Source organism: Pseudomonas marginalis (assembly GCF_001645105.1).
Lineage (GTDB): Bacteria > Pseudomonadota > Gammaproteobacteria > Pseudomonadales > Pseudomonadaceae > Aquipseudomonas > Aquipseudomonas petroselini.
This window is the reverse complement of the sequence record NZ_LKEG01000043.1, coordinates 169,450-211,883: the sequence shown is the minus strand read 5'-3', so window position 1 is coordinate 211,883 and position 42,434 is coordinate 169,450. Positions and strand designations below refer to the sequence as shown.

The 42,434-nt window shown below is 54.4% G+C and carries 34 protein-coding genes, 1 tRNA gene and 2 pseudogenes (1 of these 37 running past the window's edge); 27 read left to right on the top strand and 10 right to left on the bottom strand.

All coding sequences use genetic code 11. The annotated features are described in order from the left end of the window. From AO064_RS31305 to AO064_RS18130, 9 genes and pseudogenes are all read left to right on the top strand, one after another. Window positions 1–196, top strand: a pseudogene (locus AO064_RS31305) (hypothetical protein); the annotation flags it as partial. 734 nt (window positions 197–930) lie between these two features. Beyond that, window positions 931–1,335, top strand: coding sequence for a hypothetical protein (locus AO064_RS30355; RefSeq protein ID WP_082893955.1), 405 nt, complete (start codon window positions 931–933; stop codon window positions 1,333–1,335). A 208-nt stretch (window positions 1,336–1,543) separates the two neighbouring features. Next, window positions 1,544–2,077: a hypothetical protein gene (locus tag AO064_RS18160; RefSeq protein ID WP_244159533.1), complete on the top strand. Its 534-nt coding sequence runs from the start codon at window positions 1,544–1,546 to the stop codon at window positions 2,075–2,077. Between the two features lie 25 nt (window positions 2,078–2,102). After that, complete coding sequence (locus AO064_RS18155) at window positions 2,103–2,552, top strand: hypothetical protein (protein ID WP_064054206.1); 450 nt, start codon at window positions 2,103–2,105, stop codon at window positions 2,550–2,552. 153 nt (window positions 2,553–2,705) lie between these two features. Then, a complete protein-coding gene (locus AO064_RS18150) occupies window positions 2,706–3,146 on the top strand; it encodes an SMI1/KNR4 family protein (RefSeq protein ID WP_224265920.1) in 441 nt (146 codons plus the stop codon). A 39-nt stretch (window positions 3,147–3,185) separates the two neighbouring features. Further along, window positions 3,186–3,974 (top strand): signal peptidase I, encoded by a 789-nt coding sequence (gene lepB / locus AO064_RS18145; RefSeq protein ID WP_064054205.1) that lies wholly within the window; start codon window positions 3,186–3,188, stop codon window positions 3,972–3,974. Continuing rightward, on the top strand, window positions 3,971–4,387 hold the full coding sequence (locus AO064_RS18140; protein ID WP_064054204.1) for a hypothetical protein: 417 nt from the start codon (window positions 3,971–3,973) through the stop codon (window positions 4,385–4,387). Before lepB ends, AO064_RS18140 begins: the two co-directional genes overlap by 4 nt. A 32-nt stretch (window positions 4,388–4,419) precedes the next feature. Next, window positions 4,420–4,893 (top strand): RDD family protein, encoded by a 474-nt coding sequence (locus tag AO064_RS18135; RefSeq protein ID WP_064054203.1) that lies wholly within the window; start codon window positions 4,420–4,422, stop codon window positions 4,891–4,893. A gap of 475 nt (window positions 4,894–5,368) precedes the next feature. Further along, window positions 5,369–5,878, top strand: coding sequence for a hypothetical protein (locus AO064_RS18130; protein ID WP_147469647.1), 510 nt, complete (start codon window positions 5,369–5,371; stop codon window positions 5,876–5,878). Window positions 5,879–6,072: 194 nt separating this feature from the next. Here AO064_RS18130 and AO064_RS18125 read toward each other — a convergent pair whose 3' ends face one another. Further along, a complete protein-coding gene (locus AO064_RS18125; RefSeq protein ID WP_064054213.1) occupies window positions 6,073–6,330 on the bottom strand; it encodes a hypothetical protein in 258 nt (85 codons plus the stop codon). A gap of 425 nt (window positions 6,331–6,755) precedes the next feature. On the opposite strand from AO064_RS18125, the gene AO064_RS18120 reads away from it, so the two are divergent. Beyond that, a complete protein-coding gene (locus AO064_RS18120) occupies window positions 6,756–7,376 on the top strand; it encodes a hypothetical protein (protein ID WP_064054201.1) in 621 nt (206 codons plus the stop codon). 91 nt (window positions 7,377–7,467) lie between these two features. Here the strand turns inward: AO064_RS18120 and AO064_RS18115 are convergent. Then, window positions 7,468–7,743: pseudogene (locus AO064_RS18115) on the bottom strand (hypothetical protein); the annotation flags it as partial. 254 nt (window positions 7,744–7,997) lie between these two features. On the opposite strand from AO064_RS18115, the gene AO064_RS18110 reads away from it, so the two are divergent. From AO064_RS18110 to AO064_RS18080, 7 genes are all read left to right on the top strand, one after another. Continuing rightward, window positions 7,998–8,579: a hypothetical protein gene (locus tag AO064_RS18110; protein ID WP_064054200.1), complete on the top strand. Its 582-nt coding sequence runs from the start codon at window positions 7,998–8,000 to the stop codon at window positions 8,577–8,579. A gap of 40 nt (window positions 8,580–8,619) precedes the next feature. Continuing rightward, the gene (locus AO064_RS18105; protein WP_012721602.1) at window positions 8,620–9,300 is read left to right on the top strand and encodes a CsgG/HfaB family protein; all 681 of its coding nucleotides are present in this window, start codon (window positions 8,620–8,622) and stop codon (window positions 9,298–9,300) included. A 29-nt stretch (window positions 9,301–9,329) separates the two neighbouring features. Continuing rightward, on the top strand, window positions 9,330–9,692 hold the full coding sequence (locus AO064_RS18100; RefSeq protein ID WP_064054199.1) for a DUF4810 domain-containing protein: 363 nt from the start codon (window positions 9,330–9,332) through the stop codon (window positions 9,690–9,692). Further along, window positions 9,689–10,339, top strand: a complete 651-nt coding sequence (locus AO064_RS18095) for a DUF799 domain-containing protein (protein WP_012721604.1) — start codon at window positions 9,689–9,691, stop codon at window positions 10,337–10,339. Before AO064_RS18100 ends, AO064_RS18095 begins: the two co-directional genes overlap by 4 nt. Window positions 10,340–10,460: 121 nt before the next feature. Beyond that, on the top strand, window positions 10,461–12,083 hold the full coding sequence (locus AO064_RS18090) for a vWA domain-containing protein (RefSeq protein WP_064054198.1): 1,623 nt from the start codon (window positions 10,461–10,463) through the stop codon (window positions 12,081–12,083). A 77-nt stretch (window positions 12,084–12,160) separates the two neighbouring features. Continuing rightward, a complete protein-coding gene (locus AO064_RS18085; protein ID WP_064054197.1) occupies window positions 12,161–12,733 on the top strand; it encodes an RNA polymerase sigma factor in 573 nt (190 codons plus the stop codon). Continuing rightward, on the top strand, window positions 12,730–13,323 hold the full coding sequence (locus AO064_RS18080) for a hypothetical protein (RefSeq protein WP_064054196.1): 594 nt from the start codon (window positions 12,730–12,732) through the stop codon (window positions 13,321–13,323). The genes AO064_RS18085 and AO064_RS18080 overlap by 4 nt, the downstream gene beginning before the upstream one ends. 505 nt (window positions 13,324–13,828) lie before the next feature. Here AO064_RS18080 and AO064_RS18075 read toward each other — a convergent pair. Then, on the bottom strand, window positions 13,829–17,083 hold the full coding sequence (locus tag AO064_RS18075) for a glycosyltransferase (protein WP_064054195.1): 3,255 nt from the start codon (window positions 17,081–17,083) through the stop codon (window positions 13,829–13,831). Window positions 17,084–17,953: 870 nt separating this feature from the next. On the opposite strand from AO064_RS18075, the gene AO064_RS18070 reads away from it, so the two are divergent. Both AO064_RS18070 and AO064_RS18065 read left to right on the top strand, forming a co-directional pair. Next, window positions 17,954–19,396, top strand: a complete 1,443-nt coding sequence (locus AO064_RS18070; protein WP_064054194.1) for a hypothetical protein — start codon at window positions 17,954–17,956, stop codon at window positions 19,394–19,396. 106 nt (window positions 19,397–19,502) lie between these two features. Then, window positions 19,503–21,998, top strand: a complete 2,496-nt coding sequence (locus AO064_RS18065; protein WP_208602911.1) for a BsuBI/PstI family type II restriction endonuclease — start codon at window positions 19,503–19,505, stop codon at window positions 21,996–21,998. Between the two features lie 185 nt (window positions 21,999–22,183). Here AO064_RS18065 and AO064_RS18060 read toward each other — a convergent pair whose 3' ends face one another. Both AO064_RS18060 and AO064_RS18055 read right to left on the bottom strand, forming a co-directional pair. Beyond that, window positions 22,184–22,573 carry a hypothetical protein gene (locus AO064_RS18060; protein ID WP_064054192.1) on the bottom strand — a complete coding sequence of 130 codons (390 nt, stop codon included), beginning with the start codon at window positions 22,571–22,573 and terminating at the stop codon, window positions 22,184–22,186. Between the two features lie 95 nt (window positions 22,574–22,668). Then, complete coding sequence (locus AO064_RS18055; protein ID WP_064054191.1) at window positions 22,669–23,283, bottom strand: hypothetical protein; 615 nt, start codon at window positions 23,281–23,283, stop codon at window positions 22,669–22,671. A gap of 135 nt (window positions 23,284–23,418) precedes the next feature. On the opposite strand from AO064_RS18055, the gene AO064_RS18050 reads away from it, so the two are divergent. The 3 genes from AO064_RS18050 (at window position 23,419) to AO064_RS18035 (ending at window position 29,148) form a co-directional block, all read left to right on the top strand. Continuing rightward, window positions 23,419–23,643 (top strand): helix-turn-helix domain-containing protein, encoded by a 225-nt coding sequence (locus AO064_RS18050; protein ID WP_064054190.1) that lies wholly within the window; start codon window positions 23,419–23,421, stop codon window positions 23,641–23,643. A 1,931-nt stretch (window positions 23,644–25,574) separates the two neighbouring features. After that, complete coding sequence (locus AO064_RS18040; protein WP_064054188.1) at window positions 25,575–27,371, top strand: ATP-dependent nuclease; 1,797 nt, start codon at window positions 25,575–25,577, stop codon at window positions 27,369–27,371. Beyond that, complete coding sequence (locus tag AO064_RS18035; protein ID WP_082893953.1) at window positions 27,361–29,148, top strand: ATP-dependent helicase; 1,788 nt, start codon at window positions 27,361–27,363, stop codon at window positions 29,146–29,148. Before AO064_RS18040 ends, AO064_RS18035 begins: the two co-directional genes overlap by 11 nt. Before the next feature lie 1,378 nt (window positions 29,149–30,526). On the opposite strand, the gene AO064_RS18030 is transcribed toward AO064_RS18035, so the two are convergent. Beyond that, on the bottom strand, window positions 30,527–31,147 hold the full coding sequence (locus AO064_RS18030) for a helix-turn-helix domain-containing protein (protein WP_064054186.1): 621 nt from the start codon (window positions 31,145–31,147) through the stop codon (window positions 30,527–30,529). Between the two features lie 393 nt (window positions 31,148–31,540). Between AO064_RS18030 and AO064_RS18020 the strand changes: the two genes are divergently transcribed. Next, complete coding sequence (locus AO064_RS18020; RefSeq protein WP_064054184.1) at window positions 31,541–32,122, top strand: hypothetical protein; 582 nt, start codon at window positions 31,541–31,543, stop codon at window positions 32,120–32,122. On the opposite strand, the gene AO064_RS18015 is transcribed toward AO064_RS18020, so the two are convergent. Both AO064_RS18015 and AO064_RS18010 read right to left on the bottom strand, forming a co-directional pair. Then, window positions 32,123–33,205 (bottom strand): site-specific integrase, encoded by a 1,083-nt coding sequence (locus AO064_RS18015; protein WP_244159532.1) that lies wholly within the window; start codon window positions 33,203–33,205, stop codon window positions 32,123–32,125. A gap of 105 nt (window positions 33,206–33,310) precedes the next feature. Beyond that, window positions 33,311–33,387, bottom strand: a tRNA-Arg gene (locus tag AO064_RS18010). A gap of 370 nt (window positions 33,388–33,757) precedes the next feature. On the opposite strand from AO064_RS18010, the gene gabD reads away from it, so the two are divergent. The 3 genes from gabD (at window position 33,758) to AO064_RS17995 (ending at window position 38,011) form a co-directional block, all read left to right on the top strand. Next, window positions 33,758–35,200: an NADP-dependent succinate-semialdehyde dehydrogenase gene (gabD, locus tag AO064_RS18005; protein WP_012721618.1), complete on the top strand. Its 1,443-nt coding sequence runs from the start codon at window positions 33,758–33,760 to the stop codon at window positions 35,198–35,200. 185 nt (window positions 35,201–35,385) lie between these two features. Further along, the gene (gabT, locus tag AO064_RS18000; RefSeq protein WP_012721619.1) at window positions 35,386–36,663 is read left to right on the top strand and encodes a 4-aminobutyrate--2-oxoglutarate transaminase; all 1,278 of its coding nucleotides are present in this window, start codon (window positions 35,386–35,388) and stop codon (window positions 36,661–36,663) included. Window positions 36,664–36,802: 139 nt separating this feature from the next. After that, window positions 36,803–38,011, top strand: coding sequence for an HDOD domain-containing protein (locus tag AO064_RS17995; RefSeq protein WP_064054183.1), 1,209 nt, complete (start codon window positions 36,803–36,805; stop codon window positions 38,009–38,011). 58 nt (window positions 38,012–38,069) lie between these two features. On the opposite strand, the gene AO064_RS17990 is transcribed toward AO064_RS17995, so the two are convergent. Both AO064_RS17990 and desA read right to left on the bottom strand, forming a co-directional pair. After that, the gene (locus tag AO064_RS17990) at window positions 38,070–39,071 is read right to left on the bottom strand and encodes a sensor domain-containing diguanylate cyclase (RefSeq protein WP_064054182.1); all 1,002 of its coding nucleotides are present in this window, start codon (window positions 39,069–39,071) and stop codon (window positions 38,070–38,072) included. A gap of 188 nt (window positions 39,072–39,259) precedes the next feature. Continuing rightward, window positions 39,260–40,444 carry a delta-9 fatty acid desaturase DesA gene (gene desA, locus AO064_RS17985; RefSeq protein ID WP_012721622.1) on the bottom strand — a complete coding sequence of 395 codons (1,185 nt, stop codon included), beginning with the start codon at window positions 40,442–40,444 and terminating at the stop codon, window positions 39,260–39,262. A gap of 166 nt (window positions 40,445–40,610) precedes the next feature. Here desA and dibA point away from each other — a divergent pair, with 166 nt between their 5' ends. Continuing rightward, on the top strand, window positions 40,611–42,434 hold the 5' portion of the coding sequence (dibA, locus tag AO064_RS17980) for a phosphodiesterase DibA (RefSeq protein ID WP_064054181.1). 90 nt of this gene lie beyond the right edge of the window; 1,824 of the gene's 1,914 nt are visible here — the first part of the coding sequence; the start codon lies at window positions 40,611–40,613; its stop codon lies beyond the right edge, outside the window.

Genomic DNA, 42,434 nt, shown 5'->3' with positions numbered 1-42,434 from the left:
GCGCCTGCGCCAGTGGGAAGGTTTAGCCAATCCGCAGAAGATTGATCATCCGCTGCTGGCCGCGCCCTTTGACCAATTGCCGCCCGAGCAACCAGTGCCTGAGTTGGACGAGTTGATGCAAGGTGTGCTCAAACGCGCAAGGGAAGACTGGCCACAGTACGATGAAGTGCTGTCTTTGCCAGCATTGAAGGGTTGAACAGGTGCAAAAGGACCTCCGAGCGATTTGCCCTCTGGGACAACGAAAGCCGTGGGTGACGGTGCTCCAGCGGCGAATGGCGCGAGCTTCCAGGATGAAAAGCCGGCAGCGGAAGCACCTAAGCCGACGAGACTTACCACGGTTACGGACGAGATGAAGGCCAATCCTTACCATCCGGATTGGCGGCGGTATGCAGGTAGTGAGCCCCGAGCGGTTGGGGCGGATGTTGTTAGCGGCGTTCCACAGGTGGTAGATCCGAAGTCCTTAATTGGAAGGCAGGGCCGAGATGAAATATCCGAGTCACAGGTGAGGCGAATGACAAAGGACATGAATTGTTTCTGCTGGGCTTGATTGCATTGTTGATCCTGAATTCAATCGGGCTTGATAAATGGCCACTTTACTGTCGTTTTGAATAGTAGATGCAAAAGAAGTAGCCGGAACCAGTAAGAATAATTTGCCTGTTCTTTTTGATGGGAAGTTCGCTACTAAGCATTTGCTTGGTGCGGCTAAGACACCCAGGGAAATAGGGGGCAGACCACGATTAGTGCACCAATGTATATTGGTGGTCTGACCCCTATTTCTCTTGAGGTAAAAAGCGGGTCGGCTAGTAAGACCAGCTATCAAGAATTTACCGATTACTTTGTTAATGAGTTTGGGGCGCAAGGGAAAGGACGGCTAAATGGACAAGTCATCGAAAGCGCTACAACAGTCTATGTGCCATAAAGGTGGGAAATATGAAGCTCGAAGCCGAAAATAGTCCTGTAGTAGTAGGTGTAAATCAAGCGCAGATTATAAAGGCGCTAAAAAAATTAAAAAGCTACGGCCCTAGCTCATTCGCATGTATAACTGATGATGAGGGTAACTATGTGCAAGTGGCTGGAGGCAGATTCACTTGTTTTATTGAAAGATATGACGCTAAAAGTAAAAAACTGTTCAGAGGTTATCATTCAAATTCTAGTACAAACTTTGAAGATGGAAGCTTACTGTCGTTTGGTGCGGGCCGTGTACCATTAAAAAAGGATGAGTGGTTTAATATTGATGATGTAATCGAGGTTTTTTCCTTGTTTAATCAGAATCAGTCTCTACCAGCGACTGTCTACTGGCGTGAGATAAATATTTTGAGTCAAAGCGACGGCTGAATAAGTGAAAAAAAGGGGGCAGACCCTGAGGAGTCCCCACAAATCTACTCTAGCCTCTGAGCTTGCCGGTGAGAAAATAGGGGTCAGACCACGATTACTGCTAAAACGTATATTGGTGGTCTGAACCCTATTTTCTAATTCGGTAAAAAATACCAGAGGGACCGCATAAAACAGCGGCTGAAAATGCGCTCAAGGCTGGCAGGATCGAATGCAAAATATTCAAATGGCCGCAATAATTCTGGAGGGTGTGGTGATGATTCCTTGGTCGTTGTTGCTTGAGCAAAAAGCAGGTGATGTCCTTGATACATCCGGAGCGGCACTTTCACTCATCGATGAGGGTGTTTATGGAACTTGCGATAATCAATTCTGCTTGGCGGACACCGTTAACGAGGATGGTCAAGACAAACTCCGATTAGTTTCTTTTTACTGGGCAGCCAGCGAGGCAGCGTTTCGTCGAGCCTATTTCAGAGAAGTTGAACGTGATGACATGGCTGTCAGTAGTCCCTCTGCGGAATTGATACCAAAGACGGCAGGCACGACCTATGGTCAAATCAAGCAAGCGTGGAAGGCCGTGGGGGACGTTATGGAACATGCCTCTTACCGCATAATGTCAGATGGTGCCTTCGTTCACAAAAGCCTCGAGAACGCTTCAGTGGTCTACTATTTTCGCTCGACAGACATATTGGATGACGAGCTGCCCTATGCCATTTTGTGGAAATGTCGTGTGCATGGTAACTATTAAAAAGCAGCAGTGAGTGAGGTGATTAATGGTAGACAGTGGAGAAACGCCGGATAGGCTGCTTGACCGACGTGCTGCTGGATTTGCGGCATTTAGATCAGAGCGTCTGCCGGTGCTGCATAAATTCTGTGAAAGTCTCGGATTTGATCAGCCTCATGAAGTATTGGTTGAGCCAAAAAAGTTTTTAGCTCTGCTGGACCGTGGGTTTCAGCACGCTGTTATCAGTGAGGAACACAGAGTCTGGTTTGTGACGCGTATCGGATATTACATTGGCGAGTACCTGATTTCCTTGTTTTATGGCTGCTGGCTACTTGATGATGATCGGCTGTCATCGTCTTTCGCCAAATATGTGGTCGGCGACTTTTCAATTGAAGGGGTTAAAGCAAAAGTTGTCGACCCTTTTGAAATCGCACAGCGTTATGCTACAACGCCGGCCCCGCGGTTCTTAAGACAAGAGATTGAAACAGTACTGGACTAAAGGGGGCGGTTTATTTGGTAGTGGCGCCAGTCGGTAAGCGGTTAAATAAATCCGTCCCCTTTAATCCCATCGCGCGGCGTCTTCCGGTTTTTGCGCGAGCAAGCGCCCTCCTGCGCAGGGCAATTAGGGTTATGCGTGGTATCGATGGAGTACATGTTGAATATTCGCGAACTTATAAAACACATCACCTCTGCTGAGCAGTACGAAGGGGATTATGGAAGCTGCATAAGTGACCGGGATTTAATACTGAGTGGCGTCGAATTTTCGCACCGCGACAGTGTGCCGGATGACTATCTTGAGTTTCTTGAGCAGTTCGGCTTCGGTGACTTGGACAGCGCGCTCTACATCGAGGACGGCCCAGTGAAGTACGCCGCCATCGCCAAATGCGAGGTCGATGCCTACCGTCATATGTATGTGTTTGCCAGCAGTGGGAGCGGTGTGCTTTATGCATTCGACGCAGAGAACGATTGGTCAATCGTAGAAATTGATCCTGAACTGGATGGGGCAACAGTTTTGTTCGAGGACTTTTCGAGCTTCATGTTGAGCCAGTTAGAGGCGGTCAAGGGTTACGTGGATTGGCGCGCCGCACAGTAATAGGCGCAACGCGCGCACTTGCATTATTAAGGATGATCAATGAAACCTGTAAAACTCTCCCTGCAAGCTTTCCTGATGTCCTGCCTGGTGGCCGGTTGGGGGCTTGTCTACGTGGGCCGTATCAAGTGGGCCATTTCGGTTGCTGCGCTGTTGTACGGCGGTGTGGTGCTGCTCGGCGTGTTCGGTCTGAGCGCCTCGCCCATCGGGCTGTACGTGTTGTTCGGCTGGATTATCGCGGTCAAGCTCAGCTCGGCGATCGTATCGGCAGTGTTGGCCCGTCGTTACACGGGCCCGGCGGGCGTGCCGCGCAAACGGTTCCACGCGCTATACGTCGGCGTGTTGATCGTGATCACGTTCATTCTGTTGGAGGTCCTGCGGGGGCCGCTGATGGGGTTCAAGAACTACTACATTCCGACCGGTTCGATGGCGCCGACGGTGTCCGTGGGCGACTACATTGTGGCCGACCTCAAGGCCGGTGCGCCGAAGGTCGGCGATATCGTGGTGTACCGTTGGAACGGCACTGAGGCGATCAAGCGCGTGGCGGGTGTCGGGGGCGATACGTTGGCCATCGTCAACGGCGAACTGATCCGCAACGGTGAAAACCTCGGCCTGTTTCATGCGCCGGCAGACCGTGTGAATGGGCCGGCGTCGATGGAGTTGGCTCCGCTCAAGGTCGAGCCAGGGCACGTCTACCTGCTGGGTGACAACCGCAATAACAGCAATGACAGCCGCTTTATGGGACAGGTGGCCGTTGAAGAGGTGGTCGGTAAGGTCACAGGCATCTGGTTTTCCGAAGAGCGGGCACGCATCGGTATGACGTTCCCGTGAATGCTCAAACGCGCTTGGCGCGCTTTTTCAGCATTGGGTGTCGGGTTGCCCAGTGGCTGTGCCTGTTGGTGATGTTCGCCAGCGCCACGGTATCCATGCTGGCCTGGGCCTACCTCGATCCTGGTTCGACGCCGTTGGGCGTGGCAGTCGCAGGCTTCCTGTGGTGCGGCATTGGGCTGTTGTTCGCGTTCGTGTTTGAGCGATCGCGCACAACCGCAGCAACGCTTCGATTCATGCTGACTCGGATGGCCGCGATGCTGGTGCTCGCGGCCACGGCGGCCTACTTGCTCGGCCTGCTGTGGGTTGAGCCTGGGCGCGATTCCCTGGACGCTCTGTTGGAAAGGGCGTCCTGTGAAAAGTACGGCAGCACGATTGAAAAAGGCTGGGAGCGCAATTGCACCCGCCCGGAATAGACGCAATCACGTTGAAGTTGGAGTAACCCTGTATGGACGCAAATAGCACCCCTAAACGCCCCACAATCCTGGCCAGCATCGGCCGTCGCCTGGCCGCACGCATCATTGACTGCGCCATCGCGGTGCTGATCTTTTTCATCGTCAAATATAGTGCAGAGGCGTTGTCTGCCTATGTCCCTGCGGCGACGCCCAAGGCCGGTTTCCTCTGCGCGTTTTTTGCGGGCTTTGCCTACTTCCTGCTGGCTGATGCGCTCCCCAACGGCCAGAGCCTGGGCAAGCGCCTGCTGAGCATTGCCACGGTTGACCGCAAGACCCTCAAGGGTTGCAGCGTTTCCCAGTCGTTTACGCGTAACTCCGGTGCGCTGGTGGTCATCGATTGGGTGTGGATCCTCATGGAATCGAGGACACGCCTGGGCGACATGTTCGCCAAGACCATCGTGATCCAGACCGGTAATCTGACGAGCGTTCGCAGCCTGGCGGATATTTACGACAAAGGCAGGGGATAAGCACGTTATGAACGATTCAGTATCGGCTGCCCAAACCTGGGACCTCGCTTTTTATTTATTACGTAAAGGCTAATGGCCACTGTCGTTTTTGTTTTCCTGACAAAGCCTTAGGAGATTTCGCCAGAGGCTTGCACGCAAGCGCCAGTAAAACGGCGCCGCCGGGGCGTCAAAACAGCCTGAGAACGCCTTTCAACTTCGTAAAATGCCGCGATTGTTTAAAGCACGATACTTTTCAGGGACGAATTCAGACATGAAAAAATAGGGGTCAGACCACGGTTAAATTAATGGTGGTCTGACCCCTATTTCTTATGACCCCTATTTCTTAGGTGAGGGTGCTGGCCGATAACTTCTCAAGCTTCATCCTTAATCAATTGATTGAGGTGAAAGGTTACGTCGATTGGCGTGCGGAGCAATGAGGAGCACTCAAGCGGGTAGCTGAAAGCGTTTCCACAATAACCCCGAGGTTATGGTGAACATGTACGAAAAATTAGAAGTATTTAATGCGCTGGGATGTGCGCTATTAGAGCGGCTGACGCCTGTTTCTTCAGGTGAAATAAGTGTGATGCGGCAGCAGTGGCCGGCGGCGCCAGACGAGTACTTTGCTTTTATGCAGAAGCGGGGGCACGGTGAAATCAAGGAGGACGACTGCGCGCTGCCGCTTTTGACGATTCAACCGATGCTGCTTTCTGCTAAGGCTGACTACTTCGGTGATGATGGAATTTATAAAGACGGGCCCTATGAAGCGTGCGCGAAGGGCGAGGTGTGGCTGTTCGGCTGGGATAGCGTCGGGACTGCTTTCGGTTTCGACAGCGGAGACCACTGGCGATTGTTGGAAATCGACAATATGCGTTGGATAACGCGACTTGACTTGTCCTTTTGTCAGTTCGTCGAAGGGCTGTTGGTTTGTTACCCACAGCGACCAGTGAGCTTTGCGAATGGAGTTTGGCGCGACTCGGGAGATGTTTCTTACAGCGCGCCGGCATAGGCACAACAGCCTGCCGGGCAGAGCACGGTTACATTAATGGTGGTCTGACCACTATTTCCCCCGAAGCTGCTGTTCAGTGTGCTGGACGGTCTTTTTGTACTGTTCGGCCTGCGTCGTCGCTTGGGCGATATGTTGGCCAAGACGATTGTCATCAATACCTGAGCAGGGCGGCCTGAACGGCCGCCCGGTCTGAGTCAGGACGGGCTGGCGTTCAGCCTGCGACTGATCGCATCCAACAAATCACAGCCGTCGCGCAGCGGAATCGCCAGCAGATGGGCGAAGTCCTGCAGCACTAATGCGTCGCTGCTGAGCTGATCGCGGAAGGCCAGGTTTTCCAGGAGTTGGGTGACGGCTTGGATGCGGTGCACGGCGGCGTCGTGGAGGACGTCGAGGGGGGCTTGGGTGTCGATCAGCAGGGCGGGGACGGTGCAGTCGTGGCCGGTCAGGGGCATGTAACGGTTCATAATTGGCACTCTGTTAAGTGGTTGAGGCCACCACTCAATCGTCGCCAAACGAATGGGTGGCAGCTGTACGCAGGTTGGCGAACCGGCAACAGAGTAAACCGGCAGACCCGGAGGTCTCCCGCGCACAGCCGCCATAAAAGGTACGGCTTTGCGGGTGCAAAAACACCTGCATGAAAGCGGATTGCTTTTGCACTCTGTTGTCAGGTCGCCAAACCTGATCGCCATTTGGGCGACGGCCGGACTATAAGCCCCTCACCCAAAACCGCGCAAGGCATCAAAGTAGTGGCACAATGCCTCATGCTATGCCATCCACTGCCGACACACTGGCGATGCCCAGACGCATCAAAAATCTGAATCGGCCTTCGCCGGCGTTTTCGAAACTGCTCCACCGCTATACCCAAGGAAGCTCTTCAATGAAAATGCATCGTCTGCTTATCTCGCTCGCTGCGCTGGTGACCTGCACCAGCAGCTTCGCCGCAGCGCCTGCCCTGCAAAGTTTTCTCGCCTGCGACCAGAACTCCCTGGCTGTGGTAAGCCAGCCAGGGCTCAAGGACCGTGTCACCCATAAGGTGGAGAACGGCAGGATCACGCTCAGCGGCGGCACAAAATCCGATATGGGCCAGCGCTGGATGTTCGACACGCCACTGACGTTTGACGGTATGACCTTGACCGGCTTTTTCGCCGAAGACCAAGACCTGATGGGCCCGCGCATCATCAACTGGGGTTTCTACACCGAGCAGGCGCCCGACGCGCTTTACGCACAGCTGAGTAAAGTTCCGGGTACGGCGTTGGAGAAAGCCAACGGTATCTTCGCGCGTGCGCAGATCTGGTCGCACAAGCAATCAGCCTGGGTACCGGAGGGCGGCGATGACAACGCAGGCAAGCTGGTCACCGATACGGCCGAACGCATCTTGATGGTCGAGCCCGCACCGAGTGACCTGGCCAAGCCCAGCAATGGCATGATCACCTGCTCGGTTCAGGGTGCGGTGAGCGCAGCGATGCTCAAGACCACTCGACCTGACCTGATCAAGTGAGCTGAGGCCGGCAACGATACCGCGGGCATGCTGAATGCCTGCGGTGTTCTCTGGTTTTTCGCGAGCAAGCTCGCTCCTACAGGGGGCGGGGTTACAGCAACTTGCGCTGCACCGCCTCATCCAGCGTACTGCGCGTCAGCGCCTCGACCACTTCCCGCGTATCGCTCTGGAACGGGATGCCCACGATCAGCACCAGGTGCACCCACGTGCGCACCGATTCGCTCTTTTTGACGCGGCCCAGTTCCTTGCCATCCTTGTCCTTGAACACCGTCTCCAGGGTAAAGATGTTCTTTGCCGTGGTCGGGATGACGAAGAACGTGAAGCCGGTGAGGAACGCCGAGACCGGGCTGTACTCTTGGTTGCAGTGTCGACGTAGACATGTGGATAACTTAAGTGCGTGTTGTTTATTTTTTTAAACCCCAAAAAACTCAGTGGGCCGAGCAAACGCCCGGATGGTTTTTGTTTGCCCGACAAGGCTTTATAACCGAGCGCCGCGCGCTTGGCTGGCAGTGCCATTAAAACGACACTACTTGAGCGGTAAAACAGCTTGAGAAGCGCTTTCAACTCCGTAAAATGCCGCGATTGTTTAAAGCACGATACTTTTCAGGGACGAACTCAGACATGCGTGTGTTTGCCGTACTTATCGCGGCCTGCCTACTGGCGGGCTGTGCCTCCAAGCCGGATTACTACATCTCGCCGGCGCCGGTCACAATTGCGAAGATTGCTACTTACTGGCTCGACAACTTCGATGTTGAGGTGGAGGGGCAGAACGATCGCTTCATGTCGGACGATAAAGTCCGCGAACAATTGGGCATTGACCTGATTAACCGCCTGCTTAAAGCCAAGCGATACGCCACCAGCAAGGCTTCCGCCGATTACCTGCTCGATGTGAAAGTCGTCTACAAACGGCTCATCCAGGATACGCACGGCGCGCTTGTCAGCACGATCATCGAAGACAACAAGTACTTGGTCTCGGTTGATTTCAGCTATGAGGTCAAGGTCAAGAAAGGCGATACCGAAGTCCTGCATTTTGCGCAAACGCGCGAACGCCTCATGCCGAGTATGGGGCCGGGACAATGGCAACACTGGAAGACCGTTGGCGGTATTTTGACCCGTAGCGGCAACTCAAATGTCGAGGGGTTTTATACCGGTAATTTGAGCAGTTTCATCGCCACCGATCTCCGTAACATTCCATCCCGTTAGTTTCATCCGCTTTAACCGATTTATCACCCAGGAGCACCCTGTGAACACACTGTCCAAAATCCTGCTGTCGGGCCTCACCGCCGCAGCGCTGCTGACCGTGGCCGGTTGCGCCACGGAGAGCAACCGCGCCATGCCGGTGGAACAAGTCGCCAGCGCCCACGTCGCTTATTCCGGCGTGCGCGTGCCAATCGCCGTGGGCAAGTTCGACAACCGCTCCAGCTACATGCGCGGCATCTTCTCCGACGGCGTTGACCGTCTCGGCGGACAGGCCAAGACCATCTTGATCACCCACTTGCAGCAGACCAACCGCTTCAGCGTGCTGGACCGCGACAACATGGGCGAAATCTCCCAGGAAGCCGCGATCAAAGGCACCGTGCAGAAGCTCAAAGGCGCTGACTATGTGGTGACCGGCGATGTGACCGAGTTCGGCCGCAAAGAGACCGGTGACCGCCAGCTGTTCGGCATCCTTGGCCGTGGCAAGACCCAGGTGGCCTACGCCAAAGTCGCACTGAATATCGTCAACATCAGCACCTCCGAAGTGGTGTATTCCACCCAGGGCGCCGGTGAGTACGCGCTGTCCAACCGTGAAGTGGTCGGCTTCGGCGGCACCGCCAGCTATGACTCCACCCTCAATGGCAAGGTCCTCGACCTGGCCATGCGCGAAGCCATCAACCGCCTCGTCGACGGCATCAACGCCGGCGCCTGGAACCCGCGCAACTGATCAGCAACACCTCAAGGAGCAGTACACGGATGAGCAAGGCAGTTAAGTTGGCGCTGATGCTGACAGCAGTCGCAACGGTCGCCGGGTGCCAGACGGCGCCCCAACCCCTGTATCAATGGGAAAGCTACCAGCCGCAGGTTTACGAGTACTTCAAGGGCGAGCCCAAGGAAGCGCAGGTCGAGGCGCTGGAGCGGGATCTGCAGAAGATCAACGCCAGCGGCCGCAAGGCCCCGCCGGGCTACCACGCGCACCTGGGCATGCTCTACCTGAGCATGGGCAAGGATGACCAGATGGTGCAGGAGTTCCGCACCGAGAAGGCACTGTTCCCTGAGTCCGCCGCCTACATGGATTTTCTGCTGAAAAACGCCAAGACCGGAGTCGCCGCTAAATGAGCCTGTTGAAACTCACTGGCGCCTTGCTGGCCCTGGCCCTGCTCGGCGGTTGCGCAGCCCCCAAGACCATTGACTACACGGCATACAAACAGGCGCGACCGAAGTCGATCCTGGTACTGCCGCCGATCAATGAGTCGCCGGAAGTGCAGGCCTCCTACAGCATGGTCTCGCAAGTGACCTACCCGTTGGCGGAAGCCGGCTACTACGTGTTGCCGATTGCCCTGGTGGACGAAACCTTCCGCCAGAACGGCCTGACCACTGCCAACGATATCCAGGCGGTGCCACCGGCCAAGCTGCATGACATCTTTGGCGCGGATTCGGCGTTGTACATCACCGTTACCAATTACGGCACCAAGTACATGCTGATCTCCAGCGACACCTCCGTGACGGCCTCGGCCAAACTGGTCGACCTGCGCACCGGCACCACCCTGTGGACCGGCTCGGCGCATGCGTCCAGCGAGGAAGGCAACAACAACGGCGGTGGCCTCGTCGGCATGCTGATCACGGCGGCGGTCAAGCAAGTGATCAACAGCTCCACCGATGCGGCGCATCCGATCGCCGGTATCACCAGCGCGCGCCTGCTGTCGCCGGGGCAGCGTGCGGGGATCCTGTACGGCCCGCGTAATCCCAAGTACGGCACGGACTGATATCCGGATTCTGAGAGCACCACAGTTGGACTGTGGTGTTATTTGAATCAGGGTTAACCCGAACATCCCGCACCTTGCGTCTGACCTTGTGAACGGATCATTCATTCACGAGGTTCAGCCCATGTCCCACCCTCTGTTTTTCCTGCGTCCTGCCGCCCAAGGCTTTGCCGTCACCATGGTGGTGGCGTTGGCCGGTTGTGGGCTGTCCTCATCCCCTGAGTTGGCCAAACCGGCTGAGCCCGTCGCCGAATTGCAAAGCGCGCCGGTCCAGGGCGCCTTGGTCAAACGCATGGCAATGCCCGCCCCAATGCGCATGCAGGAATCAGCGGCGATGGACTACCGCAGCGAACCCCGCGAGCAATACGCCAACCTGCCGGACAACCCGGTGCATCGCGTGGCCGAAACGCCGGTTTCAACCTTCAGTGTTGATGTCGACACGGGCAGCTACGCCAACGTCAGACGCTTCCTCAACCACGGCAGCCTGCCGCCCGAAGGCGCTGTGCGACTCGAGGAAATGGTCAACTATTTCCCCTACCACTACGCGTTGCCCACCGACGGCTCGCCCTTTGGCGTGACCACCGAAGTGGCCGCCACACCGTGGAACCCGCGCACCCAACTGCTGCGCATCGGCATCAAGGCGTCCGACCGCCCCGTGGCGGAGTTGGCGCCGGCCAACCTGGTGTTCCTAGTGGACGTGTCCGGCTCCATGGACCGTCGCGAAGGCTTGCCGCTGGTGAAAAGCACGCTGAAATTGCTGGTGGATCAGTTGCGTGAGCAGGACCGTGTTTCGCTGGTGGTCTATGCCGGTGAGTCCCGGGTAGTGCTCGAACCGACTTCCGGTCGAGACAAGGTGAAGATCCGCAACGCCATTGACAAACTCACCGCAGGCGGCTCCACGGCGGGCGCTTCCGGCATCGAACTGGCCTACCAGATGGCCCGCGAAGGCTTTATCGACAACGGCATCAACCGCATCCTGCTGGCGACCGACGGTGACTTCAACGTGGGCATCAGTGATTTCGACAGCCTCAAACAGATGGCGGTAGAGCAGCGCAAAAGCGGCGTGTCCCTCACCACCCTGGGTTTCGGTGTGGATAACTACAACGAACACCTGATGGAACAACTGGCCGACGCTGGCGACGGCAATTACGCCTACATCGACAACCTGCGCGAAGCGCGCAAAGTGCTGGTGGACCAACTCAGCTCGACCCTGGCGGTGGTGGCGCGCGATGTGAAGTTGCAGGTGGAATTCAACCCGGCGCAGGTCAAAGAATACCGCCTGCTGGGCTATGAAAACCGCGCCTTGAAACGTGAGGATTTCAATAACGACAAAGTCGACGCCGGTGAAATTGGCGCAGGGCATACGGTCACTGCGTTGTATGAAATTGTGCCCAAGGGCGAGAAGGGCTGGTCGGAGCCTTTGCGCTACGCTGCTGCGCCTGCAGCTGAGGATAAATCGGGTGAGCTGGCGATGCTGCGCGTGCGCTACAAGTCGGCGGCGGGGGGTGACAGTCAGTTGATCGAGCGCCCCATCCGCAATAAATCCACCCAAGCGAGCGACGACCTGCGCTTCGCGGCGGCAGTGGCAGCCTTTGCACAACAGCTCAAGGGCGATGGCCGCTACACTGGCAGCATGAGCCTGCAGGACACTGCCGCCCTGGCTCGCTCGGCCCGAGGCAATGACCCGTTCGGCCTGCGTAATGAGTTCGTGCAACTGGTGGAATTGGCCCAAAGCCTCAAACACTGATCTTGAATGCAACACTGGTCGAAATGTGGGAGGGGGCTTGCCCCCTCCCACATTTACAAAAGGAGTTCGCCCATTACATGGCCGTTCCAGACGATCCACCCAGCGACGAAGCGCTGCTGGCCCGCTACCGAACCGGCGACAGCGCCGCGTTCGAAGCCTTGTACGCGCGCCATCGCCAGGGCCTGTACCGATTCCTCGTGTCCCTGAGCAACAAGGCCGAACTGGCCGAGGAAATCTACCAGGAAACCTGGCTCAGCTTGATCCGCAGCGCCACCCAGCCACAAGGCCGGGCGAGCTTTCGCACATGGCTGTTCCAGATTGCCCGCAACCGCCTGATCGACCACTGGCGCAAGCACGGCATCCACAACCCCCTGCACGACAGCTACGACGAGCAACTGCACGCCCAGGCCGACGACAGCGCCGGCCCCGAGCAGCAACTGAGCCTGAGCCGCGACCAGGCCCGTCTCGACGCCGCGCTGCAAGACCTGCCCGAAGACCAGCGCGAAGTTTTCCTGCTGCGCCTGCACGGCGACCTCGACGTGCCGCAAATCGCCGCCCTCACCGGCGCCCCGCTGGAAACCGTCAAAAGCCGCCTGCGTTACGCCCAGCAGAAACTGCGTCGCCTGCTGGCCGAGGAGATACCCGCATGACCGACCCCCGACACACCCCGGACCCTGACGACGTGCTGCTCCAGCACATGCGTCAACACAGCACCGGCGAGCCGCCCGCGTCCCTCGACGCCTTCATCCTCGCCACCGCCCGCCGCGAAGCCCCGGCGCCGCAGCCGAGCCTGTGGCAACGCTGGCTGCAAGCCTGCCAACGGCCACGCTGGCAGATGGCGTTCGCCACCGTCGCAGGCTTAGCGCTGATGATCGGCGTGGTCCTACGCGAGCCCGTGCCGCACCCCGACATCTCCACGGCGACCTTCTCCGCCCTTCATGAGGAAGCCGCGCGTCCTGCTCCGCCCCCGATGTCCGCCCCTGCGCCCGTGGCCCGACTGGCCGTCGCCCCCAAGGCCGAGAGCGCGCAAGTCATGGGCTCGATGGCGGATGAGTCGCCCGCCAAACTCAGCAAGCGTGCGCCGGTGGCGGTGCCAGTGTTGGAGGAGGGGTTGCGGGAGATCGTGAGGCTTCGTGAGGCTGGGGAAACCAGAGCGGCGGATGAGAAGCTGTTGGCGTTGCACGAGCGCTTTCCTGAGGAAGACTTGCCGGCGCGGTTGGAGGCATTGCAGAAACATTGAATGTCGCCCACAAAAAAGCCCCAGGCCTTTCGACCTGGGGCTTTCTCGTCATATCTGGTGCACCCGGCGGGATTCGAACCCACGACCCCTGCCTTCGGAGTCCTAAAAGTCGACGTTTAGAATCAATACGTTAGCGCGGATTAGCCAGGAAATCAAAGGGTTGTAGTAGCTGGGGTTAGTGGGTTTTCGCCCCGGTTAGCGAGGCGAGTGTGGCAAATTTGTGGCATTCCGATCAGTAGCTAAGCCTCTCCACACACCTAATCGACTGAGCTCACCCAAAAAAGTAGTCAGTAATGAAGGGCAGTAAGCGGCCAAAACCGGTCATTTGAAAAGGCACGAAGCGATTGTGGGCTCAACCGGTCGATGCAACATTCCTTCTGCTTATACAGAATTCAGCTATTTCGCATCCACCCGTTGAATCCACAACCCGATGCGGAGGCTGCTGCTGAGCGTCAGTTTTTGTAAAGCTACTAGCGACCGTGTCCTCAAGGACAGAAAAAATCACCTAGAGATCCGCAAGCAGTGGCGTCCACACTTTTTCGAGCTGCCGTATTGCGTCCTGCCAGTCAAAGGTGTCGTTGAGTTTTACTCGCAATGCCTTCGCTCGCGAGAATGCTGCATTTCTATCGATGAGCACAGCCTCAATGGCACGCTCCCACTCCTGCGCCGACCACAAAAGATCATCGCGAGTTTCAACAATCATACTGTGGGCTTCCTTACCTAGTAACTCCTTCAGTAGTGTTGCAAGGCCGCTGCGATCGCTTACAAGCACGGGTGTATTTGCGGCGATGGCCTCCAGCGCAACCAGCCCAAACCCCTCACTTCGGGATGGCATCAAAACAAGCGAAGACATCAAGATATCTTGCTGCAGAAGAGCTAGATTTGGCGAATAGTCACGCACCTCGACGTCCAGCTTACCCCCTGCGAACTCAATGAGGCGCACTCTTAAATCCTGACCGGTACCAATCGGCGCGCCCCGGACTACTAAGCGTGGGGCAGACTCGATCCTATTACGCCGGTTAACCTCGCCAAGTGCCTTTGCGGCAATGTCTAAACCTTTGAGCGTCCAATCCTCAGCGCGTCCTAGTAACAGGCACTGGATCTCGGGTGGCAGGCGGGCCGGGCGCGAGCTCACACTAAACCCCGGATTCAGCTGATGCACGATAGGCTGCGGATCCGCTAAGTAAACAAGCGTCTCGGCGCTCTTTGTGAGCTTCGGCCCAACACCCACAACAAGGGCTGCACTGCCAGCAAGCTGCTTTAGCAGATGCCTTCTGGCTTCAGCTGTCGTCGCAGTATCGTCCGGCCCAAGCTTGTCCTTATGCCATTCGATATCCTCTGGGCGAGTGTGGATAAACAAGACAAACTTTGTGTTTTTATATCGCTGGGTCAGCACATTGGCGTGCGGACCGGTCTTGCGATCATGCCCAATAATTAGCACGGGATGAAAATTCTCTGGCAGCTGGGTATTTAGTAGCAACTTCTCCGAACCTTCGAGGCCGAACTCAGGCGAGGGGCTGACTAAGTGCACACCGGCCGCCTCCGCAGCGTTGCGCTCCTTTACAGTTGATTCGGGAACTATGCATACGACTTGATGCCCAGCCGCGGCAAGTGCAATGCTCAGTTCACGGTTGAATGTCGATAGGCCACCGTGCCGTGACTCCCACTCCGTTCCTAGCGTGAGTATGTGGAGACAGCGGCCAGCAGGTGTGCTGTCGTTGAAACGCTTATCCAGAGAAGATTCTGAACTAGGGCGCTCGTTGTCTAATTTTGCAATTTCCTCAGAGGGAGAAGGTGCTTCAATGAGACGCTTCAAAGCAGTTTGTACGGAAGTTCGATCATGGCCTGTTGTGACTTTTTGGACGCCCTCTTCCAGTGCTCGGATGGCCTCACTTTTTTCCCCTTGAGCAGAAAGTGCTTCCGCCAATGATAAGTAGATCGCGAACAGACCCTTGTTCGTTGGAATCCGAACTGTAGCGTCTCTGAGTAAGTCAATGGCCTCGACCGTGCGCTCTTCTGTTACGAGTATCTGCGACACCCGAACGTAAATTGCGTAGAGGTTGTATTCCACCGGAATTTTAATCAGGGCCTGCCGTAACAACAGAATAGCGTCACCAGCTTCGCCTGTGGAAACCAGTAAATCCGCTTCAGCGAGATAAAGGGAGTAGAGGCCCTTGCTCGGTGAAATCTTAGAAATACCTTCCTCAAGTAGATCGATGGCTTCAGGGACCCGGCCTGCCTCGGTCAACAAATCTGCTGCGATTTGGTAAATAGCGAATAGGTTGGCTTCAGCGGGAACCATCTCGAAACCTTGTTGCGCCGCCTGCAGCATTAATTCGATGTCAGCTACTTCAGCCTCAAGACGCAAACGCAATACCCAAGCGGCCGCCCAAGCGTGGGGTCCCGTGCTACGACGCACATGTTCAAGAGCACGCTGATAATCTCCAGGACGGTTCCTAGTATAAAGCAGGCGCGCTAAGTGGTACTCCATCGCATTCGGACCTTCGTACTCAAGGTACGCCGATAGTACGCTGATGATTTCATCGCGCTGGGTCTCACCTTGGGCCTCCGGCGTGTTCCATCTATAAACCGAGCAGAGGTGAACACCAAAGCGCCGCGCGATGTCTGAAAGCTCCGCCAGGTCATCTGCCTGAACAAGATGATATCTAGCCTCTACGAATGCGCCGCCTAGCTTGCCGGCGGCGTTGACAATTTTTTTGGCTGCAAAATGGCGTGTGTAGTTACCGGCGGCAGCACGGTGAGCAACCAGGGTCTCGCGTGAGTTTTGCTTAAGTCGGTGCCGTGAGATTTCCCGCACAATGGGGTTCAGCGAATACCATCCGGCATGCTGTTCAAGTAAAAATCGAGAGCTGAGCTCCGCGAGGAAGTAGTCCAATGCAAGCGCGGGGCTCAAAACCCGCATGATACCGTCCACCGTCACTGCCTTCCTATACACCGAAAGTTTTTCGAGTGTTGATGCGCAAGCGCCATCCAGGTTTTCCAGCGCACGTACAAGCAGCTCGCGTTCAAGCTTGGAAATCAAACCTTGCGAGACTTCTTGATCGCGCGCCTCCCAAGCCTCGGGTAAGACTCCCGTGAGGTCGTCTAGCGCTTCCTGTTCAAGGCATCCCACAAGGACACGAATTGCACGCGGATTGCCCCCTAACCATCGTGAAACCTCAGGACGCCGCGAAGAGGGAATGTCCGCTTCGCGACCGCGGCTTGCTAGCAACTGACCTAGTAGATCGGCCCCTTCTTCGGGTGATAGTCCTGTCAGAGTTTTAAACTCAACTCGTTCGCCCCAACGACGTGTCTTGTCCAAAGCGTGGTGGCTCAATAACAGCAGACGGCCTGGTGCCGCGCGCTTGGAGACGCGCTCAATGAGGGCGGCCATACGGGAATATGGAGTGCCCGTGGCCATGTCAACCATTCTTTGGAATTCGTCGATAACAATATGCACCGGTTTGAGCAGTACTTGCTCGAACGCCAATTCCGTCGACGTACCACTATCTATGGCATTCGCGAGTTCCAAGTGGCCCTGAACGGCTAATTGTTGTGACAAATCGAGCATAAGATCGTCAATTTCGCCCGACTCGGGCGCGTCGATACGTGCCCCAATTGAGATCCTTCGCTCTACCTCCGATGCAACCTCAGATTTGCCGACGCCAGAGAAACCTTCAATGACGCAAATTCGGCGGTTGTCTGTGCTCCAATTATCAACAAGCCAGTTAGCGATTTCCCTGTGCTTTTCACCTAACATAGATCGTTACTCTTAAACATCGGTAGGTCCAGAACCATTCTTGGCCTGGCATTGCTATTTATAGCGCCGGGAAGTACTGATGAGCCTTGGGGCGCGAAAATCCATTTTGAGCTTTGATCATCCTTTTTATAGCATTCTGCCTTCATGCGTTTCAGGAGAGAAGGCCAAGAAGTGAATTGAACGGTCCGCTTTTGCCCGAGGCTGTGTAAAAACTGTTAACGCCAACGCTGAATTGACCCACGTGCTGACGTGCGATTAACCCACCCTCAAGTCAACACAAATCCAGTAAAAGTAGTGGTTCTCGGGGAGTCTGCCCGGGTCATTGATATCTCGGCAACGGGGTCAATTCGGCGCCGGCTCCAATACTGGCAACCTTCCCTGTAGGAGTCTGATCGTCGTTTACCCGAAGGCCGTCATTCAGCGGTATGACGATATTCCCATTCAGCCAAGTAGCCGGCACGTAGTGGCTGCTAGCATTAGAGCCCTGCGAATCGGCTGGGGATGGGGCGGTGTCGGCAGCTATCTGACAAAAGGGATAGAGGCGTCGCCGTTTCTGATAGCCGCTCACATAGATTAGGGACACCGCCGGTTTACAGCCAACACCATTCACCATCTAAAATCGGTGGATTTCCTCTCCGTGATTGCAAAAAGCCTTTATTAGGCTAGAGTTCAGAGGTTGGGAAAAAAAATCAACTTTCTCTTATGAACATCATGGATACCGAAAATTTCGTTCGCGGAACATCGTAGATTTCATCCAAAGCTTAGGAATACGCCAAGAAACAAATCTGTAAAATATGGTTCTTAAGATTATTCAGTAATCAATGAATTCTCTAGAATCGTTAAGCGTTTTATTAGTGGATTAAAGGATTTATGAAATTATCAAAGCGCTTCAAACTTTCGAAAACTCAATTTGAGCTCGACTTTGTCGATATTGACACCGACGCTGATACTCGATTATTTGTTGATCCATATTTATTAGGATTGAGGCCAGATCGCTGGTCAACGAAAGCAGCTAGCTCTGTGAGATCTTTTTTTTCACATTTTTTAGATCTTGTTCGTCAAGGAAAGGATGACGATGCTTTTGAGCTTTTTTCGCATCTTCATGAGCCGAATGAAACTTGTCTGGGGCTCTCGTCTGGTAAGCCGCGAGGTAATGGTATTGGAAGTGAAGACGCAAGAAAACTATTTGAAAGTATAATGGGTAGCAAGGCGATAAAGTCCGGGAAAATCACAGATTTAGAAGACTTCAGATTGTTCATTCCAGGCATCGGGAAAGATAAAGTATCTGATATGACTACCAACCTTATAAGAGGGAGTCTCATCGCTTACACGCAATCTCAGTGCAACCTGCATGGGATTGCTTTGACTCCAGGTGTGTCTGCTGGGCCTATTTGGGATATTTCCCGAAAGAAATGGACTTTTTCTCATGAGCAGACATTACTAGTCGAAGGTAAAAAAATCCTTCTGACGCCTAAAGGTATAGTTTCTTATAGTAAAGCTTACGCGCCTGAAAACTACTACAACAAACATGTACTAGAGTATCTTCAGCATGAGCATATAAGGTCAGGTAGTCTATGGGTAGAGCATCGAAAAGATGGCACACCTTTTGTTTCTAAGAAGAGCTTGAAAGCGAACGTTGTCAAGGAATTTAGTAAAGAGTGGTTATTTGAATTTACCGAGAAGCATCCTTTAGTATTCCAGTCATTCAGAGATCAGCAAGCGGAACAGGTGAGACCTTTAACCTCTGACTCAATTGATTCGGAGTTAAACCTGAATCTCGTAGTTGATCATTTGATAGCTAGACTCAAAGCCATCCAGCAAGGTGCGGTAGCTGCAACTGAATATCACAAAACTATAGTTGGTGTGCTGGAAATGTTGCTTTATCCGAATGTATCCTCACCTGTACTAGAGGCTGAAATAAATCAGGGTAGGAAAAGAATAGATATCTACTTCGAGAATTCAGCAAAGGAAGGTTTTTTTTATAATCTCCACATGATTCATAAAATCCCATGTCCATACGTCATTGTCGAGTGTAAGAATTATTCTAAGGACATACAGAATCCTGAGCTCGATCAGATGATTGGGAGGTTGACGATTAATCGGGGTATGTTTGGGGTTATAACTTGTAGGGAAATATCTAAAAAGAATTTGTTCGTTGAAAGATGCAGGGACTCATTCAAAAATGGCCACGGCTTAATAATACCTTTAACAGATGAGGATTTGATCTCTGCGCTTGAAGGTCTCAAGATTGAAAAGAAAACGCCTCTTGAGGACATATTGAACGATATAAAAAATAGAATAATAATGTCTTGAGTTTAGATGGTTGGCGTGCTCCTGGGATTGAATCCTTAAGCTGTTATTGCAAGCATGATGCGTCTTATGATGAAAACTGATAAAATATATCATGAGTTCGAAATTCGTGAGCATCAAATTGAGCATTTTGACAGAAGTAGAAAAGTATAGATCGGAAGCTAACTCAAAGCTTGACCAAAAAACCAAAGGCTCGCTCGGTCAGTTTTTTACGCCAAGATCAATTGCGTTGTACATGGCCAGTATCTTTAAAAATATACAAGGCAATGTAAGATTACTAGATCCTGGGGCTGGTCCCGGAGCACTTACAGCGGCATTCGCTGACGAAACTATAAAAAGATCAAGCGTCGAAAGTATTTCGGTAAGTGCATTTGAAATAGATCCTATTATTCATCCTTATTTGCAAAAAAGCCTGGATTTATGCCAGAACGCTCTAAGTCAAAGATGTATATCTGCTGAGCTCGTACTACATGGCTCAGATTTTATTGAGGATGCTTTTTCGGGCGGGTTGTTTCAAACCTCGGAAAAGTACACTCACGTACTCATGAATCCGCCATACAAAAAAATATTAGCTACAAGCGATCACCGTAAGCTTTTAAGTTTAGCTGGGATTGAAACTGTTAACCTTTATTCAGGGTTTGTTTCGTTAGCTTTGAAGAAGCTAGTTCCTGGTGGGGAGTTGGTTGCAATTATCCCAAGGTCTTTTTGCAATGGGCCTTACTACCAAGCTTTTCGTGAGTTAATTACCGAGACTAGCTCAATCAATCATATCCATATATTTGATAGCAGAAACACGGCTTTCGCGGAAGATGAGGTTCTACAAGAAAACATCATCATTCATCTAGTAAAAGGTGAAACACAAGGCAGCGTTGTTATTACATCGAGCCCGACCTCGGACTTTCATTTGGATGAAGAGTCGGGGACGATCACGGCATCGGACATGACGACCCGAACCGTGGACTTTGGCAGCATCGTATATCCAAACGACAAAGAGAAATTTTTTCATATAGCCGCTAACGATAGAGACTTAGCGGTCATACAGAAATTATCAGCGTTTCCTTCCTCATTAAAAGACCTGGGTGTAAGTGTTTCGACTGGGCCAGTTGTAAGTTTTCGAGCCAAGGATGATTTAAGAGATGTGATTAGTCCGAGTTCTGTGCCACTTATAAATCCTGGGCATCTTGGGCTGAGTGTAAACTGGCCAAAAGTAGGAAAAAAACCTAACGCTATTGAGGTCACTCCCGCTACCAAAAAAACGTTATGGTCTCACCAGGGATCATTTGTGTTCGTAAGACGTTTTAGTTCTAAAGAAGAGAAGCGAAGGATCGTTGCGACATTGTATGAAAGTAGTCTCCCTGGTGAGCTAATTGGTTTAGATAACGGTCTTAACGTTTTTCATATTGCTAAATCTGGACTAAGCGCTGTAATGGCGCGTGGGTTGTTTGTTTATTTGAATAGCACGCTTCTAGATAAGTACTATAGAAATTTCGGCGGTCATACACAAGTTAATGCAACTGACTTGAGAAACCTCAACTATCCGTCCTTGGACTCACTACATAGATTGGGTGCTCGCGTGGGCGAGAGGGTTCTAAACCAAGCCGAAATTGACCATTTCATTGATGAAGAGATTTTTCGAATGACCGGAGAAGACAATAACCCGCTACGAGCTCAGCAAAAAATAGATGAGGCTCTAGGTATTTTGGTTGCTCTCGGTCTACCCAGAGCACAGCAAAACGAACGAACTGCACTAACTTTGTTAGCGCTGATTGATCTGGAGCCTAATGGTTCTTGGTCTGAATTGAAGCGCCCACTCCTGGGCGTTACGCCAATCATGACCTGGGTTAAGGATCGTTATGGTAAAGAGTATGCGCCAAACACACGCGAGACGTTCCGTCGCCAGACGCTGCATCAATTCGTTGATGCAGGCTTATGCTTGTACAATCCGGATAAGCCTGATCGTCCTGTAAACTCACCCAGCGCGTGCTACCAAATAGCATTAGAATTGCTCCATGTATTAGTAACGTATGGTACGCAAGAGTGGAAATCAAACTTAGATAGCTGGCTTAAAGAGTCAACCACGCTTATCTCTCAGTATGCTATGGGTAGAGAAATGGAGTTGATTCCACTGACACTCAATGGGAAAACTGAAATCAAATTGAGTCCTGGTGCACACAGTCAATTGATTCACGACATTGTTACTGAGTTTGGACCCAGATTCGCTCCTGGCGCGGAGGTTATTTATTTGGGTGATACCGGAGCTAAAGAGGATTTTTTTGATAAGACCCGTCTTGCAGAGCTAGGTGTAGTGGTAGACCGGAAAGGAAAGCTACCGGACGTGGTTCTCTACTGGCCTGAGCGCAATTGGCTTTTACTCATTGAGTCTGTGACTTCGCATGGCCCTGTGGATGGAAAACGCCACAGTGAGCTCGCAAAGCTATTCTCGGAATCCACAGCCGGTTTAGTATATGTCAGCGCGTTTCCAGATCGTAAGACTATGGTCAAGTACCTATCAGTCTTGGCTTGGGAGACGGAGGTATGGGTGGCCGACGCTCCTACCCATATGATTCATTTCAATGGTGACAGATTCCTCGGACCACACTTATAAATAATAGCCCCATATGTGTTCGGTTTAGCGTATGGGGCTGCATTCATCCGTGGCATTTTATTAAATCAGGCTAGTTGCCATTCTTGCAGGCTAATTACTATCCATTTGAGAGATATATCGAAAATAAGAGCACACCATCGCCCATAATGCTGATGGTCGGAAATGTCCTAGCGGGCTGTTCGCGATTAGCTGTCGTTGCCAAATTTCAATTCATTGAATTTGCGCAAACATTCACGCATATATGCGCCATCTCGCTTCATTTCTGCACGTAATTCGTCTACTTCCTCGTGTGAAAGGGTAAACAACGTCCGGATTGGCGGCTCTCTACTAGTACGTTGATCATCAATCTTTTCTGGATCGAATTGCCCTCTACCAAATTTCATTCCGAGCACCTCTACAAAATTAAAGTTTGCGTGACACTCACGACCCCAAGGGTCATGTACCCACAAATCTCCATATCCGTCCCGAATGATGTAGTAGCCGCCAGGATCGTTTCTGACCATCAGGGGGGCAACTTGGTGAAAGTTTCGTGCCTCCGGATCGAAGCGCCACGCATACTGTATTCGTTCTAACAAAGGACCTCCTTACTGAGCTAGGTGTCCGAAACGGCACCTCGTTAGCGACCATGAGTGTTATCACGGTAGTTCTCTGCTGCTCAGAGGCATCATGTTTATTCATTAAAAAGCACATGGCACCGGGTACACCACTCCTGTGCTGCGCGCTGACTCATAGGAAAGCGTAGGGTAGGATGGTTTGCATCAGCAACCGTCAAAACTAGTGCGAAGTCTTTGAATAGACGCGTGCGTTCGAAAGTTGGAACGCTGATGCCTGTCGCATTGACTACCCGAGCACTGCCGCCCATCTCCATCCTCTCAACCTCTCGCCATTCACACCGCCAGCTTAATACCCACGAGAAGTCTCGGATTCTATAGTCGCCTGATGCACTTTGGCATTGAGCGAGTTTCTGGGTGGAGCGGTCAAAGACTATAAACGTCGGGCTTGGATAGCCGAGCAGCTGAGTATCATCAAGGCTAAGATCTTCTTTTTGGTTAACAGATGAGACGAGTGCTTTTGCTCGTCTCTGCTGCCGTACCAAGTGCCATATAGCGAGGCAGAAAATGAAAAGGCTAACCAGGAAAAATTGAAATACGTCGATTGTCCGGTTTTCGGTCGAAAGTAGCATTCCCAACAAGGACCCTACGGTCGCGAGCCCCGATAACCCAGCCGCAGGAATAGCGATAATGCTAGCGAAACTGGTTCCGGCTGTTTTCAAAGCACTCTTCATATCTGTCTCCAATGTCACTCATAGGAGACATCCTAGATTATCATTGCTGAATTGTCACTTATAGAGCGTGAACTCATAGGGCGTGGCCCGATAGTGGGGGTACTCATAGCATTCTCTCCTTTACGGGAGAGAATAATGGCGATTGACCCACGAACCGTTTTTGGCTTGAGGCTAATTGAGGTCAGGAAGGCGAAAGGCTGGTCTCAAGAGCGGCTTGCGCTGGAGAGTGGCTTAGCACGTAGCTATCTCGGAGGTGTGGAGCGTGGTCAGCGGAATATCGCGTTGTTGAACATCTACAAGCTTGCGGAGGCATTAGCGGTCACGCCAGGGGCATTGCTGGACCCTCCAGCGGCAAAGTGAACGAGCGTTTTCAGCGCTAGTCTCCTCTAATCAGCGAAGGAGAGTAGCCATGACGACCCCATCTCGATCCATACGCTCGAAGCGCCGTTGTCGGTCCAAAAGTGAAACCCTGTACACGTTCTATCAAATTCAGATTACAGGCTGGGAGTTTGGGTGGTCGTTCAGCCTGGTTCCCTCTCAGGATGAATGGAAGAAGGCCGGATATTTTGACGAGTTTTCTACCCTTACCCTCAAGGGGAGGGTCTGCATACCTGAGCACTTCAAATATCCGGAAGTCACTCTGGATCTGATGTCTGATTATGAGTTGAGGCAATCAGCGAGTCGGCCTAATGGCATAGGATCGATGTCTGCAAGTGAAGGGCAGCTACGCGGATTTATATGCATTCCATCGACTGGAATCACGTCATTAATTAGTATTGTAACTTCCCTCACCTGCATCGAAATAATTGGTACCCCGCTACGCTATCGAAAAGGGCTCATAAGCTCGATCAGCATAGGAACGATCTTGGAGTGACATCAGGAATTGGTCGTTTCGGGTTATCTACTATAGCTTCAGAGGCTGTAGCCAACACCGCTCTGGGCGGCAATCCGGCACATGGCTTCATTGGGTTCCAGTTCAACGCAGGTTGGACGCATTGAAATGATAAGTTGTCCCCAAGGCCGCTGAGACTAATTTCTATCGAAATCAGTCTCAGCGGCCACATTCTTTGTGCTTGGCTGAGCCAGCACAAAGAATGTGCGAGTTTTGATGGGGACACGAAATCAAGGGGCTGCGTCCAAGGTAAATCAAGTCTACAGTGTGTAATTATGGTGTCTGAAATGTGGAAGTAGTACTGTCGCTCCATGGCTACATGGTGGTATAGATGATGGCATTAGTGTGTGAATATTCTGGTCAGATGGTGGCGGCACTATGTAGCTTTTTTTGGCTTATCTCAGCTTTGTGTCGATATGCGAATGCGGGCTCTTGTCCATAACTCTGGAATAGATACAAAGCATAGAGCTATAACCTTCTTACAAACTCCAGCATTAAGGGCGATGTTGTCAGTGTATATTTAAGCGGACGTAACAGCCCTTAATGTCAGGATGTAAATGCGCTAACGAATATATTAACCCAAACTGTTCAAAGCCCAATTTTTTCAGGAATGCTTACATCCCTGTGCAACCATCTCAAGCGGCGTGCATGACTCAAAGCAAACCTGCCGGGCCATCAACCTCTATCGCCATAGAGGTTGCCGCCCTGGCTAAGCTCACCAGCATCTCTCGATCGATTTCGAAGCTATTTGCTATTTCTCCTCGCCTCCAAACCTTTCATTTTTGCTTCATGAACAATGTTTTTATGCTTCTTCTGTAACTCGGATACTCTGTTCTGAAGATCTTTAGGTAACTGAGGAATGCTTTATGCCTTGATGTAAGTCTCAATTTTAGGCGTACATATCTTATTGTTGCCAAGGATGTTGACGGCTGCATCGAAGGAGTAATCCATAGATGTCTCTAAGATTTTCTGAAGAAACGACCCTGTTGTGCGCCCATAGGCTTACAGAGCTGACCCGCTGAGACGGACGGATTGGAGATCGGGTAAACAGAGGAGGATGGGGTGCATTGAAACTTCCCTATTTTCGCTACCGGCGCTAGCTCCTGGCGTGTCCATTAGCAGCATTGGCTATAGACGTATTTTTAGCACAGTGGCACATTGAAACCACGCCAACGAGCAGAAATAAATTAGGGCCGCTTTAGATGACCTATCTGACATTGCAAAAGCGGCTGGAACGCGCAACGAATTTAAACAGGTCACTCTGCGCTTAGCTGTGTCACTAATGCTTTGTCGATCCGGGCTCGCAGGTAAGCGAAATTAATCTGCTTGCATATTTCAAGGGCTAGGTTTCGACAGCATCCTCCAATTTTGCAACGGCATCACCATCAAGGATGTGGAAATGCAACTCACACGCGTCGCGATACGCAACTTCCGAAATTTCAAAGATCTCGATGTTCCTCTCAGCGGTAACATCGTTGTTGTAGGCGAGAACCGTGTGGGGAAAAGCAACCTTCTCTATGCCCTGAGGTTGCTCTTCGATCCTAGTCTTCCGGATAGTGCGCGCCAGTTGGGACAGGGTGACTTCTGGGATGGCTTAGGCGAGCCATTGGAAGATGAAAAGATCACTATTCTCGTTGAAATTCAAGGTTTTGAAGAGGATATGGATCTGCTCGCGATGCTGACAGACTATCGTCTGGATGATGACCCTGACACGGTTCGACTCACCTACGAGTTACGGCCCATCCCAAACCTTGGCCGGTTCCCGGCCTCGGATGAGGATTACGAGTTCATCTGCTTTGGCGGCGAGGCTGAAAGAAAGCGCTTCGGTCATGACCTTCGTCGCCGCATCACCATGGATACACTGCCCGCACTACGAGACGCGGAGGGTGATCTGGCAATGTGGCGGCGTTCACCGCTGCGCCCGCTCATTGAGCGAGCTTTTTCGGAGGTCAGTCGAGACGAACTCGGTGAGGTTCAGGAAGCGATCAGGGCAGCGACCAACGATCTTACGCAGTTCGACCCCGTGAGAACGCTGGAAGAAAATCTCGGAGCCATGTACGCATCAATGAGTGGGCCCAATCAGGATATTGAGCCCCGCTTAGGCTTCAGTACCATCGACATCACTCGCCTTTATCGCAACGTGAAACTGTTGATCGATGGTGGTTTGCGAACGATCAGCGAGGCGAGCCTCGGCTCCGCAAACGTCGTGTTTCTGAGTCTGAAAACGCTCGAACTGCAGCAGTTGATGAATGAAAACCGACGAGATCACACACTCCTTGGTATTGAAGAGCCCGAAGCTCATCTTCATCCCCACCTTCAACGATCCGTTTATCGACACCTATTCGAAGAGTTTGGCGGCGCAGGAGATGAGCGACTGTCAATCCTTCTGACGACACATTCCCCCCACATTGCGAGCGTCGCCCCCTTGCGCTCGCTCATGCTGCTGCGTGAGACCCGTCATGAAGGTACGGTAGGACGATCCTCGGCTGAATTGAGGCTGACTGACAAAGACGAAAAAGACCTGGCCCGATACCTGGATGTGACACGCGCGGAAATGCTGTTTGCGCGGGGAATCATTCTCGTAGAAGGCGATGCAGAGAAATTCTTGCTACCCGTTTTCGCGAAGTCGCTTGGCTACGACCTTGATCATCTTGGCATCACGATCTGCTCTGTGTCGGGCACTAACTTTCAACCCTATGTGAAGTTTTTGACTGCTCTGGAAATACCATTCTCAGTGATGACGGACTGGGATCCGCGTGCAGCCGCGCAGCCACTTGGGTTCAATCGTGCATTGGAGTTGGTTCGAACCATCTTGCGTATACGGAGCGGTCGAGAGCCTAGAAGGATTATTGCTGCACTCAGGGCTTTGAGCTTCGGCGATTTTGAAACCCGGTGTTATGGGTACGGAGTGTTCACGAATGTGGACACGTTAGAAGTCGACCTCTTTAAGGACGGTGATTTCATAGCTCCTGTTCTCGCCACATTGCGCGATGAAAATTTGAGTGAGGAGCGAACTGCCTGGGTAGATGGCTGGGAGGATGACCCAGATACTCTCGATATCGGGAACTACCTCAAGCTCATAGAAACGGTAGGCAAAGGCAGGTTCGCTCAGCGGCTAGCCTCTCGTGTTGCCGGCCTAGAGCCCCCTCGTTACATACAGTCAGCCATTGAGTTTGTGGTGCGAAGTGTCAGATAAAACTTCATACCTTATCGCTGCGCAAAGCCTGCGTGCAAATGCAGGTCAGTGGGCGGCTTACGAGTCTCTTGGGCATTGCGTCGTCCTCGCAGGGCCTGGCAGTGGCAAGACAAAGACCCTTACCATCAAGATGGCGCGATTACTTGCAGAAGATATTGCAGAGCCCCGTGGAGTTGCCTGCATCACATTTAATAACGAGTGCGCTCGGGAATTAGAAAGCCGGTTGAGTGATCTTGGCGTTGAGCCAAGCCGCCGAATATTCATCGGAACGGTCCACTCCTTCTCCCTTACTCAAATAATCCTTCCGTACGCTCGGGTTGCCAGACTCGGATTACCAGATAACTTCCGTGTCGCGACCAAAAGCGAGCGGGGCCAGGCATTGCGAGCTGCTCTCGGCGACATGGGCGAAAATCCGGAGCCATTGAGGGAGTGGGAGGCACGAATGAACAGCTATAGACGGTCGATTTTGGATCGGAGTCGACCGGAGTGGCTGGACGTTAACCCTGAGCTTGCGCGCTTGGCCGAACTCTATGAAGGACGGCTCCGGCGTATGAGTTTGATCGACTATGAGGATATGCCCCTGCTGGCTCTGAGGGCGCTTCGTGAGAACGAGTGGCTTCGGAGCGCCCTGTTGGCAAAATTTCCGGTCCTCATTGTTGATGAATACCAGGACTTAGGCAGCGCTTTACACCGAATGGTCCTTGGCTTGTGCTTCTCCACTGGGATGCGATTATTCGCGGTAGGTGATCCTGATCAATCTATTTATGGCTTCAACGGTGCTCGACCGGATCTATTACGACTACTCTCGGAACGTCATGGCGTGGAGACGGTACGACTGCGCTTGAATTACCGTTGTGCGACTCGAATTGTGGCAGCGTCTGGGGCTTTACTCGACGAAGCGCGAGACTATGATGCAGTGGCGGGCGCGCCTGCTGGTGAGGTGTTTTTTCATCCCTTGCGAGGGCGATATGAGGAGCAGGCATCTGTACTTATCAATGAGCTCTTGCCTCAGGCTCTTGTTCGCCATCCGGACCTTCGGCTTGGAGATGTCGCGATCTTGTACCCAGCTGCATGGTTGGGCAACACATTGGTTCCCGCGATCCAGCAAGCTGGCTTGCCATTCATTCGTACTGATACCAACGCTCTGTATTCGCGCTCCAGTAGATTAATGCACTGGCTGGAACAATGCGCCATATGGTGTTGCGGAGGGTGGCAGACCGGATCCCCACTTTTTTCACGGTTGACCAGTGAAGGGAAACGTTTGTTCTCCAATGCAATTCAATCTGACACCCAGGCAGCTGAGTTCCATCGTGGATTGATCACGAAGCTATGGGCCTCGCGAGAGGGGGCGCTGCCGCTACTGGAATGGCTGACTGATTTCCGCGACCGACTTCTAGATCCCCTCGGCGCAGAATGCTCAGATCTGGCTGATGAGTTAACCATATTGGCTGATTTCATCAGGCGGCTCTCGCCTGAAGGGGACAGTCATGACATGTGTCTCGCGAGCTTAGCTGGTCAAAGTGAGGGCAGAGATAGCTTGAATCTTTCTTCTCTCCATAGCGCAAAGGGCCGAGAGTTTCCCGTGGTATTCATGTTTGGGGCCGACGTCGGAAGGCTACCCCGTGACGGCAGCACTGATCAGGAAGTCGCCGAAGCACGCCGCGTTTTCTACGTAGGGCTTACACGTGCTGAAGTCGAGATCCATATGGTCTACACCCAGGGACGCGCATCACGATTTGTTAGCGAGGTGGAACGCCGCATCGAAAATGGTATTTAACCTCGTCGCTCGTATTACTACCCTCCTCTATGTAACTCACCATAGTTCAATTGACATAGGGGCTGACTGAGCCCAAGGATCCACCGCAAATTGTCGAACCGGGTTCGTTGCTACAACCTCCAAAGGTGTTAAGCCATCTGCGCTGCCTTGGGCGGCTGTCCCATAAGTACGCCGAGTCTTAGCTGACACATGACCTAACCCACGGCTAACGCTATCTCCATCACTGAAAGCCTTCATATCAGCCGCCCACTGATGCCGAAAACAGTACGCAGTGATGGGCTGCTTGTGCTGTGGCCATAGGTCTTTGGCTAAGCGTCGTACCTCGACGGTAAAATTCACTGCGCTGTCAATTTTGACTTCTTGCACCGGTACCTCTTCACTGGAGTACGCGAAATTGCATATTTCTCGGATGAGGGGGTGAGGATCATCCACGCTGTATTTAATGATGCGCCCCGGCTGTCCTTGCCCGGCTTTTACCTTGGCACCCCGAATACAAAACGCAATAAACTCTTCACCGGTTGTTGGATGAGCCTCTCTGCATACGGCTATTCCGTAACCGAGCTCCGCGGGGCGGCAGCCTGTCAATGCGGCGACAAGTATTGGTAAGGCATATTTGCCATGGCTGGCACGCTGATACAGGTCATACCGCCAACAGGATGGTAACCCCCGTAGAGCTTGGCGTTTACTGCTTCGCTTACGTCTCGGAGAAATGAAGCCAGTGTCCCGTGTTTCGCTTAACTTCTCCAACTGCCTCAAATGCAATGTCAATTGGCGCATCAAACGCTCGGATTGGGTTGCATCCGTTGTCTCAGTCAGGCGGGTCATTAGCATTTCATGATGTTGGAGTAGAGCATATTGAACGGCCGCTAGCCGCTTGTAGAAGGTGCTACGACACTCCGTGGCTTGTAGTACTTCTGATAATCCGCCGGGTGCGTCGAACGACCGTCTTATCAAGATCGCAGCCATTCTCAGGTACTCGTCAGTCGTCCTTTTTTGAGGTCCTTCGCGTGCTTCTGATCCTCTACGCAGGCCTGCTGCAACAATCCAACATTGGTTGGCCAATTGATACAATGGTGCCGGCGGGCTGAATATCATTGCTTCGCTCCTTCCAGCTGGAAATTCTCTAGCTGGGCATTTGTTACGCTTAGGCATAACCGTCTACTGGTGGGGCTGAGTTTTTGACAGTGAGATCGCGTGCCGACGGTACGCGCACCAGCTACCGACATCTCGTTTTCAGGCGTTCCGTGCCTTATGGTTTTTTCTCTTCTTGTATGGGTGACCATGTGTCACCTCAAACCGTGTTTTACATGCCACACAGTCAGCCAAAACGATGCCTTGCATGCCACCCAGTCAGGTGACTGTCAGTCCTGTGTATAACTCACTCTTTCATTCGGTTGCGCTCATGTATTGCGCTTCGGATGGATAGCAGCTTGTTGTAGATGTCTGGATTACTCTCAGCCAAATGGTCCAGATCGGCTTGGTTGATTTGGAAGCCTATGTTGGTCTGGTTCTCGATGATTTGTAGGTGTTCGATATGAATGCTGTGGCCTTGAGTTTCCTTGCTGAGCAGCATGCGCTTTAGCTCTTCCACTGCGCTTTTGATCTGTGTGGGTCGATACTCCCATTGCGCGTGACCACGATGCCTGCCTTGGGAGTCGCTAATCACTATTTTTTCCGTCAGCTGATACTGGTTGTACTTTCGAGAGCGTGACTTGCAGATATAGCCTTGGTCCTCAAGCGATTTGATCTTACGCATTACCTGACGCTCACTGATTCCCGCTTTCCTCGCGATGGTCTGGACTGAGGGAATTGATAAACCTGTTCTGAGATCACAGTGGGATTTGATGACGCAGTAGACTGCAAAGGCATCTGGCCCAAGCTTTGCGAGCTCGTGATCCACCATGGCCTGGAAAATGTGGAACCAATGGGTATTAGACTTCAGTTGATCCTCTGGGCCTTGTCGATCACTGGTATCAACCGATATCTCCAAATTACTCATTTTCGCCCCTCCACCTGAGCCTTTTTGGTCGGGCGTCCGACCGTGCGCCGATCGGTTATTTGAGTGGGAGGGGAGCCTGATATAGATGTCGCCGCCGACCCGTGACGCATCCACTGCCTCAAGTCACCCAGCCTCCATCTCAACCGCGAAAGGCCAGGAACAGGATCAAGCCCGGGCAGTTTTCGTTGGCGCACTGTCAGCAAGCTGAAGCCGGTTAGCGCTGCTACCTCCGCGACACCAATGAGAACGTCATCTCCAAGCTTCTGGATTTTCAGGATGGTTTCGTAATCTACTGTCATCTTGGTTCCGCTCGATTGCTCTGGAGTGACTCCAGTTTTCGCTAACCAAGCGTTTCACTTCTAGGACAGCTTTTTGGCAGAGGGATATCACTTTATGAGAGTAAGCACTCAACCCCAACTACTTTTACCCGACGTGCCGCCTGATGAAGCCCTGGATTTTATGGCGATTGAAATCACGAATCATAGCGAGTCGGGCCGTAAAAACTTCTTGGTTCGGGTGCCTGCGGACAGGATTCAATACCTAGTCGGGCTCGTATTACGTACGTCGAGAATGTCAAAAATTTCGCTAGAAGATCAACTGATAAGCATCATAGGCACGGAAAACGGAAGGACTGTGCGGCGATACGTTAGCGGTCAAACACATATGGCTTGGCCGACGTATCAAAGGATATTGATTTGGGCTCTTTCCGAAGGCTGGATCCAGGATTACGTTTTTGCGTTTTTGATCATGGAATCATTCCGCAGAGAGGCTGCGCAAGTTGCAGTGCGCGGTTTGAAGGAAAAGACCCGGAGGCAAATTACAAATTTTACGTTCACGAAAGCAGATTTGATCAGTGCGTTTAATGCGGCTTACAGAACCAAAGAGCTTGAGCGGAGTGCTGCTACCGTTAGTCGAGCTCAAACCAATAGCCAGTTCAAAGAAATGGCTATTGAGTTCGGTTTTGAGTTCGACTGATCAAGCCAACTTGGCAGCCAGCTCTTCGGCCGTGATGTTGTAATATCGCTTCAGCATGTTCACCTCCCGATGCCCCGTCACGCTCGCAAGCTCGATCAGATTCGGTAGCTTGGTCGCAAGCCGACAGGTCGCCTCATGCCGCAGATCGTGAAAGCGCAGATTGACCAGGAAGTCTTCCTGAGGTGTTACCTGCGCCATCCCACAATCTCCCAAGTATTTCAGCCTGGCTCGCTCCAGACCTCGTACAAAGGCCTTCTTGAGCGCATCAGCGGTGGTGGGGAAGACTCGCCCGCACAGCGAACGCGGCAAGTCCTTCAGCAACTGAATAGCCTTCGGCGAAAGCGGGACGGTTCTGGGCAGGCCGTTTTTGGTTGCGGGCAGGTGCGCGGTTCTACGATCCAGATTCACATGCCTCCAGCGCAGCTCGAAAATCTCGCCACGGCGCATCGCTGTCTCAATCGCCAATTGGACGATGGGCCGTATCCATGGATTGTGTGATGCATCGGCGTAGGTGCCATCCGCTCGGCGCTCACGAAGCTCTAGTGCGCTGAGCATGTATTGCTCTTCAATTGGGTCAAGGCGTCGCGAGCGCTCGTCGTTGTAGCTGGGACGGCTGACCATCCTGACGGGATTCTCTGCCATATGAATTCCCCACTCACGTCGAGCGACCTCGATCACGCATTGAAACAAAGCCAGCTCACGCTTCACCGTATTACCCTTGCGGATTTTCAAGCGCTCGTCACGGTAGCGGGCAAAATCTGAAGAGGTGAGGGTTGCAACGATACGTGTTGCCAATGGATGACGCTTAAGCGCTTCCAGACGTTTGATTTCCGAATATGCGCCTTTGTGCTTCGGAGCAATCTCCGAGATATAACGATCAATAAGTTGATGAAAGGCGGTGCGTTCAGCCTCGACGCGAGAGACAAAAATACCCCGGTCGATTTCGCTTTCGATCATGCGTGCCCAGGCTTGAGCATCGGCTTTGGTTTCGAAGGTTTTGCGCTGGGCTGGGTAGCCCTTACGGCGTATTTGCGCTTCCCACTGATACTCGCCGCGATTCCTGATTGTTGCCATTTCGACCATTCCCGCCACTTTTGAGTGTGGCAAATTTGTGGCAAAAACGACTTTCAGGACTAGGACAGGTTTCTGTCAGGAGCGCTATCCCCTTGTAATACAAGGGAAAGAAGATGGTGCACCCGGCGGGATTCGAACCCACGACCCCTGCCTTCGGAGGGCAGTACTCTATCCAGCTGAGCTACGGATGCTTGTGCGGGCGACATCATACCCATGTCGACCTTGGGCGTCCATGCTGGTCTTTGGGCCTTCAAGCGTAGGAATCTGCCGCATAAGGCCCTAAGTCGGGAGGCGCCGATCATTGCAGTGAAACCTGGCAGAAATACGCTGATCAGAAAAACCGGATAAATGTGCCGTTTTCGTTCTTTTTTTCGAACAGACTATTGCCCTGTACCCCCATTGATCCTAGGATTCGTTTGAGATTTCAAACGCTCTGTCTCCCGTGCGCTCTTTCACTTCCCGCGCGCGCTGGGGCTGATTTCCCTGACGGCAGCCCACAAGGCGCCTTTCAACAACTCTAATTCGCTCCGCGTGCGCGCGGTGCTGTTAAGGAAAGCCGACATGCAGCTCAAAGATTCCCAGTTGTTCCGCCAGCAAGCCTTTATCGATGGCGCTTGGGTCGATGCGGACAATGGTCAGACCATCAAGGTCAACAACCCTGCCACCGGTGAGATTCTCGGCACCGTGCCGAAGATGGGTGCCGCTGAAACCCGCCGTGCCATTGAAGCTGCCGATAAGGCCCTGCCGGCCTGGCGGGCACTGACCGCCAAGGAGCGCGCCAATAAGCTGCGCCGTTGGTTTGAGCTGCTGATCGAAAACCAGGAAGACCTCGGTCGCCTGATGACTCTTGAGCAAGGCAAGCCGCTGGCCGAAGCCAAGGGCGAGATCGTCTATGCCGCGTCCTTCATCGAGTGGTTCGCCGAAGAAGCCAAGCGCATCTACGGTGACGTGATTCCTGGCCACCAGCCGGACAAGCGCTTGATCGTGATCAAGCAGCCGATCGGTGTGACCGCTGCGATCACCCCGTGGAACTTCCCGGCCGCGATGATCACCCGTAAAGCCGGCCCGGCCCTGGCCGCCGGGTGCACCATGGTGATCAAGCCTGCTTCTCAAACCCCGTTCTCAGCCCTGGCCCTGGTTGAACTGGCACACCGTGCTGGCATCCCGAAAGGCGTGCTGAGTGTGGTGACCGGCAGCGCCGGCGACATCGGTGGCGAGCTGACCAGCAACCCGATCGTGCGCAAATTGTCCTTCACCGGCTCGACCGAAATCGGTCGCCAGCTCATGGCCGAATGCGCCAAGGACATCAAGAAAGTCTCCCTGGAACTGGGCGGCAACGCGCCGTTCATCGTGTTCGACGACGCCGACCTGGATAAGGCCGTCGAAGGCGCGATCATCTCCAAGTACCGTAATAACGGCCAGACCTGCGTCTGTGCCAACCGCCTGTACATTCAGGATTCGGTGTACGACGCGTTCGCGGAAAAACTCAAAGTGGCGGTGGCCAAGTTGAAGATCGGCAACGGTCTGGAAGAAGGCACCACCACGGGCCCGCTGATCGACGAAAAAGCTGTGGCCAAGGTCCAGGAACACATCGCCGATGCCCTGAGCAAAGGCGCCAAGCTGTTGGCCGGTGGCAAGGTGATGGAAGGCAACTTCTTCGAGCCGACTATCCTGGTCGACGTGCCGAAAAACGCCGCCGTCGCGAAGGAAGAAACCTTCGGCCCACTGGCGCCGCTGTTCCGTTTCAAAGATGAAGCTGAAGTGATCGCGATGTCCAACGACACCGAGTTCGGCCTGGCTTCCTACTTCTATGCCCGCGACCTGGGCCGTGTGTTCCGTGTGGCTGAGGCCTTGGAATACGGCATGGTCGGCGTCAACACCGGGTTGATCTCCAACGAAGTCGCGCCGTTCGGCGGCATCAAGGCCTCGGGCCTGGGCCGTGAAGGTTCCAAGTACGGGATCGAGGATTACCTGGAAATCAAATACCTCTGCCTGGGTATCTAAACCGCCCGGCAAGGCATTGCCGTAAACGCAGAGGGCACGAGAGCGCTGACCCTTTGCGTGTTTCACACCGTTATTCGTAGTGGCCGGGAAAGCTGTGGCAGTCGATCATCGCATGCTGCCGTAGTTGCCTCCCCGCCACGTATTCCTTGGACCACGCCACCCGATGAGTGGCGAATGAGGACTTTATGAGCAAGACCAACGCATCCCTGATGAAACGCCGCGAAGCCGCTGTACCCCGCGGTGTTGGCCAAATTCACCCGATCTTCGCTGAATCCGCGAAGAACGCCACCGTGACCGACGTTGAAGGTCGCGAGTTCATCGACTTCGCCGGCGGTATCGCCGTGCTGAACACCGGCCACGTGCACCCGAAAATCATTGCCGCCGTGACCGAGCAACTGAACAAGCTGACCCACACCTGCTTCCAGGTACTGGCCTACGAGCCCTACGTGGAATTGTGCGAGAAAATCAACGCCAAGGTCCCAGGTGATTTCGCCAAGAAAACCCTGCTGGTCACCACCGGTTCCGAAGCCGTCGAAAACGCCGTGAAAATCGCCCGTGCCGCCACTGGCCGTGCCGGCGTGATCGCCTTCACCGGCGCCTACCACGGCCGCACCATGATGACACTGGGCCTTACCGGCAAAGTCGTGCCGTACTCGGCTGGCATGGGCCTGATGCCGGGTGGCGTATTCCGCGCGCTGTTCCCGAACGAATTGCACGGTGTCAGCGACGATGACGCCATCGCCAGCATCGAACGCATCTTCAAAAACGATGCCGAGCCGCGTGATATCGCTGCCATCATCATCGAGCCGGTACAGGGCGAAGGCGGCTTCTACGTCGCGCCAAAATCCTTCATGAAGCGCCTGCGCGAGCTGTGCGACAAGCACGGCATCCTGCTGATCGCCGACGAAGTGCAAACCGGTGCCGGCCGTACCGGTACGTTCTTCGCCATGGAACAGATGGGCGTTGCCGCCGACCTGACCACCTTCGCCAAATCCATCGCCGGTGGCTTCCCGCTGGCCGGTGTGTGCGGCAAAGCCGAATACATGGACGCCATTGCACCCGGCGGCCTCGGCGGTACCTATGCCGGTAGCCCGATTGCTTGCGCCGCTGCGCTGGCGGTGATGGAAGTATTCGAAGAAGAGCACCTGCTGGACCGCTGCAAAGCTGTCGGTGAACGCCTGGTGACTGGCCTTAAAGCTATCCAGGCCAAATACCCGGTGATCGGCGAAGTGCGTGCATTGGGCGCGATGATCGCGGTCGAACTGTTTGAAGATGGCGACAGCCACAAGCCGAACGCCGCTGCCGTTGCCTCCGTGGTGGCCAAGGCGCGTGACAAGGGTCTGATCCTGCTGTCCTGCGGCACCTACGGCAACGTGTTGCGCGTACTGGTCCCGCTGACTTCGCCGGACGAGCAGTTGGACAAGGGCCTGGCGATCATTGAAGAGTGCTTCTCCGAGCTGTAAGCGGAGGCTGAGCTGATCGACACAAAAAACCCACTTCGGTGGTTTTTTTTGTGCCGATCACTGCGCATTCAGGCCTTGTTCGTTGTACGTAGGCGCCTGCATTGTCTAAGGTTCCAGCATTGCCGAGGGAGCGTGCAGGATGATTGCTGTTGATTTACCCGCTGTACCGCGCGTACTGATTGCCGAAGCAGACCCCTGGTCGCGGGACCTGCTCAAGCAAGTGCTGTTGAATGTGCGCTGCGATGCGCGGCTGGATGTGTGTGCCGACGGGCAACAAGCGGCCACGCTGTTGCGCGAAAAGCCCTACGACCTGATCCTGGCGGATTGGGAGCTGCCGGGCATCGATGGGCTGAGTCTGTTGCGCAACGTGCGCCAGAAACGCCGCTCACCCGCGCTGCCGTTCATTCTGCTGAGCAGTCGCAACGACGGCGCCAGCGTCCGCGAAGCCTTGCCTTTGGCGCCCACGGCGTATTTGACCAAACCCCTGAACATGGAAGGCCTCACGCAGCGTCTGCAAGACCTGCTGCTCAATGAAGGCGAAACGGTGTACTGCGAGATTCCGCCGCTGGCGCCCGGCATGACTTTGCCGGTATTCCTCGAGCGTCGCCGCGAGGCGTCCGATGGTGCGCCGTTGCGGGTCGACGTGAGAGCCGCGGTGCAACGCAGCCTCGGGCCGGATGGCCTGGACCTTAAGCACCTCGAAGACCGGGTGCGCATGGACCCACAAATTACTGCAGTGCTGATCGCCGCCGCCAACAGCGCCGGCCATCACGGCACGCCCGTGCAAACCCTGCCCGCAGCCCTGCACACGCTGGCGTCCGGGCACAGCATGAACCTGATCCTCGGCCTGGCGCTCAAGCACAACGTGGTGTTGGGTGATCCGGCCCTGGTCGCCTATGCCGAGCGTCACTGGCAGTTGTCCCAGGACACCGCCGACTATGCCTGGCGTCTGGCACACCTGTTGGCGCTGGACCATGAGCGCTGCTACAGCGCCGGTATCCTCCATCGGCTGGGTGACTTGGCGCTGTTGCGCTGCCTCGAAGACTGGCGCCAGGGCGGCGGTGCATTGGATGACGAAGCGATTGGCGAGTCGCTCCACACGTTTGGCGCTGCCTACGGTTCGGCACTGCGCGCACGTTGGCGTTTGCCGCTTGAGCTGCGTCAGTTGATCGCGGCGATTTATTCGTTGGAGGGTGGGGTCTATGCCCGGGATGCGCTGGTGATGAACCTGGCGGCGCAGATGGCGCGTTTGACCGAGCACGAAGGGCTGGAAGCGCTGGCTGCGGGCAAGACAGCGCGACTGCTCAAGGTGGGCTTGCCGGAGCTGACCCGAGTGCGCAAATCCTAAAAGGCGCTGCGGTCGAAATGTGGGAGGGGGTCCCCTCCCATATTTGATCAGTCGACCACTAGCCGGCGATGACGCGGTTTTTTCCGAGGCTCTTGGCCTCGTACATGGCAGCATCGGCGCGGGCGAACAGACTGTCCAGGGTCGAGTCTGCCTCGCTGAGGTTGGCCAGGCCCTGGCTGATGGTCACGCTGAAGGCTTGGCCTTCATAGCTGAAACTCAGCGCGTGAATCTCTTTGCCCAGTCGTTCAGCGACCTGCAGCGCCATCTCCGGTGCGCAGCCGGGGAGGACAGCGGCGAACTCTTCGCCCCCAATGCGCCCGAACAGGTCGCCACGGCGCAGTACCCCGCGACCGCTCTCGGCGATACGCCGCAACACCTGATCGCCTTCCAGGTGACCGTAGGTGTCGTTGACGTCCTTGAAGTCATCGATGTCCAGTAGAAGAAAGGCCAGTGGTGCACCTTGGGCACAGGCAGTGTCGAAGGCCTGGTTGGCGCATTCGAAGAAGTGTCGGCGATTGCTGCTCTGGGTCAGCACGTCGGTGGTGGCGAGACGGTGCAGTTCCAGCTCAAGTTGTTTCTTTTCGGTGATGTCTTCGGCCATGCCGACCACGATCACCGGTTCGCCGGGCTCAACCTGCTGATTGATATAACACTTGTCGCTCAGCCAGCGGATCTGCCCGTTGGCCGTGATGATGCGGTACTCCCGGTCTTCAACCGCGCCCTGTTCCAGCACGCGGGCCAAGCTGTGTTCGGAGTAGTCGAGGTCCTCGGGGTGAATGCTGTTGCGCCACTCCCGATGGTCGGCCAGCAGCAGGCTGGCGGAGCGACCGAACACCCGCTCGTAAGCCGGGCTCACGTACAGCACGCGACGGGTTTCCCAATCGATGGCCCACAGCACGGCATTCACGCTGACCAGCATTGAGCTCAGCAGCTGCTCACGCTCGCTCAATCGCTCGACTTCACCCTGGGCATGCACCAGCGCCAGCAGGGTCGCCGCCGCAGCTGGGCGGGGATGCTCAGCTGTGGGCGCGTCGACTAAGGAGGACTTTTCGTGAACCATCGGCACAACTCTCTCTGGGCGCGCCGCAAACTGGAGCAGCGGTCACTACAAGGGGCCACCATGATGGCGAAGTGTTCATTGAGAGAGGCGAATTGCAGTGAAGTTCCGTCAATAGGATCGATTGACGGTGTCCGAGAAATGGCGCCAAAAAGCTGATGGGCGGGAGGGAAGGCCCTCCCGCCTTGTTGTCATATGGATGCAGGGCGCAGTGAATAGGTCTTCAATTGGTGGGCAAAATCCCGCAGGGACTGGATGCCGCTGGCTTCGGCCTCGTGTACCCATTCCTTGATGGCGGCGAGCATATCGTGGCCATTGGAGCTGGTCTTGAGCCAGATCTGTTGCAGCGCCAGGCGCTTTTCATAGATCACTTTAAGGGCCTGGCTATGCTCCAGCATGCTCTGGATGCGCAGGTGGTGGCGGTCGTCCAGCAAGCTGGTTTCCCGCGACAATAGGCGCTTGGCGCGGTGGAATTGGTGACGAACGGAGTGATCGACCTTTTCCAGTTCCTGCTTGACCAGCGGTCCGATTACCAACTTGCGGTACTGGGCCATGATCTGGAAGCGGTTGTTGAGAATCGCCATGGCGGTGTCCATGTCCAGGTGGCCCTTGCCTTCCACGCGGTGGGCGATGGGCGCAACGCGCTGCACCTTGGCCAGGCGCAGGAAGCTGAACACCTTGATCCACGCCCAACCCAGGTCGAACTCCCATTTCTTCACGGACAGCTTGGCGGAGTTGGGGTAGGTGTGGTGGTTGTTATGCAGCTCTTCGCCCCCAACGATGATGCCCCACGGCACCAGGTTGGTCGCCGCATCACGGCATTCGAAGTTGCGATAGCCCACGGCATGGCCCAGGCCATTGATCACACCGGCGGCCCAGAACGGGATCCACATCATCTGGATCGCCCAGATCGTGATGCCGATGGTGCCGAACAACAGCAGGTCGATCACGCCCATGATCGCCACGCCGAGTAGCGGGTAGGGGGTGTAGAGCTTGCGTTCGATCCAGTCATCCGGGCAGTTCTTGCCGTAGATACGCAGGGTCTCCGGGTTTTCGGCCTCGGCGCGGTAGAGCTCGGCACCTGTGCGCAGCACGGTGGACAGGCCCTTGATGACCGGGCTGTGCGGGTCGTCGACGGTTTCGCACTTGGCGTGGTGCTTGCGGTGGATGGCCGTCCACTCGCGGGTGTTCTGCGCCGTGGTCAGCCACAGCCAGAAGCGGAAGAAGTGTTTCAGGCCTGCATTGAGCTCCAGGGAGCGATGGGCTGAATAGCGGTGCAGATAGACCGTGACCGCAATGATGGTCACGTGGGTCATCAACAGAGTGACTGCCACCAATTGCCAGGCTGACAAGTCAAGAAAACCGTTGTACCACATAGGCTGTATGGCCCTCAGATAAAGAAAAAAACAGCTCACGCATTATCACTAAGCCTACAGAGAAAACCAGCCGCCCTTTCAGATAGGAGTGACTGGATGTTTCTTATTCTATAATCCGCAGCCTTTGTGGGGCGATTATGTTTTTTTGGTAAGGATTACTGACCATATGCTGTTTTCATACCGAGGTGCCCGGTGTGCGGGGCTGGTATATCTGCTGGTTTCGATTACGTGGATAAGCCTGACTGAGCGTTTATTGATCGAGTTTCTCGATAACCCGAGTGCGTTGAACCACTGGCTGCAGGTGCGTGGCTATGTGTGGGTGGCACTCAGTGCCTTGGTGATTTACTTGATCTGCGCCAGGTTTGCCCGTGCCAACCAGCAGCAGCAACCCCTGAAGGAAAACCGTGAACGCCTGCGCCAGGCCGCGGCCGTGTTCGATTGCACCCGCGAAGGCGTGTTGGTCACTGACGCTCAAGGGCTGATCGTGCACGTCAATCGGGCCTTTATGGAAATCACCGGTTACAGCCGTGAAGACGTCATGGGTCGCCAGCCCAGCCTGTTCAAGTCCGGTCGCCATTCGTCGAATTTCTACCAGCAGATGTTCCAGAGCCTGGAGCGCTGTGGCGAATGGAGCGGTGAAATCTGGAACCGACGCAAAAGCGGCGAGATTTATCCACAGTGGCAAACCATCCGTGTAATCCACGATGACCTGGGCCAGGTCAGCCACTACGTGGCAGTGTTTTCCGATATCAGCGCGATCAAGGATTCCGAACACGAGTTGGCCCACCTCGCTCACCATGATCCGCTGACCGACCTGCCCAATCGCCTGCTGTTTACCGATCGCGCCCAGCAGGCGCTGGCGTCGGCGCAAGTCCACAAGCGCGGCTGCGCCCTGCTGTTGCTCGATCTGGACCACTTCAAGATCATCAACGACAGCCTGGGCCATAACGTCGGCGACCAGTTGCTCAAGCTGGTGGGCGAACGGCTCAAGGCACTGTTCGGCCCCGGCGTGACCCTGGCGCGCCTGGGTGGGGATGAGTTCGCCGTGCTGGCGGAAAGTTGTCCACAGGTGGCGCAAGCGGCCAGCTTGGCGCAACGCATGCTGGAGGCGATGAAACAACCGTTCCTCTTCGACGGCCATCAGCTGTTTATCAGCGCCAGTATTGGCATCAGCCTGTTCCCCAATGACGCGTTGAGCGCTGAACAACTGCTGCGCAACGCCGATTCCGCGCTGTTCAAGGCCAAGAGCACCGGCCGTGAGGGCTATGCGCTGTACACCGAAGAACTCACCGCCCACGCGCAAAACCGCGTGGAAATCGCCAGCGAGCTGCGCCGTGCCCTTGAGCAGAAAGAGCTGCGCGTCTACTACCAGCCGGTACACGACCTCAATGGTAGCCGCCTGATTGGCGTCGAAGCGCTGGTGCGCTGGCAGCACCCGGCGCGTGGCCTGCTGCCGCCTGGGGAATTTATCCCGATTGCCGAGCGCACCGGGCTGATTGCCGATATCGATGCCTGGGTGATGGACCAGGCTTGCCGGCAGATGTGCGATTGGTTGGCGCAGGGGGCGCCGTTGAGTTTTATCGCGATCAACGTGTCCAGCCGCCTGTTTGCCCGGCGCGAGCTGTATGAACAGGTTGCCCAAGTGCTGCACGACACCGGCCTGGACCCGGCTTTCCTCGAGCTGGAAGTCACCGAAAGCGCCGTGATGGACGACCCTGAAGTGGCCTTGGAGCAACTGCACCGCTTGCGCGAGCTGGGCTTGCGCCTGGCCATCGATGATTTTGGTACCGGTTATTCGTCGCTGTTGCGCCTCAAGCGCCTGCCGGTGCAGAAGCTCAAGATCGACCAGGGCTTCGTCGCCGGGTTGCCGTGGGATGAGGATGACGCGGCGATCGTGCGCGTGGTGATCGCCCTGGCGAAAAGCATGGGCATGCAGGTGCATGCCGAGGGGATCGAGCAGGAGGAACAGGCGCGCTTCCTGCTCGACCAG

Bases quoted from the DNA above. Each gene is read 5' to 3' on its own strand.
- AO064_RS17990 (WP_064054182.1), bottom strand. From the start codon at position 39,071: ATGGTTCACGAAAAGTCCTCCTTAGTCGACGCGCCCACAGCTGAGCAT.
- AO064_RS30355 (WP_082893955.1), top strand. From the start codon at position 931: ATGAAGCTCGAAGCCGAAAATAGTCCTGTAGTAGTAGGTGTAAATCAA.
- AO064_RS18150 (WP_224265920.1), top strand. From the start codon at position 2,706: ATGTTGAATATTCGCGAACTTATAAAACACATCACCTCTGCTGAGCAG.
- AO064_RS18030 (WP_064054186.1), bottom strand. From the start codon at position 31,147: ATGAGTAATTTGGAGATATCGGTTGATACCAGTGATCGACAAGGCCCA.
- AO064_RS17995 (WP_064054183.1), top strand. From the start codon at position 36,803: ATGATTGCTGTTGATTTACCCGCTGTACCGCGCGTACTGATTGCCGAA.
- AO064_RS18015 (WP_244159532.1), bottom strand. From the start codon at position 33,205: ATGGTCGAAATGGCAACAATCAGGAATCGCGGCGAGTATCAGTGGGAA.
- AO064_RS18040 (WP_064054188.1), top strand. From the start codon at position 25,575: ATGCAACTCACACGCGTCGCGATACGCAACTTCCGAAATTTCAAAGAT.
- AO064_RS18155 (WP_064054206.1), top strand. From the start codon at position 2,103: ATGGTAGACAGTGGAGAAACGCCGGATAGGCTGCTTGACCGACGTGCT.
- AO064_RS18050 (WP_064054190.1), top strand. From the start codon at position 23,419: ATGGCGATTGACCCACGAACCGTTTTTGGCTTGAGGCTAATTGAGGTC.
- AO064_RS18075 (WP_064054195.1), bottom strand. From the start codon at position 17,083: ATGTTAGGTGAAAAGCACAGGGAAATCGCTAACTGGCTTGTTGATAAT.
- AO064_RS18055 (WP_064054191.1), bottom strand. From the start codon at position 23,283: ATGAAGAGTGCTTTGAAAACAGCCGGAACCAGTTTCGCTAGCATTATC.
- gabT (WP_012721619.1), top strand. From the start codon at position 35,386: ATGAGCAAGACCAACGCATCCCTGATGAAACGCCGCGAAGCCGCTGTA.
- AO064_RS18100 (WP_064054199.1), top strand. From the start codon at position 9,330: ATGAGCAAGGCAGTTAAGTTGGCGCTGATGCTGACAGCAGTCGCAACG.
- AO064_RS18135 (WP_064054203.1), top strand. From the start codon at position 4,420: ATGGACGCAAATAGCACCCCTAAACGCCCCACAATCCTGGCCAGCATC.
- AO064_RS18130 (WP_147469647.1), top strand. From the start codon at position 5,369: ATGTACGAAAAATTAGAAGTATTTAATGCGCTGGGATGTGCGCTATTA.
- AO064_RS18085 (WP_064054197.1), top strand. From the start codon at position 12,161: ATGGCCGTTCCAGACGATCCACCCAGCGACGAAGCGCTGCTGGCCCGC.
- AO064_RS18070 (WP_064054194.1), top strand. From the start codon at position 17,954: ATGAAATTATCAAAGCGCTTCAAACTTTCGAAAACTCAATTTGAGCTC.
- AO064_RS18020 (WP_064054184.1), top strand. From the start codon at position 31,541: ATGAGAGTAAGCACTCAACCCCAACTACTTTTACCCGACGTGCCGCCT.
- gabD (WP_012721618.1), top strand. From the start codon at position 33,758: ATGCAGCTCAAAGATTCCCAGTTGTTCCGCCAGCAAGCCTTTATCGAT.
- AO064_RS18090 (WP_064054198.1), top strand. From the start codon at position 10,461: ATGTCCCACCCTCTGTTTTTCCTGCGTCCTGCCGCCCAAGGCTTTGCC.
- AO064_RS18080 (WP_064054196.1), top strand. From the start codon at position 12,730: ATGACCGACCCCCGACACACCCCGGACCCTGACGACGTGCTGCTCCAG.
- AO064_RS18125 (WP_064054213.1), bottom strand. From the start codon at position 6,330: ATGCCCCTGACCGGCCACGACTGCACCGTCCCCGCCCTGCTGATCGAC.
- AO064_RS18160 (WP_244159533.1), top strand. From the start codon at position 1,544: ATGCAAAATATTCAAATGGCCGCAATAATTCTGGAGGGTGTGGTGATG.
- AO064_RS18120 (WP_064054201.1), top strand. From the start codon at position 6,756: ATGAAAATGCATCGTCTGCTTATCTCGCTCGCTGCGCTGGTGACCTGC.
- desA (WP_012721622.1), bottom strand. From the start codon at position 40,444: ATGTGGTACAACGGTTTTCTTGACTTGTCAGCCTGGCAATTGGTGGCA.
- AO064_RS18110 (WP_064054200.1), top strand. From the start codon at position 7,998: ATGCGTGTGTTTGCCGTACTTATCGCGGCCTGCCTACTGGCGGGCTGT.
- lepB (WP_064054205.1), top strand. From the start codon at position 3,186: ATGAAACCTGTAAAACTCTCCCTGCAAGCTTTCCTGATGTCCTGCCTG.
- AO064_RS18095 (WP_012721604.1), top strand. From the start codon at position 9,689: ATGAGCCTGTTGAAACTCACTGGCGCCTTGCTGGCCCTGGCCCTGCTC.